The sequence below is a fragment of the Thermostichus sp. MS-CIW-34 genome (assembly GCF_054060435.1).
Genome location: NZ_JBSSDE010000004.1, coordinates 57,672 through 114,539, shown reverse-complemented (window position 1 = coordinate 114,539; position 56,868 = coordinate 57,672). Strand labels below are relative to the sequence as shown.

Genomic DNA, 56,868 nt, shown 5'->3' with positions numbered 1-56,868 from the left:
GGAGGTGATTTTCACTCTGTTGCAGGCGATTGGCCTGGTGGTGTTGGTGCTGTTTATCTTTTTGCAGGATTGGCGCATCACCCTCATTCCCACCATCACCATCCCGGTAGCGCTGCTGGGGACCTTCGCCTTTGTGCGCCTGTTTGGCTTTTCCATCAACACTTTGACTCTGTTCGGCCTCACCCTGGCCACTGGCTTGGTGGTGGACGACACCATTGTGGTGGTGGAGAATATCTCCCGCTACATCCGCGACCGCGGCATGCGGCCTCTGCAGGGGGCCTCGGCGGGGATGAATGAGGTGTTGGGGGCGGTGATCGCCACGACGCTGGTGCTGCTGGGACTATTTGTGCCTGTTGCTTTCTTTCCTGGCACCAGCGGTCGCATCTACCAGCAGTTTGCCGTCACCATTGCCGTGTCGGTTTCGCTGTCCACGTTTAATGCCATTACCTTGGCTCCGGCTTTGTCGGCGCTGCTAATTCGCCCCCGCTCAGAGCAGATGTTTTGGCTGCTGCGCTGGTTTGACCGCGCCGTGGAAGGGATCCGAGCGGCCTACTGCCGCCTGCTGGAGCTGGTGGTGAAGCTGCGGCTGTTGGTGGTGACGGGGTTTATTGCCTGTTTGGGCCTCACCTACTGGCTGTTCCAAATTGTGCCGACGGGGTTTGTGCCGGATGAGGATCAGGGCTTTTTCATCACCATTGTCCAGGGGCCGCCGGGGGTTTCCCTCAACTATACCGACAGGGTGATCCGGCAGGCCGCCGCTATTTTGGAGGGGATCCCTGAGATCGAAAATCGGGTGATCGTGGGGGGGTTCAGCTTTACCGGGCCCTCGCCGGGGAATGGGCTGATCTTTGCCACCCTCAAGCCCTGGGAAGAGCGGCGGCAACCGGAGCAATCGGCGCAAGCGATTGTCAACCGGCTATTTGGGCCTTTTTTGGGCGGGATCAGCCGCGCATTGGTGATCCCGATCCTGCCGCCGGCCATTCCCAATTTGGGGGTTGCGGGCGGGTTTACTTTCCAGCTTCAGGATCGGGGGGTGAACGATTTCAACCTCTTGGAGCAGACGGCCAACACCCTGTTTTTTGTGGGCAACTCGCCGCCCCCGCCGGGCCAACCCCCCTTGGGCTTGCGGATTAACCCGCCCACCTTCAACGCCAATTCGCCGCAGCTAGAAGTACAGGTGGATCGGGAAATGGCCCAGTTGTTGGGGATCCCTCTGTTGGATGTCTTCGGCACGCTGCAGACGCTGCTGGGGGGCACCTACGTCAATGATTTCGACCTGTTCAACCGCAACTACCGGGTCTATGTGCAGGCGGATCAAGCATTCCGAGGTAACCCGGAAAGCATCGGCCAGTTCTACGTGCGGGGTGGGCAGGGGCAGCTCTTGCCGTTGAGCACCCTGGTTCAGGTGGAGGAGACCACCAGCCCGGCCATCATCAACCACTTCAACCTCTTCCGCTCGGTGGAAATTCAGGGCAGCGCCCTGCCGGGCTTTAGCTCAGGGCAAGCGATTCGGGCTATGGAAACTCTAGCCGCCCAGTTGTTGCCGCAGGGGTTTGGCTTCGAGTGGTCGGGCCTGTCGCTGGAAGAAATCGAGTCGGGAGGACAGGCGCCGCTGATCTTTGCTTTGGGCTCGGTGTTCGTCTTCCTGGTGCTGGCGGCGCAATTTGAGAGCTATGTGGATCCCTTGATCATTTTGTTGGCGGTGCCGCTGGCGGTTCTTGGGGCTCTTTTGGCGCAACTGCTGCGGGGCTTGACCAACGACGTCTTCTGCCAAGTCGGGTTGGTGATGTTGATCGGGCTGGCCAGCAAAAACTCCATCTTGATTGTGGAGTTTGCCAACCAGTTGGTTGCCCAAGGGATCCCACTGGTTAAGGCTGCAGTGCAGGCGGCAGAGACCCGCTTCCGCGCGATTCTCATGACGGCCTTGAGCACCATACTTGGCATTTTCCCGCTGGCAGTGGCCACGGGCGCAGGGGCAGCCAGCCGTCAGTCGCTGGGCACGGCGGTGATCGGCGGCATGTTCGTCTCGACAATGCTCAGTTTGCTGGTGGTGCCGGTGCTCTATGTCGTGATCAAGGGGATCCAGGTGCGAATTTTGGGGGGATCCCCTTCACCTGTGGATCTGGCGCATTTGCCGCCGCCGGAGGATCCCAAGGATCTGCTGCCTGGTGGCGACAGCGTTGGGTAGCAAGAGGGATCTGCTTGCTTCTTCTCTTCTGGCGGAAAAGCGAGTGGGGGAAGGGGGCACCTTTCATCCACCGCAGGCCCTGTCCTCGAGCAGTTCGGACTCGGCTTCGCTGGGCATTTTTTCCCAGAACTGAGCCAGGTGTTGCAGGCCCACAAAGCCCAACTGCCAGAGGATCAAGGCTAGAGGGCCGTGCTGCTGCCGTTGGATCTTCAGGGCCAGAGCCAGTTGTTTGGGCTTGAGGAGCTGTTGCTGCTCAGCAAACTGGCAGAACTGTCGATCCCATTGGCTGAGGGCCTGTAAATCCGGCAGGGTCGGTTCCATAGGTTTGGCCGGGCAGGAAAGGATTGAATGTCGAGGATCGGGATCCTCGTACTGATTCTGGAGATCCTGCGGATCCCTTGCAACAGGTTTCTTCCAGGGTATGTGACCACCCAGGCCCTCCCAAGGCCGGTTAGGGCAGAGAGGACTGAGCTTTATCGCAAAGCTGGCTTATAGATCCTGGCAGGACGGTCTATCCCCAGGGGTCGTCGTCGAAGGGACTATCTGACCAATAGCCACTCTGCTGGGGTGGAGGGGGCTGTTGGGGGAGAGGAGGCGTGTAGGCAGGGGGTGGCGTTGGGATGGGGGTGGGTTTTTCCAGATCCTCAAGTCGAGGCAGGTCGGCGGGCTTGGGCTCGACACCAAGGCTTCTCAGCTTGGCTTGCGTTTCTTGCACTTGCGCATTGAGCTCTTCCAGGTAGGCGCGGTAGTGGTTGGCAGCTTCCAGGTACTGCTTGGCTTTCTTTTCGTTTTCCTGGACGACCGCCTCCAGTTCTTTGGTGCGAACGGTGTAATCGGCCTCTTGATTGGTGAGGTTTTCGATGGCTTGGTTGAGTACAGCCCGCCGTCGCTCCAGTTGGGCTACAATTTCCGACAACTGTCGTTCTCGCTCGCTAAGGCTGCGTTCCCGGTTTTGAGTTTGTTCCAGTTGAAAGCTGGCCTGGCTGAGCTGCTCTCGCAAATACATCACCTGGGGCTCCGTCTCGTTGCGTTCCTGTTGCAACTCAAAGACCCGCGCTTCCAAGTGATCTTTTTCCTGCTGCAACACTTCCCGCTCGTTCAAAAGACGGGTGTAGAGCTGGTTGAGAAAGTCCACCTCCATCACCACTTGGCTAAGCTGAGTGGCGTATTCCCCAACCAAAGCCAACTCCCGAGCGAGGTTTTGGGTTTCACTGGTGGCTTGATCGGTGAAAAACTGGGGAAGTTGGGTGGTTTCTCTGAGGCGTTGGGTAAATTGCTTGAAGCGGAAAGAAAAGTTGCTCGCCATTGCCGGTGCGGTAGCCTCGAAGATCAGGGGAATGCCGATGGTTGGATTTCACAGGGCTTGGATTGCTTCCAATCTACTTGGATTGCTTCCAATCTAACATTGAGCTACAGCTTTTGCGGAAGCTTGCCTTAGGTGGGATCGGGGGGAGTTTCAGGGGCCGGCATGGCAACTTCCCCAGAGGGATCCCGCTTCTCGGATTCCGGCTGGGGGTTTTCTGCCGCTCTGTTTTTAACCTTGTCTTTTTGGTCTTTCGAGGTGCCTTCTGAATCCTGGCTGGAGATGCGGCGCAACAGCCGTTGCAGGAGTGGGCTGCGGCGATCGCCGAGGACGGAGAAGCGGCTTTCGATCTCTTCGACGGGGACGGGATCCATTTGAGCCAGCTCCGGCTCGCTGAGGAGGAGTACCCGTATCGTTGCAATGGGGATCTGCAAGAATAGGTTGGATCCCCAAAACCCGAAGGCGGCTATGGCCAGGCCGGCCAGGCGGGTGCCGTTGCCAGGGGTGAGCGGGGCAAAGAGGGGGGCAAAGTCGTAGAGGCGCTCACCGACTTCCAGCATCAGGATTGCCGCCAACAGCGTCAAAATCTTATGTTCGGGGCTGAGGAAGGCGGCCAAGATGCGGCGCTGCTCGAGGGTGAGTTCTTCCGGGGGGACAGAGGCCACCCACAGGCTGAAGATATCCAATGGCTTGCGCCACTGCAGGGCAAAGACCGGCCCAATGCCCACCACGGCCACCCAAGCCTGCTCCGCCCCCACCGGCAGGAGGGGATCCCCTGTGGCCAGCCCGATCAGGGTCAGCCCCACCCACAAGGGGAAGAGGAGGATGCCGGCGGCATGGATCCAGAGGAAAGGTTCCTGCCAATGGCTGCGCATGGGGAGATGCCAAAAGGGACAGGGGAGAGCAGGGCTAGGGGCGGGATTTGTCCACCACTTCCAATTCTGTGAGGCGGAAGGTGACCAATTTATCCCAGTTGCCGCCTTCAAAGAGGACAGCGGCATGGTTGTCGGTAACCCGCTGTACCTGGCCCTCAAAGCAGTAGTAGGTGTCGTTGGGGTTGATGACCCGCACGGCAACGCCGGGGTAGATCGGGGGAAGGGCTTCGAGGAGAGTTGGGGTTGGAGTCGTGTTCACGTTTCAGCTATCCTCTTTTTTGCAGAAGCTCTGCCTTACTATTATGGGGGAAAGCCCCTCTCTTGCCGAGTCTCCCCCTCGTTGAGCTTCTTCCCACAGCGGTTCGCCGAGGGTTGGGCAATGGCTGAGGTGTGGCTGCCAGCCCGCTAACGGGAAAGGAGCCTGTACTGCAACTTCGACGGTCAACCCAGCTCCCCCTCAAGGCCCCAGACCATGGCTACCGGCGCACAGTCTTCCCCCTCCCAAATCTGGCATGTGTTGGTGATCGATGATGAACAAGGACGGCGGGCTGTGGCCCTCAGTGCTGCCACCTATTCCATCGGCAGGGATCCCAGCAATGCGATTGTCATCGATTCGGCGGCGGTTTCCCGGCAACACGCGCTGCTGCTGCGGCTACCCCAAAAAGATGGCCAGTATACCTACCGGCTGCTGGACGGCAATATCGAGGGCAAGCGCAGCACCAACGGCGTCTCGGTGAATGGGCAGAGATGTTTGAGCTGGGATCTCAAGGATGGGGATCAGATCCTGTTGGGGAATCAGGTGCGGATGCAGTACTGCATTCGCCAGTTGTCAGACGAAGATTTTCAGCGGTATCTCCAGTCTGTAAGCTTTCGCAGCGTGAAGGCGGAGGTGGTGGATCGGCGCTCCACAACCATGCAGCGGTTTGATCCGCCCTCGATGCAGGCAATTTTGCCCCAAGAGGAGACGACGGAGAGAATTGACGTGAAGCCTCAACGCCGCAATCCGCTGCGGCTGCTGTTGCAGACGCTCTGGGGGCGTTTGAGGGGGAAGCTGAGATAACTTAACCCTCGGGGATGCCCACCCGTTCTGAGTCTGGGAGCGATGACGCGGTCTCGTCGGCGCCGCCTTTGCGCTCTTGCTCTGACGCTTCTGCCTGCAAGTCCAGGAGGGAGGGGGAGTTGGCTTCCCCAATCAACACTCCCCGCAGCCAGAGGGGAGCGACAAAGGTGGTGGCAATCACCATGACGATAATGCTGACATCGAGGGCATCGGAGAGAACCCCACTGGCGGCCCCCACACCGGCAAACACCAGGCCCACCTCACCCCGGGGAATCATGCCCACTCCGATGGCGTAGCGGTTGATGCCCGGCTTGCCAAAGGCCCCCAAGCCCGCTGCCAGCTTGCCCACAATGGCAACTCCGATCAAGAAGACGGCAATGATCAGCCCCTCTCGGTTGACGGGGAGGGTGGGGTTGAGTACGGCAAGGTTGGTTTTGGCCCCAACGCAGACGAAGAAGATGGGCACCAGTAGGTCGGAAATGGGCTTGATCTGTTCTTCCAGCTCTTGCCGTTTCTCGGTTTCGGCCAAGATTAAGCCAGCGGCAAAGGCGCCCAAAATCGCTTCTAGATGAATGATTTGCCCCACATAAGCCAGCAGAAAGGCCAGCACAAGGGCGGGCAGAAGGGGGTTACCTCGGGTCTTCAGGCTGTTGAGAAGGGCCACAAAGTAGGGGCTGAGAAGGCGCCCCAAAACAATGGAGCCGACCAAGAAGACGATGGCACTGAGGATGATGATGCCGATATCGGAAAGGTTGACTTCTCCGTTTTTGGCCAAGCCCGCCACTACGGCCAAGATGATGATGCCCAACACGTCATCCAAGACGGCGGCGCCGATGATCACCTGTCCTTCTGGGGAGGTGAGTTTTTGCAGCTCGGCCAAGACGCGGGCGGTGATGCCGATGCTGGTTGCTGTGAGGGCAGCGCCGGCAAATATGGCGGGGATAACGGGCACATGAAACAGGTAGAGCAAGCCCAGGGTTCCGGCCAGGAAAGGCACAGCGACCCCGATGACGGCTACGGCTGCGGCTTGAGGGCCGACCCGCAACAGCTCGGCCAGATCCGACTCGAGGCCGATTTCAAACAAGAGGATGATCACCCCGATCTCGGAGAGGATGTCGATGATCTGGCTTTGGGAGGAGAACACCTGTACCAGGGATCCCTCGTCGAGTCCGGCAGTGGCTTGCAGAAATTGCATCAGTGCTGAGGATTGAGCCAAGGTGTGCAGCTCTTGGCCGGAAACTTGTCCTTCTGGGAAGACAAGCAACCCCAGAGCGGAGGCCCCTACCGCGACGCCCCCCAGCAATTCTCCCAGCACCGGCGGAAAGCCGAGGCGAACGGCGATTTCTCCGGCAATACGGCTGGCCAGATAGATGACCACCAGAGCCATCAGCACCGCCGCCAAGATCAGGGGTAAAAGATTGGCAGCCCCTTCCGGTTCAAGGGGGGCAGCGGCTTCAACAGCAAGCAACACTGAATCTAGGTTGTTCAACAGCAAGATCTCACCCTCAAATGATGAACAGCTTTTTGTCTCGGGCCGGCCCTGGTGGGAACGCTGCCGTTCCCATTCCTTTCGCCCTTCTGCTGGAAGACTGTTACAGAAGCTAACCTCCCTTGGGAACTGTTGGCAACGCCCAGATAGGCACTCTTATACTCCAGATAATTGGCACTTATCTGGACTATCATCTTCACAGCCGCTCCCCTGAGCAGGACGAAGCGTTTATTGCGCCCTCTCCTGGAAGACCCCTCGGAGCCGGCAATCCAGGACAAGCTGCTCCTTAGGAGGAAGCCTCGCCTTGGCCCGGTGCAGGATTGGATCCATCCAAATCGGACGATGGCCCAGACAGATCCAGAGGATTAAAGCGGTTCATGGCCGTCATCAGTCCCTCTTGCAAGCAGCACTCCACGGCCTCTACCGCCGTATTCAACACCCGCTCCAGCACCTCTTGTTCTGCAGGCGCAAATCCCCCCAACACATGCCCGACCACATCTTGGCTGCCCCTGGGTTTGCCCACCCCCAAACGCAGCCGTGGAAACGCCTCGCTCCCCAAGTGCTGAATGATGGACTTCATGCCGTTGTGCCCACCGGCAGAACCGGATCCCCGCAGGCGCAGACGACCCAGCGGCAAGTCCATGTCGTCGTACACCACCAGCACAGAGGCGAGATCTAACTTGTACCAATCCAGCACCGCCCGCACCGATTGGCCGGAACGGTTCATGTAGGTTTCCGGCTTGAGCAAGCGTCGCTTTCCTCCCAGGGCAAACCCTTCTCCGTAGCTGCCTTGGAACCGCTTCTCCAAAACCAACGGGATCCCCCAGCGCTGCGCCAGCCGATCCACCACCATAAAGCCGCAATTGTGGCGGGTATTGGCGTATTGAGGGCCGGGATTGCCCAAGCCCACAACAAGCTGCAGGGAAATCTCATCGGTTCCCTTGGGCTTGACCTGGGTCACAACGTTTCTCGCCTCCTCGAGCTAAAGTAAGGCATCGCTGCTTTGAGTGGTGTTGGCGTGTTTTTGGGCTGCTGGTCGCCCCGAAGGTGTCAGATACCCAGCCGGACTGAGTCGGGACAGCGGTGAGGATCCCTGGGGGCAAATGGCTCGCCGCCCATGACTCTGCCATTGTTTATTGTCAACGCTCATTGTGAACGCTTCTGACCAACCCTGCTATGAGCCTGCCCACCCCCTTCGGTCTTCACCCCAGCACAACCGAATTCGATGCCTCGGATGCCCTGCGCCTCAGCCAGCGTCTGATTCAGGTGGGGATCGCCCTCTCCTCAGAAACGGATCTGCAGCGGCTGCTGGAGTTGATTGTTGCTCAAGCCCGAGAACTGACCCACTGTGATGGGGCCAGCCTTTTTGTCCGAGAGGGGGAGGAACTGCGCTTTTTCGTGGTCAACCGCCATGAGGAGCTGCGGGATCTGCGCTTGCCCCTCAGCCCTTCCAGCATTGTGGGCTACGTGGTGCTCACCGGGGAGAGCCTGAATCTGCCAGATGTCTACCACCTGCCCGCCGACCGGCCCTATGCCTTTAACCCACAGGTGGATCGGCAGACCGGCTATCGCACCCGCTCCTTGCTCACTGTGCCCATGCGGGATCCCTCAGGAAAGATCCTCGGCGCCCTACAACTGTTGAACCGCCTAAAGCCGGATCACCCCACCCCCCTAGCTCCTGACCAGGTGGCTGAGTGGAGCCAACCTTTTTCTGAGCTGGAAGTTAGCGTGGCAGAAGCCTTGGCCTCCCAGGCGGCGGTTGCCTATCAAAACGTCCAATTGCGGGAAGAACTCAAATCTGCCCACTTCGAGACCATCTTCTGTCTGTCTCTGGCCGCAGAATACCGGGATCAAGATACCTCCTTTCACCTGAAGCGGATGAGCAACTACTCTCGCATCATCGCCAAGCACTTGGGCCTCTCCAGCCATGAGCAAGAGCTGATCTTCTACGCCAGTCCCATGCACGATGTGGGCAAAATCGGGATCCCCGATGCCATCTTGCAAAAGCCGGGGCGCCTGACCCCAGAAGAACGGCAGATCATGAACCGTCACCCTGAGATCGGCTACGAAATTCTCAGCAAGTCCGACTCCGAGCTGATGCAAAAGAGCGCCATCATCGCCCTTACCCACCACGAGAAGTTCGACGGCAGTGGGTATCCGCGCGGCCTCAAAGGAGAAGGGATCCCTCTAGAGGGACGGATTGTGGCCTTGGCCGATGTCTTCGACGCCTTGGCCAGCCGTCGCCCCTACAAAGAAGCCTGGGATCTGGAGGAGGTGTTTCAGTTTGTAGAAGACAACAGCGGCAGCCATTTCGACCCGCAAGTGGTGGCCGCCTTTAACCGAGGACGCAGCGAAATTCTGGAAATCTACCACCGCTATCAAGAAACCCGCTAAATCCAGCTCCAGATCAATCAGGGATCCAAGATACCAACCCAGAACATTCAGCTCCAAAGGGATCCGTCCCAGCAAACCGCAAAGAAGGGATCCCAGGCCATCCTTTCCGTACAATCCCGCAGAATCTTATGGGCAAAAGGTGGGATCCCAGGGCAAACTGAAGGTGGTCGATTTTCTGCAGGAATCACCCCATCAAAGGCCGATTTAGGGCCGAATTTTTGTGTTACTCTACACATTAGCATCCAACCCATCTGTACCCAACGTGTGCCGACGATCCCTGTGATGGCTACCCTGACAAATCCACCCACTCCTACCCTATCGATCAACACCAAGCTGCGTGACTTGGCCTTGGTGGAGTTTCAGGTGAGCGAGTCCACCCCTTGTGAGAACGTGGTGCGCCGCCTAGAAGATGACAGCAGCCTTTCAGGAGTCATCGTGCTGGACGAGCGGTCACAGGTGCGGGGAATGTTGACCCGCCGCGCCATTCTGGAGTGGATGCTCAGCAAGCCCTACGGCCTGGATGTGTTTTTGAAGCGGCCCATCAGCTCCATGGTAGAGTTCCATAGCCGGGATTTTCTCTTGCTCCCCGGCGACTGCGATGTCATCCAAGCAGCCGACCGAGCTTTCCAACGGCCCGAAGAGACCGTCTACGACCCAGTGGTGGTTCAACTGGGATCCCAGGACTACCGCCTTCTCGATGTGCCGGTGCTATTGGTGGCCCAGGCTCAGGTGCATCTGGCCACCCAGCGCAAGCTACAAGAGCAGCAGGAAGAGATGAAAAGGATCTTGGCAGAGCTGGAGCAGGAAAAAAACCGCAGCCTCCAGTATGCCCGGGATCTGGAGCGGCAAAAAGCCGAGATCCTCAACCAAAACCTGGCCTTAGATATGGAACGCCGGCGGGCCCAACAGCGCTCCGAGGAGTTGGCTCGCCTTAACGCCCGCATCATTGAAATCAGTTCTGTGCTCTCTGAGAGAGGCAAATCCACCTTTGCCGCTACCTTTGAAGGCGTGGAAGCCGTACGCGGCCTAGTTCAGGAAATTGCCGACAACAGCCAGGAGTTGTCGCGGGAGCTCAAGGAGATCAACACCATCGTGGATTTGATCGTAGAGGTGGCAGGATACATTCGCCTGCTCTCTTTCAATGCGGCTGTAGAGGCCAACCGCAGCGGTGGTGCCGGTGGCTTTGGAGCTATTGCCCAGGAGATCCGCAAATTGGCCGGGCGAACCACTGAGGCCAGCAACCGCATTCGCGGCCTAGCAGAGCGTATCCAGCGCCAGAGCCAATCCACACTGCAATCGGCCCAGAGCAGCGCTGAGGTGGTGCAATCCCTTTACCAGCAGGCCCAGTCGGCCCAGTTGGCCCTGGAAGAGCTGCAAACCCTGTTGGAACGAGCCCAGATCTAGCCGAACTTTTGAGATTCTTCTGGATCCTGAGAGCCTGAGGTTGCCATGGTGGCTAGGGGTCAACTTTCCCCTCTCGAATCTCATAAGTATAAAATTGCCCAGCCACGGCAAGGGTTTCAAAGTGGTAGGTGGGCAAGGAAATCCCCAGCGGGCCAAAGTTGAGCAACGACAAATCGGTGGTGTAGAGGCTGAAAAGGATAAAATTCTGCCGGCGGGTTTGGCGCATGAACAGAGCTTCTAGTTCGGGCTGGAGCTCTCGGACAAGGGCATGACATTCCTCAATCAAAGTGACCAAGAAAGACGGGATCTGAGCGCAGTATTCTCGCGTAGCGTAGGCGGCCAGTTGTTGCCCTGCATAGGTTCCGTACTCTTCTAAGGTGGGATTGGTGATGGCCAAAGCAGCCACTCCTCCCGCCAAAACCAGCCCGGAAAGCAAGGAAAAGACCTTCAGCATCGCAGCCTCCGAAACCGAATTCTTTATTCTGCTATAAGCTTGAGCCACCTCAACAGGGATCTTTCGGCAGAAGCCAAAGGACTCCGTCCTGCCTCTGGCGGGGTTGTTGCTATGGACAAGGGATCGCAATGCTGTTGCAATGGGAACGGCCAGGAACTGCCCCACAGAAGGGCTCCATCCCTTGATTGAGTTGCCGGCCCACAGGTTAGGATGGGATCCGACGCGCAAACAGCTTGCTGCTCTCTATGGAACTTGCCGATCTAAGACGCACCCTAGAATCGCTCACCTTGCGCCTGAGCAACGCTCAGGACTATCTTTGACCTGCCCCACTTGGAGCAACAGATTGCCATCCTAGAGCAAGAAGCCTCGCAGCCGCAGTTTTGGAATGATGTAGAGGCAGCCCGCCGCCACCTGCAAAAGCTCAACAGCCTCAAGGCCTCCTGGGATCAGGTGCACCGCTGGAAGGATCGCCTGGAAGATGCCGCCAGCGCCCTCGAGCTGCTCCAAGAAGAGCCCGATCCAGAACTCCTAGCCGAGACAGCAGGATCCCTGGCAGTGGTGGAGCGGGAGTTGGGCCAGTGGGAGCTGCAGCAACTGCTCTCCGGCCCCTACGACAAAAACGGTGCCATCCTCACCATCACCGCCGGCGCAGGGGGAACCGATGCCCAGGACTGGGCGGAAATGCTCCTGAAAATGTACACCCGCTGGGCCGAAAACCAGGGCTACAAGGTCAGCCTCTCGGAATACTCCGAAGGTGCTGAAGCCGGCATCAAGTCCGCCACCCTGCTGATCGAAGGCCCCTACGCCTATGGGTATCTTTCTGCCGAGAAGGGCAACCACCGCATGGAGCGCATCAGCCCCTTCAACGCCAACGGCAAACGGCAAACCAGCTTTGCTGGCGTAGAGGTGATGCCGATTCTGGAAGAGGAAAGCGAGTATGAGCTGAAGATGGAAGATCTGGAGTTCGAGACCTCCCGCTCAGGTGGGGCAGGTGGCCAAAACGTGAACAAAGTGGAAACAGCGGTGCGGGTGATCCACAAGCCCACCGGCATTGCCGTGCGCTGCACCGAGGAGCGCTCCCAACTGCAAAACAAAGAGCGGGCCATCCAGATCTTGAAGGCCAAGCTGATCGAGATGGAAGAAGAAAAACGCAGACAAAAGCTGGCCGAGATTCGCGGCGAGATGGTGACTCAGGGCTTTGGGGGGCGTATTCGCACCTACACCTTCGATCCCTACAAGCTGATCAAAGATCACCGCACCAACGCCGAAACCTACAATGTCGAGGCCTTTATGAACGGCGAGCCGGAGGAGCTGATGCATTTTATCCAGGCCTATCTGCGGCAGGAATACGCCAAACAACAGGCCGCCGCAGTCTAGGGCCGGCTGTAGCGCTCCCACACCGCCTGTATGAGGGCAGCCCGCTCCTGGGCTGAGAGCTGGGTCAAGGTCAGGGGATCCCCTTCCTGGAAAAACTCCCCTACCCCCCATCCCACGGCCCGGGGAGAGGCGGTTTTGGCTTGCAGGGATCCCGCCCAAGCCAACCCGTGCCAGGCGCCGATGGCAGTCTCCAGCGCCGAAGAAAAAACCAGATCCAGGCCGGGATGGCGGCTGAGATACTCTCGCAGCGCGATGCAGGAGCCCACCAAAGATGGCTTCACCACCAGGATCCCTTTCCATCCTGACCGATGGATCGCTTGCAACTGCTCCAGGCAGGCCACCGATTCATCCAAAGCAATGGGGGTCTGGTACTGGCGGCTGAGCTCCACCAGATGGGCGTGCTGATCCGGCGGCAGAGGCTGCTCCAAAAACTCAATCTTGACCGGCGAGGCCTGGTTGAGCCGATCACAAACCATCAGCCACCGGTGGGCCTCCGCAAGCCCTAGTCCCCCATTGGCATCCAAACGCAGATGGGATCCTGGTGGCAACCGCTCCAGCCATTGCTCCAGCTTCTCCAACTCCTGCTGCATGGGATCCCTCCCCACCTTGAGCTTGTACACCGACCGCGTGAGTGGGACGGAGTCCTTGTAGGAGTCCTTGTAAGATTCCGGCGGCAGGGTCTCCCCCAAAAGTTCACAGAAAGAGAGTAGAGAGAGATCCTTGTTCAACCAATCGGGATCCCGACAGGCCAGCCAAGCGCCTTCCAACCCAAACCGGCAGGCCGGCAGTGCTTCTGGGATCCCCAAAATATGCGCCTCCGACAAAAGAGGGGGCAACTGCCGACAAAACGCCAGAGCCTGCTCTAAGGTCTCGCTGCCAAACCAAGGGATGGGAGCAATTTCCCCATATCCCTGACAGCCTGTCTCCCGATCTGTAAGTCGGATCAGGATCCCTTCGCGCACGGACCACAGTCCGTGGTGGGTACGCAGGGGCCGCCGAAAGGGACGCCAGTAGGGGCAAAACGCAAAGGAAAACCGCTTTTCCAGCCGCCCAAGCGGCACGGATCCCTCTTTTTGGGTATCCCCTGCAGATGATCTGCTGTGCCTACCAGCCACAAAAAGCTCAAGCAAGATAAAGAAAGGAAAAACGCCAGTTTTCTCAGAGGGCTGCTATTCAGAAACGATCCCCATCGTTTTCTTGGACATCTCGAGATTGACCCACAATCGTGACCTCAATCCAGAGTTATGGTTACTTCAGGCCAGGGTGAGACACATGGGCTCCTAAAAAAGCTTTCCGGCACTGCGCATTCAACATTTTCAACATTTTTTATTTAGGTGTTTTATTGAGGTGTGGGCGCAATGTCCCCGTTTGAATCGAAATGGCCATGTTTGCCAGATCTTAGTTTTCCTCATGGTTTGCTCAGCTTAAAACACCAGCTCAACCTCTGCCAAGGCGGCTTCCGGCCCCACCAGAGCAATGGCCGGGGGGGTCAGGTAGGTTTTTGCGGCTTGATGGAGCTGCTCTGGGGTGAGTTGCCTGACCCTCTGCAAATACTGCCGGTCAAACTCCATGCCCAAGCCCAAAATCTCGTACCAGCCCGCCAGTTGAGCCACCTGGGCATTGGTTTGTTTGCTGAGGGCATACTGGCCCAGAAGTTTGCGCTGCGCCATTTCCACCTCTACCAGGTCGAGCGGATTGGCCTGCAGACGGTGGATTTCTGCTTGTAGGCGTTCCAGAGCCACCTGGGTGTTCTCTGCTGCAGTGCCCATGTAAACCCCAAAAGGGGCGGGATCCCGGCGGGTGGCAAAAAAAGCCGAGACCTCATAGGCCAGGCCACAGCGCTCCCGCAGTTCCACAAACAGACGGCTGGATAGACCGCTGCCCAAGTAGGTGGCCAACAGTTTCAGGGCCGGATAATCCGCAGAAGCAGCAGGGGATCCGCGAAACCCGATCAAGATCGTCGTCTGCTGAGTGGGCTGGGGCAACCTCAGCAGTTGGGGATCCCTCAGAGGGGGCAGGGGAACATCCCGATCCTCTGGAGAGGGGCCGGGAACAACCCAGTCCCCCAAAGCCGCTTCCACCTGGGCAGCCATTTGCTCCGGCGGCTCTGGGCCGATCACCACCATCACCATTCCATTTGGACGACAGTAGGCCGCGTGATAGGCCACCAAATCCTCGCGGGTCAGGGATCCCACCGTTTCCAGCCGTCCCAACCCCGGCAGAGCGTAGGGATGATCCCCATAGAGGGCTTGTTGCACCTGCTCGAAAGCCAAGCTGAAGGGCCGTTCCTGTTGGGCGCGGATGGCCTGCAGCATCAACGCCTGCTCTCGCGCCACCTCCTCTTCAGGAAAACTGGGATCCCGCAGCGTCTCCGCAAGCAAATCCAGCAACTCCGGGAAATCGGCAGCCACACAGCGCAGGCTCACCTCGAAATAGTCGGCAGAACTGTCCACCGATAGCGAGGCTCCCAGCGATTCCACCGCAGCAGCAATGGCCTGGGAGTTGCGCCGATGCGTGCCCTTGGTGAGGACAGCCGCCATCAAGTGGCTCACCCCCGCCTGTTGCGGCCGCTCTGCCCGGCTACCACCGCGGAAAAAACAGTGGGCAGCTAAGATCTCCACCGTTGGGTTCTGGCCCAGCAACAGCGTGATGCCATTGGCCAAAAGGACGCGCTGTAAACGGCCACGTTGGGTGGCAAGCAGAGCAGAGTTCATGCAGGCAAGGGATCCCGTCCAAAATCCGAAAGTCAAGAGTCCAGAGCGTCGAGGCAGCGCTCACCGACAGGCCAGTTGCAGCTCCGAGGCCATTGCTGGATCGAGGGCAGTCGGCTTGAGAACGGTGACCACATAGGCCTCCGGAGACAAGTACTGCTGGGCCAATTCCCGGATCTGAGCCGGGGTAAAAGATTGCAACAGCTCCAGGTACTCTTGAATGCGCTGCACCCCGCCCAGTGTCTCGTAGTAGCCATAGATGCCCGCCAATTGGCTGGGGGACTCGGCGGAGAACAGAAACTCATGGATGAGCATACGCCGGGTGCGATCCAACTCTGCTTGGCCGATGCCATCCTGCTGCAGCTTTTCGATCTCGTGCAGGATCGTCGCCTCCACCCGCGCCACATCCTTCGGCTCCAGCTGAGCGCCGATACAAAACAGTCCCCCCTCCTTCAACACCAGCGAAGAACAGCCAATGGCCCTCACCCAGCCCCGCTGTTCCCGCAGCAGATGCACCAGCCGCGAAGTACGGCCATCTCCCAGCAGAGAAGCCAACATCTCCAGGCCACAGGCTTGTTGCCAATCGTCAATGCCAACGGTAGGCCAGGCCAATTTCAGACGGGCTTGCTCCAAGCGGGCATGGTCGCTCTCCCGGCGCAGGATCCCTTGGGGACGAGGCTGGGGCGGGATGGGGGGGCTGGCCGGTGCTGGCCCAGCAGCAGAGCTGCCAAACTGCTCCTCCACCAAGGCCAACGCCCGCTCGGGATCGATGCCACCCGTCACCACCACCGTCATGGATTCAGGCCGATACCAAGCGCGGTGGTAAGCGCGCATCACCTCAGGGGTCAGTTGCATCAAGCTTTCCGGTGTGCCCAACACCGGTCGTCCATAGGGATGCTCCCCATAGGCGGTCTGCATCAAAAGCTGATAGGCCGTGTAATCAGGGTTGTCGGCGGCGCGGCGAATTTCCTCCAGAACCACCTGCCGCTCCCGCTCAAACTCTGGATCCGGGATCCCGGCCCGCAAAACCACCTCTGCCAAGTAGGGCAAGGTATCCGCTAGGTCAGCAGCAGCCACCGTAATGTAGTAATGGGTGTAGTCTTGGCCGGTGGCAGCATTGGTAACTCCGCCCCGTCCTTCCACGGCCCAATCCAGCTCACCAGGGGCCAGCCGCTCGCTGCCCTTAAACACCATGTGTTCCAAAAAATGGGATAGGCCCAGCCACTCCGGCGGCTCATGGCGTCCGCCTGTCCGTACCCAGACATCAACGGTTACAGAATCGGCAATGGGGATGGGATGAAGGATAACGCCTAACCCGTTGCTCAGTCGGTGGGTGTAGGCGGGCAAAAGACGAGGAGAGCGGTTCAAAATTCTTAACTGATGGAGAACAGTCTTAATTGTAGATGGAGAGGGTCTCCCGGAAATAGTATCTGAGACTACTTTTCTCGGCCTTCTCTCCCCACCTTGCAGATCCCAACCCCTTTTGTGGTAGAGGGAGAACCTAGGTACCTTGGGCTGCTCCCTGTCCAGACATCCCCCTAAGGCTCATTGCGCAGATCCGGGGATCCCTGCCAAGCCAGACTGGGGGATCCCTCTCCGGCCAGATTGTCCTCCACCTGAAATCCAGGGGGCCATTCTTCGCTATCGCGCACCCGCTGCACCACCTCTTGGGGCAGCACGACCCCCAACTGCCGGGCAGCCATGGCCACCACATCCCCCCGGTCGATCAAGCCGGCAATGGCACCAGTGGGCGTGAAAACCAAAATGCGGCGGGGTTCTGCCTGGCGCATCATCTGAATTACCTGGGGAATGGGGGTCTCTTCTCGTACCCCCTGCAGTTGCTCCATCGGCTTGAGAATAGCCTTGAGGGTGAGGCGATCCCACTGGCTGCGCTCGATGTCGTTGAGCAATTCTGGCCTGACCAGCCCACGGTAGCGGCCATCTTCCTCAGCAAAATAAACGTCCGCCGGTTGAGTTGGGGCTTCCGGCCTGAGAGAAGAAGGCACCAGATAGCGATCCACAAACTCCCGCAGGCTCATGTTCGCGTCCAAAACCCGAAACTGGCGGGTCATCACATCTGCAGCTTTCAGGCGGGCCAGCACCTGCTGCAGTTGCGCGTACTGGCTGTAGCGGCGGGCGGTGTTCAAAATAAACAGGCCGATCAACCCCACCCAGAGGCCGTTGAGGCTCCCCCAAAATACCACCAGCAGACCTAGCCCCACCAAACCCCAGCCCACCCCCTGGCCGGCTCGGGCCGCCCACAGCATACCCTTTTGCCGATCCCCTGTCCAACCCCAGATGGCCGCCTTGAGCATTTGCCCCCCATCCAGAGGCAGGCCCGGCAGCAGGTTAAACAGGGCAATCGTCAGGTTGATGGCAGCCAAGCTGGTGAGGGTTGAGGCCAGCATCGACTCCGGCACAGCCCAAGCCCGGGCCACGCTGAAGAAAACAAACAGACCCAAGCTGAGGAGAGGGCCTGCCACCGCCACGCAAAAAGCCCCAAGGGGGCGGGGAACTTCCCGCTCAATCGCCGCCATACCCCCAAAAATAAATAGGGTTATCGAGTTAACCCGTACCCCATAGGCGCGGGCCACCAAGCTGTGGGCCAACTCATGGGCCAGCAGAGAAAGAAACAACCCCATCGCCGTCAACACCCCGTAGGAGAGCACCAGCAGGAGGGCCGCCGGGAACCAGGTGTAGTCGATGAAAAAGGGGATCCCCCACAAGCTACCGATGCGCAGGCGACTGGTCATGACGATACAACTCCTTACACAGCTCTCACTGGGGAGAAGGCCCAGGAAGGTGCCGTTGAAGACGACAAGCAGCCCCTTAACTTGGGATCCCTCTCCTCCACTGTAGCCCTTCTGCCGGGCCTTCCGTTCCCTTGCGGCTCCCCCGGCAGACAGCGGGCCTGCCCTATCCCTAGAGGCTCTTAAAGATCTTCTCAGAGCACAACACTACCTACAACACCGGATCCCTGAAGATTGTGATAACGTGGTTGGGCATTGGGTTGGCGGGGTTGCCGACCGGCGCTCAAGAGTCGGAACTACCGAGCTTTGCAGAAGAGGTGTGGCTATGGTGTGGACTTCGTCCCGCTCAGGCGAACAGAGCAAAGAAGTACAGGGACTTGATCCCGCTGAAACGACGGGATCCCTGCCTCTGGGCGAGTTTCCGGCCACAGCCCCGGCGGCCAGCCCGGTGTTCTACCGCACCTACAGCCGTCGCCGCCCAGATGGCAGCCGCGAGACTTGGAGCGAGGTTTGCGATCGCACCTTGGCCGATATTGCCCGGTTGGGGCGCTTCACCCCTCAGGAGCGGCAGTTGGTAGAACGTCTGCAGCGGCAGTTGAAGGCGTTGATCTCCGGTCGAGCCTTGTGGGTGATGGGCACCGACTGGATCCAGAAGCCGGAAAACTTCTCCGGCGCCTACAACTGCACCAGTTTGGCGGTGGTGGACTGGCAGGCTTTTGGCCTGATGATGGATCTGGCCATGATGGGCTGCGGCACGGGAGCGGTGCTGGAACCCCAATTCATCAACCGCTTGCCTCCCATCCTCAACCGCCTTCAGGTTCACGTCAAGGGATCCATCGGCGCCACCCCTCCCGAAGAGCGGCAGGAACACACCCGCATCCACCGGCAGGGATCCCAGGTGCACATCCAGGTGGGAGACAGTCGCCGCGGCTGGGTGGAGTCCTACCAAGCGCTGCTGGAGCTGGCGTCGGATCCCAGCTTTGGGGGCCAGGTGGAAGTGACAGTGGACTTGAGCGATGTCCGCCCGGCTGGGGAGCGGCTGAAAGGGTTTGGGGGCGTAGCCAACCCCATTAAGCTGCCCGGCTTGTACGAGCGCTGTGCCGCCATCCTCAACAGGGCGGTAGGTCGGCAACTGAACTCGGTGGAGTGCTGTTTGCTCATCGACGAGGCGGCGGTGGTGGTGGTGGCGGGAAACATTCGTCGTAGCGCTGGCATTCGTCAGTTTGCTGCCGACGACCAGCTGGGATCCACCGCCAAAGACAACCTCTGGCAGCAGGACGAAAACGGCAACTGGAGAATTGATCCCGAGCGAGATGCCCTGCGCATGGCCAACCACACGCGGGTGTTTCACCGCAAGCCGACGCGGGAAGAATGTGTTGAGGCCGTGCGGAAGCAGTTTTACTCCGGTGAGGGCGCCATCCAGTGGGCCGGGGAAGCCGTAGCACGGGCCAACGCCGACCTGCTCAACACCCCAGAGCTCAAGCGGGAGTTCCTCGACGTCTATGCCTCGCAGGGGCCAGAGGGAGCCGGACGCTGGATAGAAGAGCGGCAGGCAGCTACCGACTCTCCGTTCCTCCAACCCCCGGCATGGCATAGGGTACAACGGTACGGGCTGAACCCCTGCGTTACGGCCGACACCTGGATCCATACCGGCGACGGCCCGCGCCAGGTGAAAGACCTTATCGGCAAGCAGCACAGCACCTATGTCAACGGCGAGCTATTCAGCACCACGCCAGCCGGGTTCTTCTACTCTGGCACCAAGCCCGTGCTCAAGCTGTTGACCGAGGAGGGGTTTTCTCTGCGGCTGACAGGCAACCATCGGGTTCTCAAGGTCATCGCCCAGACCCCAAAAGCACAGTACACCGAATGGGTGCCGGCAGAAGACCTGCGCCCGGGCGACCGCATCCTGCTGCACAACCATCGCCATCTAACCCCGTGGGATGGTGAGGGAACCTGGGAGGAAGGCTGGCTCCTGGGGAATTGGTTGGGCAACGGCAGCCTTGCGACGACCCAGTGGAACGACACAGCTGTATTGCGCCACTGGCAGGATACCCAAGACGAGATGAACCCATATGCGGTTCAGCGGTTGCAAACTGCGGTGGGGTGCGAACCTCGCCGGCCAGAGACCTGGTATCACCCTGAGCTGAAGTGTCGGGTTATCCATTCCACCGGCTTGGCAAGACTGGCGGCCAAGTTCGGCATAGCTCCAGGACAGAAAGAAATGACTGCGGCAGTCGAGGCCACCAGCTGCGATTTCCACCGCGGCTTCTTGTGCGGCCTGTTTGATGCCGATGGCAGCGTGCAGGGGCTTAGCGTGCGGCTCTCCCAAAGCAACCTGGACACCCTCAAAGCCGTGCAGCGCATGCTTGCCCGCCTGGGGATTGTCTCGGCCATCCGTCCCGCTGGATATCACCTGCTGCCCGCCAGCCAGCGCCAGCCAGCCGCGCAGCACGAGCTGGTTATCGCTCACGAGCTGGTTATCGCTCACGAGCTGGTTATCACTAAGGACAACCTGCACCAGTTTCAAGCAGTAGTGGGCTTCCGCGAACCCCGCAAAGCCCAGAAGCTAGGCGAACTGCTGGGCAGCTATCAGCCCCGGCTTAACCGAGAGCGGTTTGCCGTCACGGTTGCAGCGCTGGAGCCTGACGGGGTGGAACCGGTCTATGACTGCACCGTGCCCGGCCCCAGCTGCTTTGATGCAAACGGGCTAGTCGTCCACAACTGCGGCGAGATCATCGGATTCGACTTCCACTGCAATCTGGCCGAGATCCACCTCAACCGGCTGGATCCCCAGAACTGGCAGGAGCAGGAAGACGCCTTCACGGCGGGAGCCCTCACGGTGGCAGCTCTGCTCCACCACCACTTTGTGGAACCTCGCTTCCAGCGCTCGCGGGAATGGGATCCCATCGTCGGCGTCTCGTTCACAGGCCTGTTCGACTTTTGCGTCAAAGCCTTTGGGGTTGAATGGCTGCGCTGGTGGCAGGAAGGGAGACCCGATACCCCCATCGGGAAGGAATTCAAGCAGCAGGAGCGGGAATACCTCAGCCGCTGGAAGGAGATCGTCCACCGCGTGGTCTGGGACTACTGCGACCGCCACAGCCTGCGCCGCCCCAACCGCTGCACCACGGTTCAGCCCGCCGGCACCAAGTCGCTGCTCACCAACGCCTCTCCCGGCTGGCACCCGCCCAAAGCCCAACGCTACATCCGCCGCATCACCTTTGCCAAAAATGACCCGGTGGCGCTGGCCTGTCTGGACTATGGCTACTCGGTGGTACCTGCTCAGGCGGACAAAGATGAAAACGGGAACTTGCTCAACGACCCCTTTGATCCCCGCTGTACCGAATGGCTGGTGGAACTGCCTGTGGAAGTAGAATGGGCCAACCTGCCCGGTGCTGGCCAGATCGAGATCGAGCAATTCTCGGCCCTGGCCCAGTTTGACTTCTATATGCAGGTTCAGAAGTACTACACCACCCACAACACCTCCGCCACCATCGAGCTGCGGGAGGACGAGGTGGAAGCTCTGGGATCCCGTATCTACGAAGCCATCCGCGACGACGAGGGCTACATCAGCGCAGCGCTGCTGGCCCGCTTCGATGCCCCCTTCCCCCGCCTGCCTTTTGAGAAAATCGACAAGCCCACCTATGAGCGGCTGGTGGCCGAGGTCAAGCAGAGACGGCGGACAGATAACTTCTTCGCGGCCCTGGCCCGCTACGACCGCAACCTGACCCTGACAGCAGAGGGGCCGGCGGGGTGTGATGCTTTGGGGTGTCTGTTGCCAGATTCGGCGCCTCAGAGCTAGTTCCCCAAAAGGGTTCCCCCTGCTGCTGACCAACCCCATCGGATGCAAAGGCGCGACCGAGCTCCCTCCTGTGATACCTTTGTAGGGACTCCTCACAACCCCAGGGATCCCTTCTGCCCTTGGAATCGGCCCCATGCAAGACGAAAAAGACACGCTTTGCCAACAGCTTCTCACCCTGCAAAGCGAGGCCCTCGCCCAAGTGGAACAAGCTGCCGATCTGGATGCTTTGGAGCAGATCCGCATCGACTACCTGGGTAAGAAAGGCAAGCTCTCCAAAATCTTGGGGGGGATGGGGAAGCTGCCCCCAGAAGAACGGCCTGCCATTGGCGCTTTGGCCAACACCTTTAAAGAGGCCCTCCAATCCAGTCTGGAGCAGCGCAAACAGGCCCTTGGCGAAGCTCAACTGCTGGCCCGCCTAGAAGCAGAGCGCCTAGATGTCACCATGCCCGGGCCCCGTCGGCCTCTGGGGCGGATCCATCCGCTGCAGGCCACCATCGACCGCATGCTCGATATCTTTGTGGGAATGGGCTACACCGTGGTGCATGGGCCTGAGCTCGAGACGGAGTACTACAACTTCGAGGCCCTCAACACCCCTGCCGACCATCCGGCGCGGGATATGCAGGATACCCTCTACCTGGCCAATGGCTACCTGATGCGTACCCAAACCTCCTCGGTGCAGGTGCGCTACATGGAGCAACACCAGCCGCCGCTGCGCATTGTGCATGCCGGTCGGGTGATGCGCCGCGATACCGTGGATGCCACCCACTCCGCTGTGTTTCACCAGATGGAAATTTTGGCGGTGGGCGAGAACCTCACCTTTTCCGACCTGAAGGGCACCCTCAACACTTTCATCACCCGCCTATTGGGCAAGCGAGAAACCCGCTTTCGGCCCAGCTATTTTCCCTTTACCGAGCCTTCTGCTGAGATGGACGTGCGCTTTGGCTCGAAATGGCTGGAAATCTTCGGCTGCGGCATGGTGGATCCCAATGTATTTCAAGCGGTGGGCTACGACCCGGAGCGCTACACCGGATTTGCGGCAGGGATCGGCATTGAGCGGATGGCCATGCTCCTCCACGGCATTCAGGATATCCGCCTGTTTTATACCAGCGACCTGCGCTTTCTGTCTCAGTTTTAGGTGGCTATCTTATCTGAGGAACAAAACCCTCGTCCTGAGCCCTGCAAGACCTTCAGAAAACCCTCTTTCAGGAAAAGGTTTGCTTGTAGATCAACTGCAATTGTTCTAGCTCATCTTGGCGGGCAGCACGGCGCAGCAGGCGCATTTGCTCTTCGATGAGCTGGCGAGCCTCATTACGGCTAATCGGATCGAAGACCAACTCCTCCATGGCAGCAGGATCCCCGCTGTTATCCGGCGGCCTGAAGTAAACCCGAAAAAAGAGCCTTTGGGCGTAGAGAGTGGTGAAGAGAGCCTGATTTTCGTCGACCTGACACAGGCTGTAGAGCAGACCAAATGTGGGGTGATTCAGATACAACTCATTCATGCCCAATAGCGTATCACTCTTGGGGGAGAGGAGAGACTTTTCTTCCCGGTCGGTGCCAGAGAAAGTTCTGGAAATGATGTGGCTATGGCTCTTGAGACCAAGGGCTTAAATCACAAGTTCCGCCCAGCTCGATTTTGGCTGTTGCGACTGGATTCAACATTAGCAAACTAACAAGATTTTGGGTCAGGCTGTTACCGCCGCTGCTGTTCCCGCACCTTCCTCTTCGTGTCATTCAATTCGTTTTCCACCTCTAGCTGACGAAATTGCTCTTCCAATTCATCCCAAGCCTCGAAAGGTTTTCCCCAAGGGCTGAAATTCCGGTCCGGGTTGTCGATGCCTTTGGCTTGCGCGGCTCTTACCTCCTGAAGCTTAGCCTTCACTTCTTGGCGGCGCTGGCGAATTTGCGGCAGCAGCGCTTCCATTTGTTGGATTTTCTCCTTTTGGGCCTTCATTTGACTCCATAGCTGGCTGCCCCTCTCCAACAGCTCAGCTTCCCGGCGTCGCGCTCCTTCGGCCAGATCGGGACGATTGGCCCGCTGCGCCTTCTCAATGCGAAAGTGCCAGGTTTTAATCTCCTCGGCTAAGTTGAGAATGCTTTTTTGGAGAGCCTCCTCTTGGACGCGGCTTTCCTGCAACAGCTGCAGGGTATCCGATTCCTGCTGGCGCAACTGCTCATCGAGGGCTTGCAGCTCGATCTCGGGGTGGGCCCTGAGAAATTCCTCCAGGCGGGTTTCCAAAAATCGGATGATATCTTCGATCAGTTTCATGGACGGATCCTCTTCCCAAGCCCTCAGTTGCGTTTAGAGTAGCCTAAGCTGGGCCATCCTAGATAGGGTTATCCCATGCCCGTTTAAGACATTCCCTTTGACCTTCACCCAAAGGGAGAGGGAAGCTGGGGATCCATCCGGCACGCCAGTTCACCGCAACTGGGAACTCTCCTGAACCCAACTGCCCCCAGGCGGATCCCTCTCAATCCAGCAAACGGCCATCCCCAACCCGGATAATGCGCTGGGCGGCCTGGGCTACTTCAAGGTCATGGGTGACCACGACCAGGGTGATGCCCTGCCGGTGGAGCTCCGCAAAAAGGTTCAGCACTTCCTGGCCGGTATGGCTATCCAGAGCCCCAGTCGGCTCATCAGCCAGCAACAGTTGGGGTCGGTTGACAATGGCACGAGCAATCGCCACCCGCTGCTGCTGGCCGCCGGAGAGTTGGGCCGGACGCTGCTGCAGTTTGCTCCCCAAGCCGACTTGTTCTAGGGCTTGCTTGGCCCGCCGGCGTTGCTCCGGCTCCGGGATCCCGGCATAGGCCAAGGGCAGCATGACGTTCTCCAGCGCCGTCAAGACGGGCAGGAGATGGAACTGCTGGAAGACAAAGCCGATTTTTTGGTTGCGAATGTGGGCCAAATCGCGATCGGTCAGGGTGGAAACTTCCACCCCATCCAGCCAGTAGCGCCCTGAGCTGGGCCGATCCAAGCAGCCGATGAGGTTCATCAGGGTGGATTTGCCGGATCCAGAGGGCCCGATGATGGCGCAATACTCTCCCGGCTGGATCGCCAAGTCGATATCGTAGAGGGCCTGAAAACTGCCCTCCGGCAGTGGATAGACTTTGTTCACCCCAACCATCTGCACTACGGGCGGGCTGGCCGCAGCCAAGGCCTCGGCTGGGCGCTCCAGGGATCCGACCGGCCCACGGCGATGATTTGCCCAGGAATCTTGCTCAAGCATGGTTGGCACCGCGACTTGCCCCATTCTAGCCTTTGGGCTTCCCTGGCTTGACGGCTAACCGGAAGAGCGGATCTCCTGCGGCTGATGGTAGGGGCAGCTCCCCTGGGGATCCACCCTGAGGCGGTAGAGGGGAGAGCGTTCCTGATCGCAGCGAAAGGCTTGGGCTTGGGAAGTCAAGATCTGGCGGGCAAAGCGACAATTTTGGCACTTTTTGCCACCGTGATGACTGGATACAGAAGGCTGTTTTGGACGCGGCACGATCCCTGCTGGAGAAGGGGCAGCCTCTGCCGGGCGGATCAGCTCCCGTGGAGAAAGGCCGCGCAGCACCAGTTCGGATCCCTGCCAGCGGGCTTCCACCAGGCCGGTATCGGCCCAGGCCGGCCAACGGGGATCCTGGGTAATCTGGGGGGGCAGACGCACCTGTACCCCCGCCAAAGTCCGCGGCGACCCCTGCTCCTGCCAAACTTCTTCCACCTCCCCCTCATAGCGCAAAGGGGGATCCCTGATCTCGGCGGGGGAACCGGCCTTCAGCTCCGCGAGCCTAACTGGGGTTTGTAGGTGCCCATCGGGCAACTCCAGCCAATGCCCAGGCTGAGGGCAGTGGACATGGTAGCGATTGCACAGCTCCGGCAGATCCGCCAGATCCTGAGCCTGCTTGGGGTCGGCGTGAACCAAGACCAAATGCTGGGGGCGAAAGGTGTGGATGATCTGGGTGAGATGCCCGACATCGTTGTGGCTGTGCCAGGTTATCCATTCAACGGCAATGCGGGAGCGCAGCGGCGCCGGCCAACGCTCAAACGGGGTAGCCAGTTCCACCTCTGGCAGCCGCACCAGCAGACAGGAGCGCTGCGGTTGGGCCAACAACCTCGACCAAATTGGATCCCAAGCCTCAGGCCCGGCATCGGCGTCGCACAGCAGCAAGCCTTGGGGCAGAGGATCCGCTTCGGTAAGGGGCTGAACCCGCGGCTGCAGGCGGTCTTCCCAGAACAAGGGCTGGTAGGTGGCGAAATTGCGCACCGGCTCCGGCAGGTAGGTGAGCAAGCGCTCGTAGAGATTGCAGCCTGCCGCCAGCCCCGGCGCCACCCATATCTTGAGCTCTTGGGGGGCTTGGGTAAAGCGGTGGTGGGCTTTGAGGAGAAAGATCAGCTCCTGCCCCAACCCCAACACTGGCAGGGGAAACAGCACCGTTTGCCCCGCTTCCAAGGCGCTGAGCAACCGCTCCACCAGGCGATTTTCCAGGTGACGACGGGGTGGATGGCGGGTGGATCCCAGCGAAGCCTCGATGAGCAACACGTCCGGCTGCCAGTGGCGCAAAGCAATGAGATCCAAGCCGGGGGCAAAGCGAGTTGAGGCCAGGGAACAGTCGCCCGTGTACACGCAGGCTTGGGCCGGAGTGGTTTGGGTATTTTGCAGCAGGGTTGCCGCCGCTCCCGGCAGATGCCCAGCCGCAAAGAAAGTGAGCATCAGATGGGGCAAAATCTCTCGCGCCCGGCCCAAAGGCAGCGCCCGAAAGGGGGGAAAGCGAATGTCCCGGTCGTAGCCTGGCCAAACGCCACACTCCCACAGACCAGCGGCCAAATGAGCAGTCACCGGCGTGGCGTAGAGAGGTACCTGAGGGTAACGACGATGAAAAGCAGGTAGCCCTTGCACATGGTCAAAGTGAGCATGGCTGCAGATTACCGCATCCGGGATCCCTGGCAGAGCCTTAAAGAGGGCAGGAGCGGGCAACCCGCAATCGAGAAGCAAACGGTGGGATCCCATCTCCAGCCAATAGGCACAGCCCTGCTGCCAGGGATCCGTACCCAGGGGGAGCAGTCGAAGGGGGGGTCTCTCTGACTCCACAGGTGTGTCGTTCTGAACCTAGAAGACCGCGTTCAATCCTGCAAACAGGAGGGGCGACTTGGCCAGGGATCCCCCCTCTCCACCGGTACACCTCCCCGGAGAGTTGGAGACAACCTGTGCCGATCTACTTATCCTACACTTCTCACAGCATAGCGTTTGCCCACCATCTGCCGCGGCAGCCTGCCATTTCATCCATGCAGCAGCTGAATGGATGTGGGGATTTGGTTTTGCGATGAACTTGTCTTGGCTTGGCAGCCTATGGGTCGGCGCTCTCTTCTGTCGCCGCAGCGGCGCTGCTGCTGGGAAAAGCAAAGCCGGCAAAATCGTGATCGTCGGGGCGCACCGTCAGGATCATCAGGTTGTAGAAGGCCCAGACCAAGCCAAACAGCAGCTCAGGCCAAGAGGGATCCCAACTGCCGGCAAAACGCAGGGATCCCACCCCCATAGCCAGAAAAGTCAGCACAATAGCCAGAGCCTGAGGCCCCAAGGAGAGCTGGGAAGGCTGCTCGGGATAGGGGGGCACTCCCTGCAGACTTTGCACCAGCGCCTGGATGGACTGAAAAAACTGGCTGCCCGTCTGCCGTTCCGACTGCCAAGCTGCCCCCCACAGATGGGGGGGAAAGGCCAAGAGCCAACTGATGCGCCCCAGGAGAGCATAAGGCAAAAACCACGCGAAGAAGACCCGGTCAAAGGCCGGCACCGGCATCCACCCCGTGCAGAGAAAGACCATCGGCACCGCCAAGTAGACCAGCTCCGCCATCCCACCGGCAGCCCAGAGGGCCAGCCACAGGTATTGAAAGCGCTGCTGCTGTGTGGTCGGCTTGCCCCAGAAGGGATTTTCCCTCAAGGCCGAAAACAAAGCCAGCAAAGCAACGCGGCGGTTGCGCAAGGGCAACAAAACACCCGTAACCTGGGTTTGGCGAACCAATTGAGACTGCCAGCCGCGGCAGTGCATCTGACACCCCAACTGCACAGGGCGACGAATGTCAATCCGCGGGATCCCTTCCAAAGCCTTGCGCCGGATGAGACAGCCAGAACCCAACAGGGGTGCCGCCTGATACCCTTCGGATCCCACCGCCAAGAGCTGCTGCAGTGGGTGAACGGCTCTGGGCTGGCCTAGGGTGCGCAGCATTGCCTGCACAAAGCCAGTTCGGTTGACAATTGGAGCCCGCTCCGGCGAGTCGTAAAAGTGGGGCAAGGTCTGCCACAGGAAGTCCCGCTCGAGAAAATGGCCCGGCTGTACTAGGAGGAGATACTCCCCTTGGATATGAGGGGATCCCATCGCGTAAGCCAGGGGGTCGGCTGTGGGGCTAGGGCAGGCCCAGTATTCGCAGGGAATGGCCCGCGCCGCCTTGGCCATCTCCTCATCCTCTACCCGATCCACAATGTGGACAAACAACCGCTCCCAAGGGTAGTCGAGGTGCAGAGCCGAAAGCACTGTTTGCCGGGTTGCCTCTACGGAATCCCACTGGCGCATCACCAGCACATCCACTCGCGGTAACTGGAAAAACGACCGCCGCAGGACCTCTGGGGATGGGATCGTCTCTCTCGGCACTTGGGGATAGCGGCTGAGGGTAAAGCCCACCGCCGCCAGCCAAACATACAGCTCTGCCCCCCAAAACAAAAGGGATCCCAAATCCATCAACCCGGCTGTCAGTCGCCAGTAGAGGTACATCACCCCGGCAATGAGGTGAAGCAACCCTGCCCAGCGAAACAAATACACCCGCATCAGCTTTCTGCCTTCCACGCTTTTGCCATTTTCGCCCTTGAAGGGTCAGGGATCCCTAGCTCCTCTTCTCTTCCGGCTGGCCCCAATCCTCAAGAACGAAAAAAGTTCAGGAACCAGCAACAGCAAAACCCTGTCTGCTCTGGAGCAGACAGTTTTCAGCCCGGCAAGCAGCTTGGTCGACAGAAGCGAGAATCTTCTCTTGCGGAAGAAACTGATACATTTACGCTGAGCACTGCTGAACATCACTGTTCAACTATGCAGCGATAGCATTCTGTTTGTTTCCAAACAGAATGGCGGTATCCCGCAAAGCTTTGAGTAGAATACCCAAAGCGCAGTTTCCGTGTCGTCTTACTACCAATTTTCTGCTTTGCTTTGGCTACCATGTTGGCAGACTCGAAAGTAAACAGAAAGATCAACTGGTAGTAATCCGTACTGAACATATTATACATTATTTTCAGTATAGTTGAGCTTATTATTGACTAGAGTCATGCTCTCCCAGGCAGTTTCAAAGCTGGGCCTTTCCCTACTGGGCAGCCACCTCAGCTGGGTAGACACTCACCTTTTGCCGCCACTTGCCATAGCGCTCAAAAGTCACAATGCCGGTGACCACAGAATACAAGGTGTCGTCGCCGCCGATGCGCACGTTCACCCCTGGGTGAAACTTGGTGCCCCGCTGCCTGACCAGAATGTGGCCGGGATGCACCAGCTCGCCCCCATAGCGCTTCACCCCCAGCCGCTTGGCATTGGAATCTCGACCGTTGCGAGTGCTGCCCGTTCCCTTCTTATGAGCCATAACGCCTCCTATGCAACTGCGTGATCAACAGAAACGAGATAAAAAAATCGGGATTCAGGACACCTGAGTTCAGAGTTTATTCCTCATCCGCAGGGATCCCTGTCGCCGCTGCCGAAGGGGCTGCCTCTGGGTTAGACTCTGGAGCCGCTTCCGTACGGGATGGTGCCGTGGCTAGGGGCACCCCATTGAGTTCAATAGACTCGATCAGCAGACGGGTCAGCGGTTGCCGATGACCCCTCTTTTTGCGGGTCTTTTTCTTTGGCCTCATCTTGTAGACGATGATTTTATCGCCGCGCCGATGCTGTAAAACCCGTGCCCTGACGACCGCCTCCGAAACGTAGGGATGCCCCAACGTGATTTGTCCCTCGTGGTTGATCAACAGCACACGAGACAAATCGAAGGGGCTGTTCTCCTCCACTTCCGCCAGGCGATCGACCTCGTAAAAACGCCCCGGCTCCACCCAAAGCTGCTTACCGCCGGTTTCCACAATTGCGTAAGTCATCTTTCTCCCTGCCGTACAGGTGCCCTGCGGGGGTCTTGAAACCTGATCCGAGCATTGACAGCGATCTTAGATCGTAGCCGAAAAAGCCGCCGTCCGTCAGCTGGGTTTGGTCGAGGACTGGCTTGCAACAGTTCCGGTCGAGCAGTGGGACGGACTCCCCAAGCACCTCATGCTGTTGCCCCCCAGCCCCTTTCCCAGAGGAAGAGGGGAGTTGGGAAGCAGTTGGGAAGCAAATGTGCAGCATCTGAGGCGACCGCAGGCCAGAGGTTGCAGAGTCATTCTTTGCTATTCGGTCAGCTTCTCCCAAGCAGCCTGAAGGGCAGCCTGCATGCGCTGAGCGGCGCGGCTGAGGCGATGTTGCCAGGTTTCCCACTTGTGTTGCAGAAACTCTGCCGCCTCGTCCAGTAGGGAGAGATCGAACTTGCCCCCTTTGGCCAGCTCGTCCCGCACCTGCTTCACCTTAACGCGCACCACCTCCGGCGGATCCTGTGGGCCAACCAACGCCTTGAGGCGATCCCCCATGCGCTGGATAAGCTGTTTCACCTGCCGAGATTTTTCGCTCCAAAAGTTCTTCAAGCCTTCTGCTTCCGATTTCAGCCGTTGCGGAGCATCCTCCTTAACCACCACCGCGTCCACATCAATGGCTTCCACGTCCTCAGGCAGGAGAACGGCGCGCCCCCCCCAAGGCTCGGCAATGCTGCCACCCAGAATGTAGGCGGCAATCGCTCCAGTCTCCCAGTCAAAGAGAAAATCCTCAATCCAGCCGACCTCTCGATTCCCAATGCGCACTGTGCGACGGTAAAGAGAGCTGATGGGGGTTAGGGGGGTAGCAAAAACGGTAGAGTAGGTCAGCAGCGCGTCTGGCCCGATCAGAGAAATCTGCTCCAGAGGGGTGTATCCCTGCTGGCTGGTGAAGTAGCATACCCGCCCTGTTGGGTCAACCCAGACTTCTTCTACAGTGCCCAAGGCGGTAGCAGTGCTGCCATCGAGGGCCAGCAGGCCCACCACCTGGCTACGTCGGATGATCTGTTCCATAGGGTTCATCGAGTTATCTCCTTGATGGGTTAGCTGGGCAGCCTCAAAATCCGCGGTAGTGGCGCAGTTGCCCCCTGAGCCGGGCAATTTCCTGAGCCATGTCCAAGACCATCGCTGCCCCCGTCCAGTTAAGCCCCAAGTCTCGGTGTAGGCGGCTCATTTGCAACAACCGCCTGAGCTGTTGGGGGGTCAGGTAGCTGCTCTCGGCCTCCACTAAGCCTTGGGCCAGCAGCCATTCCAGCAGGTGGGGAGGGATCCCCAGCAGTTCCGTGGCCTGCTCGAAGGTATAGAGCCGTTCTTCTACCCGCACAATGGCCAAACTCATAGACTCACCTCCTGCAAGTGGGCGCGGGGATCCCAGCTACGGCTTTGCCGCAGCTTTTCGTAGAGATCCCGCTCGGTCTGGGAAAGGGATTTGGGCGCCACCACCTTCAGCCGCACCAGCAGGTCGCTCCGCTGGCCTTGGGGATCCCGCCAGCCTTGGCCCCGCAGCCGCAGGGTTTGGCCGCTGTCTACCCCGGCAGGGATCCTCAGTTGCACGCGACCCGTAGGGGTGGGAACTTCCGCCGTCCCTCCCAAAGCCGCCTCGTCAGGAGTAATGGGCAGCTCGCAGAGCAGGTTGTCTCCGTCAAAGCGGAAGAAGGGATGGGGGGGCAGCTCCAGGGTGAGGTAGAGATCCCCTCTTGGCCCGCCAAAGGGGCTGACCTGGCCTTTGCCCTTGACGCGGATGCGACTGCCCGGCTTAGCGCCGGGGGGAATGCGGATAGTTAGCGTTTCTCCATCTAGGTTCAGCCGTTTCTGGGTGCCGTGGAAAGCTTCTGCCCAGCTGAGACCCAGAGTGCCCTCCACATCCTGCCCCGGCAAATCCACCGAAACAAACGGCCCAAAGCCGCCGGCGAAGCCCTGGAACCCGCTGCGGCGGGATCCCATACGGCCCAGCAGCTCGTTGATAAACTCCTCGAAGCTGGCGTATTGGGCGAAGCCCTCCATGCCCGGCATTCCAGCCGCAGAACCAGTACCCACCCGCTGCCAGTACTGCCCAAACTGGTCGTAGCGCCGCCGCTTCTCTGGATCAGAGAGCACCTCGTAGGCTTCGTTGATCTCCTTAAAGCGTTCCTCTGCCGCCTTGTTGCCGGGGTTCACGTCGGGGTGATACTGGCGGGCCAGCTTGCGATAGACGCGCTTGATTTCCTCGGCAGAGGCATCTCTGCTGACGCCCAGGATCTTGTAATAATCCTTGAAGTCACTCGCAGCCATAGGCTCACCCCTGCAAGGTTAGGTTAGAGTTTTTCGGGCTATTCTCAGGATATAAGGTTGCAGCTAAAAAATTGGAGCAGACCCAGAACACGTACAGGCAGAGCGGCGAGATGGCGCTTTACTGTGCTCTCGCTACTTCGGAAACTTTTTGGGCTAGGGCTTGCGTTTGGAGAAGATCCCTTTCTCATCTCGTGTGAAAATTTGCTTGACCTTTTCCCAAGCTTTGAGGAGTGCATGGGTGGAGTTATTGCTCTCTTGTTTGGCTTGGTTGTAGGCTTCCACAAAGGTTTGCTGCGCTTCTTCCGAGAGGTCAGCGCGGATTTCCGGCGAGATGCTCTCTGGGGTTAAGTCTCCCTCTGGCTCACCGGGCAAGTTCAAGTCGGCAATGGAAACTTCCTCTCCGCCAGCACTCTGCAGCAGCCAGTAAATTTCGCCCGACTTCTCTTCCGGTACTTGCACCACCAACAAGAACTCGCCCGCCTGTACCCGGGTTTGGTAGATGGCGGCTTTCTCCTGCGGCATACCCAAGGCAATCAGGGCGGATCCCAGGCCCGCTCCCAGTGCTCCGTACAAAGCGCCGCCCGTTGCCCCCAACAAAGCGGCTCCCAGAGGCCCAGCGGCCACCACTGCCCCCAAAAAGGGAATGAACAGCACCCCCACGCCAGTGAGCAGCCCCAGCAGGGATCCGAACAGGGATCCATAGATGGCCCCATTGGTCAGACCGTCCAGAACCACCTCTTTGCGGGTGATAAACCCGGTAATTTTGGCTTCGGTTTGAAAGTTGCGGCCAATAATGGAGATGCAATCGTTGGGAATGCCACGGTTCAAAAGCCGCTGGATACACTCTTGCAGCTTGACCTCTTCTTTGAAAGCGGCGGAAACACACTTTTTGGGAGCTTGGGCAAAAGCGCTCATACGCAATCTCCTGCTGAGTTTTACAGTGCCAAGGCAGGTTTTTTAACCTTTTCCCTGCTACTACTCTCGTCTTACTACTCTCATCCATTGTCTCCCCTCATCAACAAAGGATCCAGTCGAAGAATCGCGAACCCCCTGGAGAAATCTCCGTACTGAGGATGCCAACTCTACCCTTACCCCCAGCCTCCTTCCAGAGAGAGGGGAGTTAGGACTTAACGCACGCTACTTGTTGTTGAACGACTGTGGTGTTTGGAAGAGCTACAGCGAGCGGATCCCGGCCATCAAGCCCTGGCAGACCCCCGTCAGGAAATCTGGATCTAGGGTTTCCAAGGTATCGCTCAGCTTGTGGTAGTGGGGGTTGCGCAAGAAGGCGGTGTCGGTAACCATAACGGCGGCGTAGCCCGCATCCCAAAAGGGGGAGTGGTCGCTCAGGCGAGTGGCAGGTAGGATCAAGCCTCGCTGCCCGGCCAGCAGCCAGCAACAAGGGATCCCCGCTTTCTGAAAATCATGCTGCAGCTTGAGCAGATCCCCCCAGGTGGGCCAGTTGCCAATAAGGCCAATGTAATCTCCCCGGTTGGGGTAAAGCTTCTCAAGGCCGGCGGGATAGTCCTGGGATCCGGGGGCGGGATCCCGGTAGCCCAGCATTTCCAAAGACAGCATCAGCCGTAGGGATTGCCTCTGACGTTGAAGAAACTGGGCGTAAGCCCCACTGCCCACCATCCCCCGCTCCTCCAGGTCAAAAGCCACCAGCCACAGGGGGGAAGGGGCAGGGTTGGCGGCAAAATGGCGGGCCAATTCCAGCAACACCGCTATGCCGCTGGCGTTGTCGTCTGCTCCAGGGGTTGCCGGGGCAGCGTCAAAGTGGGCTCCGATGAGGATGGGTTGGCGGCCAGAACGGGATCCCGGCAATTTCAAGATCCAGTTGCGGTGCAGGCGGCCACCGGCCTCAAAGGGGAAGGACTCCAGGGATCCCCAGCCAGAGAGCTGCTCTTGGATGTAGCGCTCCACCTGCTGATGGCCCAAGGGCGACCAGTCGGGATCCCGCGGCTGGGCCACCTGGCGCAGATGGGCCTCTAGGCGCTGCTGCAGGTCTTGGAGATCTGACGCCATCATGAGCTTCCCACTCCAGACCGGGCAACTTGAGCATGGATCTGTCGGGCCAACTCCAGGGTGAAGTAGCGGTGGGATCCCACCGTTCCCGCCAACACCCGAAACGGATCCTCAGGCTCCCCCAGGTGATCCAGCACCAGAGCCGCCCCGGAAAAATCCTGATCCCGGGTATAGTCGTTTACCGTCACCACAGTGGGAATACCGGCCTGCTGGGCCGAGCGCAGCCCATTCTCCGAGTCTTCAAAGGCCAGGCAGGCCTGGGGGGGCAGCCCCATCTGTTCCAGGGTGTAGAAGTAGATGTCGGGGGCGGGCTTTTTGGCGGGGACAATATCGCCGGCAGCGATCACTTCAAACCAGCTTAGGCTCTCCGGCAGTGTGTGCTCCAAAAGGGCTGTTACATTTTCCGGCGTGGTGGTGGTGGCAATGGCCAAGCGGATCCCAGCAGCTCTGGCCTCCTGCAGGAGGCGCTTCACCCCTGGGCGGAGTGGGATCCCCCCTTGGGCCAATAGGGCAGTGTAGTGGCGGGTTTTGGCCTGGTGCAGCCGGGCAATGAGGGCATTTAAATCTTCACCAGGGGGTAGCGGCGGCTGGCAGGTTGCAACGAAATGGCGAATGCGCTCTTTGCCCCCCGTAATGGCCAGGAGTTGGCCGTAGAGCTCCACCGACCAGTGCCAGTCCAGCCCTGCCTCGGCAAAGGCAGCGTTAAAGGCCACGCGATGACCATCCCGCTCCGTGTCCGCCAGCGTGCCGTCCACATCGAAGATCAAAGCTTGGAGTGTCATGTGTACCCCCACCCGCCTACAAGCGACTCTATGCTACTGCATGGCTTGGGTGCCCCTAGCCAGGTTTCTGGGAAGGCCAACAAGGTGAGAAAATGAGGCACTGGTTATCCAATCTCGCCATGAGCTTCGATTTTGACGTAATCATCATCGGTGCCGGCGTCGGCGGCCACGGCGCTGCTTTACATGCGGTCGAATCTGGCCTGAAGACCGCCATCGTTGAAGGTGCAGAAATGGGCGGCACCTGCATCAACCGCGGCTGCATCCCCTCCAAGGCTCTGCTGGCCGCCTCAGGACGCCTGCGGGAACTGCAACATAGCTCTGGGCTGGGCATCCAAGTGGGATCCCTTCAGGTGAACCGAGAGGCTATTGCCAATCATGCTGCCCAAGTGGTGGAGAAGATCCGCGCCGACATGACTCGCTCGCTGGAGAAGCTGGGGGTAACAATCCTGAGAGGGCGAGGCAAGTTGGTGGCACCCCAGCAGGTGGAAGTCCAGGAAGAGAAGGGATCCTATACCTACACGGCGCAGGATGTTATTCTTGCTACGGGCTCCCGCCCCTTTGTGCCCCCTGGCATCGAGGTGGATGGGCGGACGGTGTTTACCAGCGACGAGGCGGTGCGGCTGGAGTGGATCCCGGAGCGGCTGGCCATTATCGGCAGCGGCTACATCGGCCAGGAGTTTGCCGACATCTACACCGCCCTGGGATCCCAGGTCATCCTCATCGAAGCCCTGGAGACCCTGATGCCGGCCTTTGACCCCGATATTGCCCGCCTGGCCCAGCGGGTGCTGATTAAGCCCAGGCAAATCCAGACCTACGTGGGGATCACGGCCAAGCAGGTGATCCCTGGCCAGCCAGTAACGATTCACCTCTCCAACGGCGAGACGCTGCAGGTGGATGGCTGCTTGGTGGCTGCCGGTCGGATCCCGGTCTCAGAGGGGCTGGGCTTGGCCGAGCTGGGCATCGACACCGGCAAACGGGGGTTCATCCCCGTCGATAGCCGCATGGCCACCGATTTGCCTCACCTCTGGGCCATTGGGGATGTGACAGGCAAAATGATGTTGGCCCACGCAGCGGCAGCCCAGGGGAGAGTGGCCGTGGAAAACATCTGTGGCCGTACTGCCTACATGGACTACCTCAGCATCCCGGCAGCGGTGTTCACTCACCCGGAAATGGGTTTTGTAGGGCTGACCGAGCCTCAGGCCAAGGAAGAAGGCTACAGCGTAGGCACGGTGCGCACCTACTTTGGCGGCAACTCCAAGGCTATTGCTTCGGGAGAGACGGAGGGCATGGTCAAGCTGGTCTTCGACAAGAGTACCGGCCTATTGCTGGGATCCCATATCTTCGGGCCCCATGCGGCGGATTTGATTCACGAGGCAGCTCAGGCCATTGCTCGCCGGGCCACGGTGCGAGAACTGGCCGGCTTGGTGCACGTTCACCCCACCTTGGCAGAGACGCTGGAGGAAGCCTACAAGCGGGCAACTCACGCTCTGGCAGGGCCTTAGCCAACGGCTCGGCAGAGGGTCGCCTGCCTCACTCGGTTTTGTGAGGACTCCGTCCCGCCCGCTCTGCCTCCGGCGGGGTTTACAACCAGGCTGTGAAGGGCCAGGTTCTCAGACGGGCAACCCAGCAAGATCTCCCGGCTCAAAGCGTCAAGAAGACCTTAGGATGGGGGAGAACGCGTGGGAGGAAGTGCTTTTGGTGAGCGAAGCCGAGATTACCCGGGCGGTGCAGGCCCAGTACGAGACTTTCCCCTATCCTCCTATTCCTTACGACCGGCCCTTTGAGGGCTTCTCCAGTCTGGGCAGCTATACCTTGGCGCAGTACGCCCGCACCCGTAGGCTGCAAGAGCCCGCAGGAGCCAGGTTTTTGGTGGCCGGGTGTGGCACCGGCTGGGAGGTGCATGGCATTGCCGCCAGCAACCCCGGCTATGGGTCGGTGGTCGGGATCGACATCAGCCGCCCGGCCCTAGAGATTGCCCAAAAGCGAATTAAGCACCACGGCCTACGCAACTGCTCTGTGCAGTACGGGGATCTGCTGGATCCCTCTACTTGGCCCGAAGGCAGCTTCGACATGATCAGCTCCTACGGCGTGATTCACCACACTGCAGATCCGGTGAAGGCTTTGAGCAATCTGGCATCGCGGTTGGCTCCCGATGGGGTGATGGCGCTGATGCTCTACAACCGTTCCGGCCGTTGGCATCTGTACCGCATTCGGCGAGCCTTGGAGTTGTTGGGCATCACCCCACCTGCAACCCCAGAAAAGATCGAATTTGTGCGGCAACTGCTGAAGGGAGCCAGCCCCAATTCCCTTTTGGCCAAGCACGCCAAGGCTCACCAAGAATACTATGGACAAGATGAAAACATTGTCGATAATTTCTTCCATGCCAATGATATTCCTTTCGACATCGGCGAGATTCCCGACTTGCTTGCCCAAGCCGGGCTGGAGTTTATCGATGTAGCCCCCTACTTGGACTATTGGAACGCCAGGCCGTTGATTGCCGCCACCCACCCGGAGTTCCATCGCCGCTACGAGGCCCTTGCTCGCATCGACCAACTGCGGGTCATGGAGTATCTGGAGCCTCTGTATCACACGCAAAATCTCTTCTGGTGTTGCCATCAAGGGAAAAAGGTGGACCACTGGGATCCCTTTACAGTCGAATTTTTTAAGAGCTCCCGCTGGCAACTCAACCCCTTGTTCGTCCGCTATGGCAGCGTGCGCTACTGGGATCAAAAAATCCCCTTTTCAGATCTGTTGGGCAAGCTGGATCCGGCCCAGATCCTGACCCAGAAGATGGATATTTTCTGGCCTATCGCCCGCATCCCGGGCAAGATGATAGCCTCTACCCGCTACCAAGTGGTGGAGCTGCTGCTGCCCTTGGCCAATCAAGCCCGTTCTGGCGCTGAGATCCTGGCTGCCCATGAAGAGAGAGCCGACCACCTTCTCAACCTATTTCGACAGTGGGAAGCAGACCGGTTAGTCCTGCGGGTTGCCTAGCTTCTGGTTATTCCAAACAGTCCAAATCACCAGGGTCAAAGTCTGTTCCATGCTAAGGTTGTATCATGCATGACCGAGGACGGTGCTTCTCCCCAGGCATGTTTGCGCCGGCGGTGCGGAGCACCTCTACTGGGACATCTTCGCCACAGCTTTCCCTGTGAATAGAGCTGGCAGATCTGGATCCCGATCAACATCCCTGACAACCCCAACGCCAGAGCTGGTAGGAGGCAAGGATGGCTGACTACAATCGCGGCATTATGAAGTTCAAGGGGGCAGATAGCCCAATTGTCGTTTTGATCTCGGCAGGAATTGTGGCCGGTGTGGTTTCGGCCCTGATCTGGTGGGCTTTGCACTTTGCTTACGCAGCTTGAGTCTCAGCCTCTTCCAGAAGCTAAGGGCAGCTTTTCCTGCGCTGCAAGCCTCCCGGACAAGGTAGGGAATTGGGACGAGGCTTCTTTGCAACGCTTGCGGCAGTCTCTTCAGCGTTGGTACCGTGAACACGGGCGGGATCTGCCCTGGCGCCGCACCCGGGATCCCTACGCCATTTGGGTTTCGGAAGTGATGTTACAGCAAACCCAGGTGGCAACAGTTATCCCCTACTTTCAGCGCTGGATGCAAACCCTGCCCGGGATCCCAGCACTGGCGGCAGCCCCCCAGCAGCAGGTGCTGAAACTGTGGGAGGGCCTGGGCTACTATCGGCGGGCCCTGAACTTGCACAAAGCTGCCCAAATTTTGATGCGGGAGCGAAACGGTGAGTTCCCCAGGGATTTGGAGCAGGTGCTGGCTCTGCCGGGGATCGGGCGCACCACGGCTGGCGGCATTCTCAGCGCTGCCTTCGATCAGCCTTTGCCCATTTTGGATGGCAACGTTAAGCGGGTGTTGGCTCGCTTGGTGGCTTTGCAACAGCCTCCGGCCCAGTGTCTGCCCCTGTTGTGGCAGCTTTCCCAGCAATTGTTGGATCCTGTGCAGCCACGGGCTTTTAACCAAGCCCTGATGGATTTGGGAGCTACCGTCTGTCGTCCCAAAAAGCCTCACTGTGGCCGGTGCCCTTGGCAAGCGGATTGCAGCGCCTACAATCGAGGTCAACACCAACAATTGCCTATGTCTGCACCCCGTGCCTCTCGTCCTCATAAGCAAATCGCGGTTGCCATTGTTCTGCGGGGAAAAGAAATCCTTATCGATCGACGACTGGAAAGCTCAATGCTCAGTGGGCTGTGGGAGTTTCCCGGAGGGAAAATCGAGCCGGGAGAAACGGCTGCTGAGTGTGTAGTGCGGGAGGTGAAGGAAGAAATCGGCATCGACATCGAGGTGGTCGCACCGCTGGCCACCATCGAACATGCCTACACCCATTTCACCGTTACTCTTATTGCTTTTATCTGCCGCTACCTGGGCGGAGAAGCCCAAGCCCTGCAATGTAGCGAGGTGCGCTGGGTCAGCCCGGCGGAACTGTCGGAATTTCCCTTCCCGGGAGCCAATCAAAAGTTGTTTCCCCACTTGTATGCTTGGCTGGCAGAGCATGGCAACCCATGATGAACCCACCCAATCCGCCAAATGGCTTAGACCCTTCTGGAACGTTTGCCCCAAGACATTCGATAGGATAGTAGATGTCCTGCTGCCGTGAGCTACGGATATGCTTGTCACTCTGGAAAAAGCTGGGGAGATTCTGGCTAAGGGATCCCATACAGCCATCACAACCACAGATGGCAAGATCGCGCTGGTGCCCAAAGGAAAAGAAACCCTCAAACTGACGGCCAACGAAGCCATTAACCTAATGTTTTACGTCGTCCGCTCCGCTGAACCGGCAGAGACGGTGATGGCCCAACTGGAGGAGGCAGTTGCCAAAGCTCAAGCCCCCGATCCAGCCGAGGAACGGGCCAGAAAATATCGAGAACTTCGTGGCATCTAAACGGATGGGCACTCGTGCCGGTTGGATCCCTTCGCCAACTGGAGAGAGACTCCAAAACTTAAAAGCAGGAGGAGCTGAGGGCGACGAACTTTCCATCGGTGGTCCACCCCAGCAGCATGGGCTCTTGCGGTTGAATGGCCCGTCCGGTGAGAGCACAGCATTGGGCTTGGTGGGCCGTGGCCGGGAAGCTGGCCCGAATATCCTCAGGACTGAGGGCAGCAGCCCCTTGAGAGCATGCCTCTAACCCCCAAAACCCTGAACTTTGCTGAATTTACTGAGCTTTAGGCGGTTTGGCAAAAGTCATTGAGAGGGATATAGTAGACCAAGTTTCCCCCTGATCCTTGAGTCCACCGCAACGGTTGCCGGGAAGTGAAGGGGGAAAGCGCTCGGGGGGTATTCCTCAGGGCTTTGCGGGATACCGCCTTCCTGCTCAGAGATAGGCAGGATGCGATCGCTTCTTTCCTGAACCATGTTCAGGAGAGTTCAGCGTGAATGTATCAGTGACGCAGGACATAACTCCAAAGAATTTCCCGTATGAGGGCCTGGTAACCCTGATTTCCGGCCAACGCCTTCAGTCGCTGCTTCAGCTCACGTTCCAGCCGAATGCTGGTCACTTCCATCTGGGTCGTGGGAATGGGGGAATGGGCGCGAATGGGCATGCAGGGATCCTCCCTCGAAAAGCCTATACTACTCCTGTAGCATAGCTGGCTTACCGCCTGAGCGGGGATCCCGGCCTGGGTGAGATGGCTCAGGTCAAAATGGGCCTAAGCTGTGCAGTTCTGACCGCTAAGGCAACGTCAGTATCCTGATGGTATGGTTGAGTTGATCCCGTCCCGTCGCCGTGCCTTGGAGCATTTGCTGGCTCGTCTTGGATTCAGGGATCCGGCTTTGCTGGAACAACTGCGTTGGGATCTGCTGGATCAGGCTCTGATTCACCCTTCTCTGGATGGCCAGCGGAACAACGATCGGCTGGAGTTGTTGGGGGATTCTGTCCTGCGAATTTTGGTTACGGAATTCTTGTTTCAGTCCTATCCCCATCTGTCGGTGGGAGAGCTGACCGCGATTCGCTCCGACCTGACCAGCGATGCTTACCTGGCAGAACTGGCGGATCTGCACGGCTTGGATCGCTACCTGGAGGTGGGATCCAGCTCGCAAAACGACTTGGCCGGACGGGGTCGGCGGCTGGCGGATGCTTTCGAGGCTCTGCTTGGGGCTTTTTATCTCAGTTGGGGTATTTACACGCTGCCCAGGCTGCATCCCTGGCTGGATCCCTACTTACACCGACGAGTGGAGCAATGGTTCCAAGACCCCACTCGGCGCAACCCCAAAGCAGCCTTGCAAGAACTGACCCAACGCCTTTGGGGTAGCCTGCCCGAATACCGCCTGGTGGCCGCCCAGGAGCATCCCCCTCATTTCACCATGGAAGTTTGGGGGCAAGGGCGGTGCTGGGGCCGCGGTGAAGGTCGCTCGAAAAAGGCTGCGGAAATGGCCGCCGCTGCTCAAGCCTACGAACACTTGCAGTCGGAGAAGACATGAGAGGCAACCACCGCTACGAGTTGGCCAGTTGGTTGTTTTTGCTGGGGAGTGGCCTGTTTGCGGCGAGCGAGGTGATGACCTTGGGTAGCGACCCCCCTCCGTGGGATCCCGCAGCTCCAACCCTTCTCAATCTAAAGGTTGTCCAAACCCTGCTGGGAATAGGAGCCAGTCTCCTGTTCGTCGTAGGCAGTGCTCTGTTTATCCTCGATGCCCGTCACCGCTGAGATGCGCCCCTTATCCAGCAACCACAATAGCCCTTCTCCGAGAGCAACAGAGGCGAATAGATGAGAAGCTTGCTAATAGGGACTTCTTCCGGCTACGGGATCCGCAGGCGAGAGACTTTCTTTCTGTGGCAACCCTTCCGGCTCGTTTGACGAGTCATTCGGACGAGAGGAAAAAGATGGCTCTGGGCTGCTCGCGTCGGCAGGATCCATCCCCGGCAAAGCCAAAGAACCAGCAGCCTCGGTGGCCCGAGCATACAGCCTGGCTCGAACCTCTGCCTCCTGCTTGGGCTTCAGATAGAGGTTCTCCAGCAGCACCGCCATACCCGCCACCCACGGGGGGGCGATCACCGCCCCAACAATACCCAACAACTGGGTGCCCCCCAGCACCGCCAGCAACTGATACAAGGGCTTCACCCGCACCGAGGATCCCACCAACAGAGGATCCAACACATAGGTTTCCAGGTTTTGAACGGCAACGTATAGGATCAGCACCCACAAAAAAGTCCAGCCCCCCTGAACGATTGCCACCACCAAGGCGGGCAGGGATCCCAGTACTGGCCCAATGAAGGGGATAAGGTTGGTAAACCCAGCGATCACCCCCAGCGCCAGAGCGAACTCCGACAGGCCGAGAAAGCGAAGCGAGACGGTGATCATCACACCCAAAATGGCAGAGACCAGCACCCGCCCCTGAATGTAGCCCCCCATGCGCTGGGCCATCGGGTGTACCTGCTGAGCCAGCCGCTCATTCCAGGGATAAGGAAACAACTCCACCAAGCCCCGCACCAAGTCAGAGCCGCTCACCAGCATGTAGCCGGAAATGAAGAGGGTCAGCACCGTGGTTAGCAGACCACCCAGCAAACCGCGGGTGAAGTCGAAAGACTGCACCAGCACCCGTTGTCCCGAGCGAACTGCCCAGCTCATCAACGACTGAGGATCGAGCAACTGGTTTAAGTAGTCCAGCGCCGCCGGATCCACCCCCGCCAGATCGGCAATCCAGGTGTCCACCAGCAGTTGTAGTCGCTCCAGATAGAAGGGCAACCTCGCTAGCAACCGCTGGGTCTGAGTCGCCACCGTTGGGCCAATGAGCAGAGCCAAGCCGGCAATCCCGGCAATTAAGCTCAAATACACCAGCACAACCCCCAGCCAGCGGGGGATGCGTAGTCGCTCGGCCAGATCCACCAGGGGAGCCAGCGCCGCCGCCACCACCACCGCGATCATCACGGTCAGCACCAAGCTGCGCAGTTGCCACAGCAGCAACAACAGCATCCCTGTGGCCACCACCAGGGCTACGGAGGATACGGAGATGGTCAATTGTCTTCGGCTCATCATCTGGCTGGGTTCTCTTCAGGGGGCTAGGTAACAGACGGTTCTACCATCCTGGCTTGCCCTAGCTGGACTTGCCAAACGCTCTTGGGCAAAGACCCTAGACCCAGAACTTCCCTGCCCAGTCGGCCAGACCAAAGATCCGCAGCAAAAACCCAGCCAGAATTGCAGCTACCGCAACAGTTCCATCCGTACCGCTTCTGCATATTCCAGCAGCTCCGGGGATCCCGTGCCGGAAGCCCGCCACAACATCAAAGCGCTACCCAAATCGGAAGCGGCACCAGCCCTATCCTCTCCCTGGTAAGCGCGCGCCATACCCCGGTAGTAGTACACATCACCTTGGTAAGGCTGCAACTCAAGAGCTCGGCTGAAATCCTGAACGGCCAAATTGAAGTCGCAGATGCTGGCCCACATCAGGCCGCGATGGACATAGGCCTCGAAAAGATCGGCAGCACTTTGATTTTGCTTGGCCAGCTCAATCGCCAGATGCGACACATCAAACGCCGATTCCAGATGGCCTTGTTCGGCCCAGATGCGAGAGCGGATCAAGTGCAGTTGCGGGTTGTGATAGGCAATCCGATCCAGAGGAGACAAGGTTGCCAGAGCCTGCTCAGGTTCTTGCAAACGCTCGTGTTGGATTTTGGCCTTGAGCAAATAGGCTTCAGCCAGATAGGGATCCAAAGCAATGGCAATATCCAGATCCCGCAGAGCAGAGCGCATCAAGCGAGCAATGGCAGAAGCATGCTCCGGCTGCGGTAAAGCAACAGGATCTTCTTGAGACTCCCGCCAGAAGTATTGCGCCCGTTGCAGATAAAGCTGCGCATTTCCCGGCTCCTGTTGGATGGACTGGGTTAGCCGCGCCAGCTCATTGGGAAGATCCGCCGGAGCAGAGGATTGAGAGAGAGTGGGATCCTGACGCCGAGGCCGTGCCGGCACGGCAAGGCTTGGGTTGGAACGGCCAACAACCCCGGCGGGCTGGGGATCTGCCTGTTGCGCAAGCCATTGATAGACCTGCTGCTGGTGAGCGAGAGAGCGCTGCTCAAGCTGCTGTACCCGTTCTTGCAGCTGAGCTTGCCGCATGAGCCAAGATCCAGAACCTGCTTCATCTTCAAACAAGGCCTGGGATGAGGGCAGGGAGTGCTCCCAAGCTTGCAGAGAAACCTCAGTGGCCGCACTCCGCCCTTTCCGAGACGAGGCCAACCAGCCACATTCGCCGATCAAAAACGGCAAGGACAGCAAACCCAACAAAGCCGAGCCGGAGAACAGAAGACTGGGCCTAAGCATGGATCCCACCCCTTGAAATAGCTTAGAAGTAAAGAGTTGCCTCTAAACTAGTTCGCCGCAGCCGCAGTGTCCAGAGTTTCGGCGATGCTTGCCCTGAGCCAAAACTCAGAAACTCTCCCCTAGGGGATTCTGCCACCCGCCAGATCCACCAACTCCACGCGGCGATTCTTCGCCCGGCCTTCCTCAGTGGTGTTGCTGGCCACAGGAGCAGAGAACCCCACACCAACCGGATAGAGTCGACGTTGCTCGATACCCAGCTGAACCAACCGGTTGACAACCGCCTCGGCCCGGCGCCGCGAGAGACCTAGGTTGTAGTCGAAGCTACCGGTTGCATCGGTATGACCGACCACGAGGATGCTGAGGTCGGTGCGCTCGCGCATCAGCTTGGCGATCTCGGCAAGGGTGGGCTCGGCAGCCGCTTCGATTTGATCCGAGTCATAGGCAAAGAGAATGCCGTAGACCCTTACCTTGCTTGATGAAGACCGACAGCATCCCGACGATCCGAACAAGGGCAAGGAAGAAAGCTAATCCCTCTGCGGATAGGGCTTTGTGGGCAGGTTGACACGGGAAGCCCCTCGGATCCAGGGAAAGGGGAAGTATCGCAATGACCTCTGGGCCAGGGGGGATCCCTTCAGCGCCGTCGTCTGGAGCAGCGACGCAGTAACCAACTGGCGGCGGCCCGGTCGCCTTCATCCCACGCCAACCGCTCCACGGCCACCATCACCATCGAGGTGATTACAGCTTCACTTAAATGGCGAGAACGCAAGTGCTGCACGGCTGAAGTGGCGGCCTCTAGGTCGCGTCTGCGGATGGCGCGGAGCAGCTCATCAGACATAGACCAAGTCAACGAGCCTCACTTCCTTTCTGCCCCCTTTCTACCCCAAGAGCCAAAAATTTCCCTTTTCCTTCACCTGCTTGTCAGATAATGCAAAAGTTCGTCTTACTCTCACGAAATATCTCACAAAATGTCTTAGGAATTGTTATACTTTTTGCCCCTGAGCCGACCAGGCATGTTAGGCAGCAGGAAGAGCCACAGGAGAGCACGGGATCCCTTTGATAAGCCGCTCCATTTCTGCTTGTAAATCTTGGGTGAGGGCTTGTACGGCTTGTCGGCGGTTGGCCTGGTAGGCGGGCCAGCGTTCGGAAACCGAGAGGGGATCCCCAATGCTGAAACGCGCCAGGCGGGGGCCCAAGCGGGGGGGAGCAGTTCCGACGGGATTTTCTCCTTTGATCCAAGCCAGCAGACTCCAGAGGCGCAGGGCGGTTTCCGCCAACTCGTCTAGACTTAGACTGGGCTGCTCGGGCATGGGGCGCACCGCAAACACCATCAAGGTTTCCGCCAAGCGCATGTGCCAGAGGTGAAAACTGGCCTCAGCAGCCACTCGATTGGCCAGCCCCCTTTCCAAAGCCGAGAGAGCAGCAATATCGGCAATATCTTCGCGGTAGATCCAGGCCCAGCCCGCCTGTTCGATGCGGTGCCGCCGCTCGATGAAGTCTCCTTGAGGCTCTAGGCCGAAATGTTGCTCGGCCACCCGCAGGGCCAGATCTGACAAGCTTTGAAGACGCGCCAACAGATCCCCCTCTTTAACTTGGGCTCTATCTGCAGCAGGAAGGGCAGGGGCATAAAAGCGCTCATAGAAGGTCTGCACGACTTGCAGCAGGTGTTCTCCCAAGCGAAGGATACGGGCCAGCAAAAAGGCCTGACTGGCATGGGTTGAGCGCGGGGGTGGCAGCTTGCAATCGGCCTCCATGCGGCTGAGCAATCTATTCAGAGCGGCACTGGGATCCCGCAGGTAGGAATAGCGAAGGCCTACCGGCAAGATCAGCACCTGCTCTGGCCGTCCCGCCTTGTGCAGATCCTCCACCGCCCAAAAGCTCATCTGGGCTACCCCCGGCTCCAACGGGTTGAGAAGACTGCTCATACCGTTGATCGTTCCTTCTGGAGCTACCGCCAGCGGATATCGGCCCGATACAAACTGCTCACGAGAACTTTTTAGCCCTGCCCGATCCAGACGGCCTCGCAAAATCGGGATCCCGCCCAAGCGCGGCAAGCCCCAACGGGCAACGGATCCCAGCCACAGAGGTAGGCCGCGGTCGTAGACAAACAAAACGTGGGGCCGGCCCCGAAAGCGGATCCCCTGGCGTTGGGCCACCTGCGGCAGGAGATGGGCGAACAAGTACATCAAGCAGGGGGGATCATCGAGGGTCGGGTGTCGAAACGCCACCAACAGGCGAATCTTGCCCGCCTCAAACTGCTGATAAAGCTGAGCCAAACGCTCTCCCCCCTCTACTTCAACGCGAGGGATCCCTTTGGTCCATCGCAACCAAAAGGGCAAGCCTGCTTGAGCAAAACGAACGACCCAAGGCGTCAATCGCGGTGGCAAAAACTTGAGGGGTGGCTGAACCTTCTGTTGCATAGGGATCCTTATCTAGGGTCAGCAAGATCGGTGAACCTAGGCTTTGGATCCCATCTTAAAGAGGGCAAAGCGGGAAGAAAGCTGCGCAGTGACAGTTCGTCAACTGGATCCCTTCTCCTCACTCCCGGCCCGGCAGCGGCTCAAGCCCCAGCAGTTTTTTTCCGGCGACCGCGAGTCGCTTTGGGGGAAGCTTCTTTACTTGGGGTTGACTCCTCCACCACCTGGCCGTTTAGCACTTGCTTGAGGTGAATGTGCTTGTAACCTAGCTGAATCTCGAACTCATCCCCGGGTTTGAGATTCATTTTTTCGGTGTAGGCCGACCCAATGATCAACTGCCCATTTTTGTGAACGCTGACCCGAAAGGTTGGTTCACGACCGCGCTTGTCTCGGCTGGAACTTGGGCTGAGACTCAGACCTTTTGCCGCCAGCACCGCGTCATAGAACTCATTCAAGTTGACGCGAGGCTTGTTGGTCTTGGTCATGGTTACATAGCCACATCGCTTTGCCGTTTCTCGGCGTGGAAGATGCCCCAACGCTTCGACCTTCTGGAGCAGAGCCTTCCCGGTTAAAGGTTGTGGTGGTATATCTGACATTTTTTAATGTCCTACATCCTTCTCTTAAGATCATACCCTTGTGATGTACTCCTGCAACCGAAAGTCTGAGACTTTTTTGAAGACAGGTTTTTCTCTTGTTCCTTGAGCCAGCAGCTCCGAAGGAAAAACCTCGTCTCCCTCAAGAGGTGTTCCTGCCCTTGCCAAAAGGTGATGGGGGCAAAAAGAACTCAAGCCCTGAAGAGTGCTGGGGCTTTTGTGGATGGAGCTGACAAAAGATCGCCTTGGGGGTAGTACCGCGGTGTAGATCCGACTCACCGCTTTCTACAGCCTCATCCCCACTCGTCGGCTGCCCCAAACTCTGATCACAGCCAGAAAACAGGCTCGACTTTCCAAAAAACCGCCGCTGAGATGGTGATTGCCTTGCGCAAATCGGTCGAAAAGACAGCCAGAGCGGTGTGAAGCTGGATGCCATCAGACCTAGGCCAGCAGGCATTTTTATCTCTTGGCAGAGGCCGGCTACATCTGAGTAGTGGCTGAGGGATCCCCTCTTCGGCACTTCTTCAGATGGGAGCGCAGTGAGCGCGAGTTGCCCAAAGCAAGTTATTCATTCAGGATCCACTCGATTGGCTGCCGCTGAGACAACGATGAGTGGCAAGCTCACCAGCAAACAAAAGCCCCATTGCTCCCAAGACAGGGGTGCTGTGTCGAAGATAATGTTGAACAGGCTCCACTGGCTGAAGAGGATCTGCAGCAGGATGGCCGCCCCAATGCCGATGGCAATGGCTGCTGTATCCATGAGGCGCTCATGGCGCTCCAATTGGCTGGCACGTCCACGGCCCAACAGGGTAGGAATGGCCTGGCTGAGGCTGAGCAAGTAGAAGATGCGCCCGATCACCAACGCTTGGATGGCCATGGTGCGGGCCAGGTTAAGGTTGCCGGTGGTTTGTTCAATGTATTCAAAAACCCCGAAGATCAAGATCCAGTTGAACACGGACACCAGCAGGATGCGCTGCAGCAGCCTAGGAGAGAGCAAGTTGGCCTCCGGATCCCGCGGTGGGCGAGTCATCTCTCGGCCTGTGCTCGGCTCAAAGGCAAGAGGCACCGTCATGGTGATGGAGTTGATCATGTTTAGCCACAGCACTTGAATGGCCAGAATGGGGAGCTCGCGGTTGAGCAGCACGCTGAGGAGAATCGTCATCGATTCCCCCCCGTTCACCGGCAGGATGAAGGCAATGGCTTTGAGCAGGTTGTTGTAAACCGTGCGCCCCTCCTCAACGGCTGCCTCAATGGAGGCGAAGTTGTCATCGGTCAGGATCATGTCGGCAGCAGCTTTGGCCACTTCGGTGCCGCCTCGCCCCATGGCAATCCCCACATCTGCTTGCTTCAAGGCCGGAGCGTCGTTCACCCCATCGCCGGTCATGGCCACGATCTGCCCCCGCGCTTGCAGAGCTTCCACCAGGCGCAGCTTTTGCTCTGGCACCACCCGTGCGAAGACGGATCCCCGATTGGCAGCTTCCACAAATTCCTCCGGGCTGAGCTGCTCCAGATCTCGACCGCTGTAGGCTTGCACAGGTTTTCCACCCCCCAGGCCCATCTGCTCGGCAATGGCTTGAGCCGTGAGCACGTGGTCGCCGGTGATCATCTTCACCTGGATCCCAGCCGTTTGACAGGAACGCACGGCGGCAATGGCCTCCGGCCGCGGCGGGTCAATCATTCCCTGCAAACCGAGGAAGATTAAACCCTCCTGCAGATCTGGGTGATCCACCCGAGTTTGGCTGCTGGGGACGGTTTTTTGGGCAAAGGCCAGAACTCGCAGCCCTTGTCGTGCCAACGCCTCCACCTGCTGGCGAATCCGCTCCTCTTCCAGAGGCTGGATCTCCCCCTGGGATCCCATCTGGCTATGGCAGCGGGACAAGAGAGCCTCTACGGATCCCTTGACATAGATGCAGTGCTCTTCTGGCCCCAGGCAGTGCAAGGTGGCCATGTACTGAAACTCGGATTCAAAGGGGATGCTGTCCAGGCGAGGGCGGCGGCGCTGCAGATCTTCTCGATCCAAGCCCCCTTTCTGAGCCGCCACAAGCAGAGCCGCCTCGGTCGGATCCCCTACAACTTCCCACTGGCCCTTGTCCTTGGGTTGGAGGCGGGTGTCGTTGCAGAGGCAGCCAGCTACGAGGCAAGCCTCAAGAGCAGGCAATTGATGGATTTCGATGGGGGAATCAGCCGCCTGGAACAGGATCTGGCCCTGGGGGCTGTAGCCGCTGCCGGTAACCCGGTAGAGCTGGGATCCGGCGTAGATGGCCTGCACCGTCATCTGGTTTTCCGTGAGGGTGCCGGTTTTGTCAGAGCAAATTACCGTAGCGCTGCCCAGGGTCTCCACCGCCGGCAGCTTGCGGATAATGGCGTGGCGTTTTGCCATGCGGGAAACCCCAATCGCCAAGGTTACAGTGACTACCGTCGGCAAGCCTTCGGGGATAGCACTCACCGCCAGCGCCACTGCCGCCTCAAAGACAGTCGCTGCCGCTTGGCCCTGCACCAGCCCCACCAGAAAAGTAAGCGCAGCCAAGGTGAGGATAATTTTCAGCAAAGTCAGGCTGAACGCCTCAAACTTACGTGTCAGGGGAGTTTGCAGGGATCCCCCTTCCTCGATCAGCTTGGAGATGCGGCCTGTTTGGGTCTGGTTACCGATGGCCACCACCACCCCTGCTCCTTGGCCGAAGGTAACAAAGCTGCCGGCATAGGCCATGTTCTGGCGGTCGGCTAGGGGTGTGTCTTCCGCCAGGGATCCCAGCCGTTTTTCCACCGGCACCGACTCTCCGGTCAGGGCCGATTCATCCGCCTGCAAGTTGCGCACGCTCAGCAAGCGCAGGTCGGCGGGCACCTTATCTCCCGAACTCAGCAGCACCACATCCCCCGGCACCAGCTCCCGCGAGGGCACCCGCAGTTTTTGCCCATCCCGGATGACCGTGACCTCCGTCACCACCGACTGGGCCAGGGCGGCGATCGCTTCCTCCGCTTTGGACTCTTGGATGTAGCCGATGAGAGCGTTGATTACCACCACCGCCCAGATCACGATGGCATTGCGCCAGGATCCCAAAAACGCCTTGACCGCCCCGGCAACCATCAAGATGTAGAGCAAGGATTGGTTGAACTGCTGCAGAAACTTCACCCAGGCCGGGGTAGCCGCCTTGGCCTTTAGCTCGTTGGGGCCATATTGCTTCTGCCGCTGGATCACCTCAGCTTGAGACAGACCCCGTTCCAGAAGCGCCGCCAGAAGCAGATCCACTGCAACGATTTGGCGGGCAACTTCCTCTTCGGGCAGGGCGTGCCAGGGAGCTGCCGGCAATGAGTCAGGGGAGACGGATTTTGCCATCGCAGGTCTCTAGTTGAATCGCAACAGAACTTGAAAGCCAGCCGTGAATTCAACGGCAAATCCCTCGTACAGTCCACAGCCTAGCCGACGCCGCCTACCCCCCAAAAGTGCCGCTGTTCCCCCCAGCGTCAACAAAGCCTAGTACCCAGGAATGCTGGGGAAGGGAAACCACCTGTCCAGTTGTTCTGTCGGGGGTCGTAGACCTAGACAAGTGGCGTGGGGTAGGAATACCCAACCGCGAGGTAAAGACTCCATCCCGCTGACGCCAAGGGAAGCCCGCGCTCTGTCCGTAGGACGAGCGCCGGGAGGATGTCACGAATGCTAGGGTCTGTAACAGAGGGGAGCTTGCTCAAGATCGACAGGGATCCTTGGCCAGCCGAGCCAGAGCCTCCAAATCAGCACCCACCACGCGGTTGAGAATCCATTCGGGATGTTGCTGGGCACCCATGCGTCGATAGAACTCTATCGCCGGCTGATTCCAATCCAAAACCATCCACTCCAGCCGCCCATATCCTTTGGCCACCGCCTCCTGAGCCACCCGCGCCAAGAGCGCTTTGCCAATGCCTCTGCCGCGAAACTCCGGCAACACGAACAGATCCTCAAGGTAAATCCCTGGTCGGGTCAGGAACGTGGAAAAATTGCGGAAGTAGAGGGCAAATCCCACCGCTTGCCCCTCCACTTCTGCCAACAACGCCGAGGCCAAAGCCTCTGGGCCAAACAAATAGTGGCGCAACAGATCAGCGGATCCCGTTACCAGGTGGCTCAGCTTCTCGTACTCGGCCAAGGCGCAGATGAGGTCAAACAAAACGGGCACATCTAAGGCGGTGGCAGGACGGATTTCCATACTTTTGCCTGGCTTCACAACCAATTCCTTGAATTTCCTGAGATACCGGCACGAGAACAGACCACAGTTTATTCTTGTTGTGGACAGAACGCCCAGGCAGCATCTTTTGGACGCGCAGCGTGGTGGGGGCAGCGGCAGGGGCCCAGAGGACTCACCGCACAAGGCAGGTAGGGTGACCGAGAAAAGTAACGGCAGAAGGGATCCCAGGCCGAGTCAGAAAAGAGAGTTGGCATGGCCCGGCGCTCGTCCCCGATTGAGAGGCGGCGGGATCCCCTCTTTTCCAGCAGAGGGATCAACTGAGCCCAGAACGTTAGCCCCAACCACAAGCCAACTCCCACTCAGCGCTTGCACAATTGCCCTCCCCCGTCGGCCAACAGCGTTGTCTTCCAACCAGAATCAGCCTCGGCCAGCCTGCTTGCCCAGGACTAGCGTGGCAGCCCGTTTTGGAGCTGTCCTTCCCTGCCGGCAAGAACCCGAGAAAAACCGATTAGAGTGAAATATGGACTGACCCGCTGAGCCTTCCGATTCCATGACCACCTCCACCCTTGATGCTGCTGCCATCCTTGAAGCGTTGCGCCCTGTTCAAGATCCGGAGCTGCGCCGCAGCCTGGTGGAACTGAACATGATCCGGGATATTCGCGTCGAGCCTGGGCGAGTGGCCTTTACCCTGGTGCTGACCACGCCGGCCTGCCCTTTGCGAGAATTCATTGTCGAGGAGTGCAAAGCTGCCATCCGCCAGCTGGCCCCCATCGAAGCCATTGATGTTACGGTAACGGCAGAAACCCCCCGTTCCCCTTCCCTGCCGAATCGCCAGTCCATCCCCGGTGTGCGCAACATCATCGCCATTTCCAGCGGCAAGGGGGGAGTGGGCAAAACTTCGGTGTCGGTAAATGTGGCCGTGGCGCTGGCCCAAAGTGGAGCGCGGGTGGGGCTGCTGGATGCCGATATTTACGGTCCCAATGTGCCGCTGATGCTGGGCCTGCAGGATCGGTCTCTGGTTGTGCAAAAACGGGAGGACGGCGGCGAGGATATCTTCCCCCTGGAAAATTACGGCGTCAAGATGGTGTCGATGGGCCTCTTGGTGGGACGGGATCAGCCGGTGATCTGGCGGGGGCCGATGTTGAACGGGGTGATCCGGCAATTCCTCTATCAGGTGCAGTGGGGAGAGTTGGACTACTTGGTTGTGGATATGCCCCCCGGCACCGGCGATGCTCAGTTGACCCTAGTGCAGGCAGTGCCGCTGGCAGGAGCTGTGATCGTCACCACGCCCCAATCGGTGGCCCTGCTGGACAGCCGCAAGGGCTTGAACATGTTTCGGCAGTTGGGGGTGCCCATCCTGGGTATTGTGGAAAACATGAGCTACTTCATCCCGCCCGACCTGCCGGATCGCCAGTACGATATTTTCGGCTCGGAAGGGGGAGAGACCACGGCCCGCGAGCTTGGTGTCCCGCTGCTGGGGCGGATCCCGTTGGAGATTGCCCTGCGCCAAGGGGGAGATATGGGTACGCCTATTGTCATCGGCCAACCTGAGTCGGCTTCAGCCCGGGCCTTGAAGCAGATTGCCAAAACCTTGGCAGGCCGCGTTTCCATGTTGGCTTTGGGGGCAGGCTAGAAGCGCTCTGCTTCCACCAACGAGACCCCGAAGCTGCGTCCCCCCACCACAATCCCCTCTTGGGCCTTGCCGCGCACGGTTACAGTGCTGTTCATGGCCGGTAGCCCCTTGTCGGTGATGACCCAGAGGGAGCCGCTGTTGTCTTGGAGCTCATACACACCCTGGCCGAACACTCCTATCTGGTTGACCACGCGACCGCGGACATACACATCGGTGTAGCGGGAGGGATTTTGCTCTACGGTGGCGATGGGAGTTGTGCCGATGCCCAGACGCGCCAGTGGCCCACACCCGGCTAGGGCCAGGCTCAAACACAGCAAGAACACCAGGGATCCCTTGGGGAAAGGTAGGCCGAGTCGCTGTTTCATGGGTTGCTTCCATTACGAGCACCTGCTCCCAAGATAGCAAGCCGGCAGGGAAATCCACGGCCAAGTCAGAACTTCTCGCCAATGCCGAAGTGCAGTTGGCCTTGGCCGGCTCCGCCTTGCCCAACCGCGTAGTCGATGCGCAACGGCCCCAAGGGAGATTGGATGCGAATGCCGACCCCCAGCCCCAAACCACTGCCCGGCTTGTTGCGCACCGCTGCGGGATTGCCGGCCACGGCAGCTCCACTGCCCAGATCAGTGCCGTAGTCGGCGAAAACCACGGCTCCCACCGGGTCAAAAAGGGGGAAACGCAACTCGGCGGTTGCCGTAGCAAAGCTGCGACCGGAACCGATACCCCCCTCAAAAAAGCCCCGCACCGAGCTGCCCCCACCGATGGGGAAAGCATCGTAGGGAGCCAAGTCGCCGATGGTCGTGCCTGCTCGCACATCAAAGGCCAATACCTGCGGTCGCTCGCTGCGGGTTTCAAACAGGTTGACGGGAATGAACTGGCTGTAGCCGGCCTCGAGGCGGTTGGCATTCAAGCCATTTTGAAACAGACGTACCGACTGTTCTGTGGAGATGCGAAAGACCGAGCCCTGGCTGGGGCTGTTGGGGTTGTCGCGGGCGTCGTTGACAAGGCCGAGGCGCAGGGTGGTGTAGCTGTCTTGGCCGCTCTCGCTGAAGGTAATCGGGTTGCCCAGCACATCGAAGCGCTGCTGCTCCCCGTTGCTGTTGCGAGCTTCTACAAATTGGATGCGGGTGCCCAAGCTAGCCCGCCAATTGCCCCCAATCGGGCGAGAGAAAGTCACCCCGCCACCAAGACGGTTGATGCGCACGGGATCCCCATTGGGCAGGGTGAATCCCTCATTGAAGACAAAGCTAGAACTTTGCTGGTTGGAGATGTTGACGTTGTAGGAGGTGGGAATGTCCAGCGTGGCAATCCGCGGGTCGGTGAAGTTTAAGTCGAAGAGGGTTTCGTTGGTGCCCACCTGCACGTTGAAGCTGGCACTCTGGTTGTTGCCGCCCAAGTTTTGTTCGGAGACGTTGAGGCCGGCGAAGACCCCTGTGGCGGAGCTAACGCCGATGGTGCCGCCCAAGGTACCGGTGCGACGTTCTTCCACGTTCACCACCACCACCACCTTGTCGGGATCCTGGCCGGGGTTGAGCCCCACATTCACATCTTGAAACAGGTTGAGATTAAAAACCGCCTGCAGGTCTTCCTGGATTTGGTTGCGGTTAAACACATCCCCCGGCTTGGACTTCAACTCGCGGGTGATGATGAAGTCACGGGTTTTGGTGTTGCCCTGAACGCGAATATCCTCGATCACCCCCTCGGCAATTTCCAGGACGATGGTGCCATCTTCGGAGGAGCGCACATCCGTAACCTTGGCCAGCACGTAACCCTTATCGGCGTACCACTGCTCGATCTCGGCCACAGCCAGTTGCAGCTCGCCGAAGCTGAGCACCCGCCCTTCCTGGTCGGCAAAGGCGGCCCGCAGCACTTCCGGATCCAGAACTTTCGCCCCTTCCGTGCGCACGGCTTTCAGGATTGGGTTGGGCTTGACCTCAAAGGTGACCCGCACCCCCAAAGGCGTATCGGAAGGCACTGCCCGCACATCGGCAAACAATCCGGTGGCAAACACGGCATTGATGTCTTCCCGCAACTGGGATCGGGTGGAAACCTCGCCGGCGCGGGTGCGGATGACGCTGTAAACCCGGTTGATCAGCTCCGGATCTTCAGTGCCCTCAACCACTACCTCCGCTACCAACACTTCTGGCTCGCCGGCAGTGGGGGGTGGGGTGGGGGAGGGCTGGGCGGGGGTGTCGCCACCGGTGCGCAGGTCGAGGGTGCCGGGCTGAGGAACCGATTGCGCCCAAGCCGGGGATCCCATCAGCAGAGCGCTACGGGACGCTTCAGCAAACGCAAAAGCGGTGCAGAGCACCATCCCGCGGGTGAGAGCTGAAGCCAGCCAAGGGCGAAGTTGCCTGGAACGATTCATGGGGATCCCTCGCACACCAAAAAGCAAGATTGCACAGCCGGGCCAAGCTTGCGTTAAAACCCTCTGCCGCCCAGCAGCGGACAATTGCCCTGGATTATATCAATCCCCATCCACCCAGATCCGAGCGTGGCCGCGAACCGGATTGCGGACTTGGGCAGTCTGGAGTGCAAAAAGCAGCCTCCCCCGCTCAAGGCAGGCGCAGGGATCCCCTACAGCGCTGGCCGCAAGACCTCGGCTCGACTTCCTCGGCAGCTAGGTTGACTTGGGAGTTGAGGATGACGACGGTGATGGGAGCAGGAGTGGGAGGCAAAGAGCGGCTGCTCCTCCAGCCCCAACTGTCGGCGTACTGTTGTGGGGGAACGTTGGGCAGGATCAGGACGGTGTTTTGCAGGACGTTGCTTTGCAGGGTGGTGGCGTTGCCGTTCAGGATCGCCATCTGCTGGGTGTGGGAAGTCTGAGCCAGGACGGCTGGAGCAAACCCGAAGCCGAGCAGAGCTGCCACTCCGGGGAGGAGGAGTTGGGTGGACAACATCGAGGATTCTCCACAAGACGCCAGGATGCCGACACTTTAGCCTGCTTTGCCCTCCGCTGAGTTGCCGCAAAAAAGCAAAAAAAGCTACGTGATGGGGAGGGATCCCTGCTGGGGACGTACAGCCGCGCGGCCCAGGCCCACAAAAAAGCCTGCAGAGGGTACTCTGTGCAGGCCCGTCTTGCTCGTCTGGATTGTCTTGATGGAGCTCAGAAGGAGAAACCGGCCCCCGCTCAGGAGCCGCAGGGGAAAATCAGCTCTCCGGCTCAAACACCTTCAGATCCACCACCTTCCCCCCTTGGAAAGTCCAGTGGGCAAAGGTGCCGGCCACCTCCCCATTCTCATCGAAGTTGATGGATCCAGAGGCGCCGGTGTAGAAGATGTCTTCCCCTTTGCCGATCAGCTCCACCGCCTTGGCCCACTCTCCGGGCAGGATCTCGGTGCCGGGGGGATTGGCCACTTCCCGCAAAGCATCCCGAACAGCAGTGCCATCGGTGCTGCCGGCTTTCTGAATGGCCAGAGCCAGGACAAAAGCGGCATCGTAGGCGGTGTCAATGTAGGGGGTGGGGGGCAGCTCCCCGTAGGCGGCTTTGTAGGCTTCGGCAAAGATTTGGTAAGCCTTGCTATCGGTGAGGGCCTGGGGCGAAACGCCGATGGATCCCTCTAGCTTTTCGGCTCCCACCTGGGCTGCCACATCGGGAGAGCGCATGCCATCGGTGAAGACAAAGCGGTCAAACAGCCCCTCTTCCAAAGCTTGCCGCAAAATGACCACACCGTTTTCGGGGTAGCCAATCAGCACCAACGCCTGGGGATCCCCTTCCTTCAGTTGGGTCAGCTCACTGCGATAGGAAGCCTTGCCGGGCTCGTAGGGAACCGACTTGGTGATGGTGCCGCCCCGCTTTTCAAAAGCAGTCTTAAAG

Annotated in this window: 53 protein-coding genes (2 of these 53 running past the window's edge); 15 read left to right on the top strand and 38 right to left on the bottom strand. The window is 59.1% G+C overall.

Annotated features, from left to right (window positions below; translation table 11 throughout):
- Positions 1-2,188, top strand: the 3' portion of a protein-coding gene (locus ACVWYY_RS02625) for an efflux RND transporter permease subunit (protein ID WP_457402346.1). 1,022 nt of this gene lie to the left of the window's left edge; the window shows 2,188 of its 3,210 coding nt (coding positions 1,023-3,210); the start codon falls outside the window, past its left edge; the stop codon is at positions 2,186-2,188.
- 63 nt (positions 2,189-2,251) lie between these two features.
- Here the strand turns inward: ACVWYY_RS02625 and ACVWYY_RS02620 are convergent, their stop codons facing one another.
- The 4 genes from ACVWYY_RS02620 to ACVWYY_RS02605 all read right to left on the bottom strand — a co-directional run bounded on the left by ACVWYY_RS02620 (position 2,252) and on the right by ACVWYY_RS02605 (position 4,625).
- Positions 2,252-2,509 carry a DUF2949 domain-containing protein gene (locus tag ACVWYY_RS02620; RefSeq protein ID WP_011432361.1) on the bottom strand — a complete coding sequence of 86 codons (258 nt, stop codon included), beginning with the start codon at positions 2,507-2,509 and terminating at the stop codon, positions 2,252-2,254.
- A 190-nt stretch (positions 2,510-2,699) separates the two neighbouring features.
- Positions 2,700-3,494: a hypothetical protein gene (locus ACVWYY_RS02615; protein WP_457402349.1), complete on the bottom strand. Its 795-nt coding sequence runs from the start codon at positions 3,492-3,494 to the stop codon at positions 2,700-2,702.
- Positions 3,495-3,622: 128 nt separating this feature from the next.
- Positions 3,623-4,366, bottom strand: a complete 744-nt coding sequence (locus ACVWYY_RS02610) for a low-complexity tail membrane protein (RefSeq protein ID WP_457402350.1) — start codon at positions 4,364-4,366, stop codon at positions 3,623-3,625.
- 34 nt (positions 4,367-4,400) lie between these two features.
- Positions 4,401-4,625, bottom strand: coding sequence for an NAD(P)H dehydrogenase subunit NdhS (locus ACVWYY_RS02605; RefSeq protein WP_011432364.1), 225 nt, complete (start codon positions 4,623-4,625; stop codon positions 4,401-4,403).
- A gap of 213 nt (positions 4,626-4,838) precedes the next feature.
- Here ACVWYY_RS02605 and ACVWYY_RS02600 point away from each other — a divergent pair, with 213 nt between their 5' ends.
- Positions 4,839-5,426, top strand: coding sequence for an FHA domain-containing protein (locus ACVWYY_RS02600; RefSeq protein WP_414350303.1), 588 nt, complete (start codon positions 4,839-4,841; stop codon positions 5,424-5,426).
- Between the two features lies 1 nt (position 5,427).
- Here ACVWYY_RS02600 and ACVWYY_RS02595 read toward each other — a convergent pair whose 3' ends face one another.
- Positions 5,428-6,897, bottom strand: a complete 1,470-nt coding sequence (locus ACVWYY_RS02595) for a cation:proton antiporter (RefSeq protein WP_457402353.1) — start codon at positions 6,895-6,897, stop codon at positions 5,428-5,430.
- 304 nt (positions 6,898-7,201) lie between these two features.
- Entirely contained in the window at positions 7,202-7,876 is a 675-nt protein-coding gene (gene pth / locus ACVWYY_RS02590; protein ID WP_457402355.1) for an aminoacyl-tRNA hydrolase, read from the bottom strand.
- Positions 7,877-8,091: 215 nt separating this feature from the next.
- Here pth and ACVWYY_RS02585 point away from each other — a divergent pair, with 215 nt between their 5' ends.
- A complete protein-coding gene (locus tag ACVWYY_RS02585) occupies positions 8,092-9,309 on the top strand; it encodes an HD domain-containing phosphohydrolase (protein WP_457402357.1) in 1,218 nt (405 codons plus the stop codon).
- Positions 9,310-9,573: 264 nt separating this feature from the next.
- Complete coding sequence (locus ACVWYY_RS02580) at positions 9,574-10,713, top strand: methyl-accepting chemotaxis protein (RefSeq protein WP_457439506.1); 1,140 nt, start codon at positions 9,574-9,576, stop codon at positions 10,711-10,713.
- A 52-nt stretch (positions 10,714-10,765) separates the two neighbouring features.
- On the opposite strand, the gene ACVWYY_RS02575 is transcribed toward ACVWYY_RS02580, so the two are convergent.
- On the bottom strand, positions 10,766-11,167 hold the full coding sequence (locus tag ACVWYY_RS02575; protein ID WP_457402361.1) for a DUF4359 domain-containing protein: 402 nt from the start codon (positions 11,165-11,167) through the stop codon (positions 10,766-10,768).
- A gap of 245 nt (positions 11,168-11,412) precedes the next feature.
- Between ACVWYY_RS02575 and prfB the strand changes: the two genes are divergently transcribed.
- Positions 11,413-12,544 (top strand): peptide chain release factor 2 gene (prfB, locus tag ACVWYY_RS02570; protein ID WP_414344353.1). Its coding sequence is split into 2 segments (ribosomal slippage): positions 11,413-11,484 and positions 11,486-12,544, totalling 1,131 coding nucleotides; the frame shifts between segments, so codons are not numbered across the junction.
- On the opposite strand, the gene ACVWYY_RS02565 is transcribed toward prfB, so the two are convergent.
- From ACVWYY_RS02565 to ACVWYY_RS02550, 4 genes are all read right to left on the bottom strand, one after another.
- Positions 12,541-13,605 (bottom strand): o-succinylbenzoate synthase, encoded by a 1,065-nt coding sequence (locus ACVWYY_RS02565; RefSeq protein ID WP_457439504.1) that lies wholly within the window; start codon positions 13,603-13,605, stop codon positions 12,541-12,543. The two genes, prfB and ACVWYY_RS02565, sit on opposite strands and share 4 nt — an antisense overlap.
- A 363-nt stretch (positions 13,606-13,968) precedes the next feature.
- A complete protein-coding gene (locus ACVWYY_RS02560) occupies positions 13,969-15,258 on the bottom strand; it encodes a M16 family metallopeptidase (protein ID WP_457402365.1) in 1,290 nt (429 codons plus the stop codon).
- A gap of 60 nt (positions 15,259-15,318) precedes the next feature.
- The gene (locus ACVWYY_RS02555) at positions 15,319-16,623 is read right to left on the bottom strand and encodes a M16 family metallopeptidase (RefSeq protein ID WP_457402366.1); all 1,305 of its coding nucleotides are present in this window, start codon (positions 16,621-16,623) and stop codon (positions 15,319-15,321) included.
- A gap of 170 nt (positions 16,624-16,793) precedes the next feature.
- Positions 16,794-18,008: a site-2 protease family protein gene (locus ACVWYY_RS02550; protein WP_457384075.1), complete on the bottom strand. Its 1,215-nt coding sequence runs from the start codon at positions 18,006-18,008 to the stop codon at positions 16,794-16,796.
- Positions 18,009-18,330: 322 nt separating this feature from the next.
- On the opposite strand from ACVWYY_RS02550, the gene nrdJ reads away from it, so the two are divergent.
- Positions 18,331-21,804, top strand: a complete 3,474-nt coding sequence (nrdJ, locus tag ACVWYY_RS02545) for a ribonucleoside-triphosphate reductase, adenosylcobalamin-dependent (RefSeq protein ID WP_457439502.1) — start codon at positions 18,331-18,333, stop codon at positions 21,802-21,804.
- Positions 21,805-21,937: 133 nt separating this feature from the next.
- Complete coding sequence (pheS, locus tag ACVWYY_RS02540) at positions 21,938-22,939, top strand: phenylalanine--tRNA ligase subunit alpha (RefSeq protein WP_457402369.1); 1,002 nt, start codon at positions 21,938-21,940, stop codon at positions 22,937-22,939.
- Between the two features lie 67 nt (positions 22,940-23,006).
- Here the strand turns inward: pheS and ACVWYY_RS02535 are convergent, their stop codons facing one another.
- The 13 genes from ACVWYY_RS02535 to ACVWYY_RS02475 form a co-directional block, all read right to left on the bottom strand.
- On the bottom strand, positions 23,007-23,303 hold the full coding sequence (locus ACVWYY_RS02535) for a PipX family protein (RefSeq protein ID WP_011432377.1): 297 nt from the start codon (positions 23,301-23,303) through the stop codon (positions 23,007-23,009).
- Between the two features lie 191 nt (positions 23,304-23,494).
- Positions 23,495-24,070 (bottom strand): TIGR04376 family protein, encoded by a 576-nt coding sequence (locus ACVWYY_RS02530; RefSeq protein ID WP_457402371.1) that lies wholly within the window; start codon positions 24,068-24,070, stop codon positions 23,495-23,497.
- A 202-nt stretch (positions 24,071-24,272) separates the two neighbouring features.
- Positions 24,273-25,028: an ABC transporter ATP-binding protein gene (locus ACVWYY_RS02525; RefSeq protein ID WP_457402373.1), complete on the bottom strand. Its 756-nt coding sequence runs from the start codon at positions 25,026-25,028 to the stop codon at positions 24,273-24,275.
- Positions 25,029-25,082: 54 nt separating this feature from the next.
- Positions 25,083-26,870: an MBL fold metallo-hydrolase gene (locus tag ACVWYY_RS02520; protein WP_414399914.1), complete on the bottom strand. Its 1,788-nt coding sequence runs from the start codon at positions 26,868-26,870 to the stop codon at positions 25,083-25,085.
- 256 nt (positions 26,871-27,126) lie between these two features.
- Positions 27,127-28,617 (bottom strand): cellulose synthase, encoded by a 1,491-nt coding sequence (locus ACVWYY_RS02515; RefSeq protein ID WP_457402374.1) that lies wholly within the window; start codon positions 28,615-28,617, stop codon positions 27,127-27,129.
- A 505-nt stretch (positions 28,618-29,122) separates the two neighbouring features.
- Complete coding sequence (gene rpmA / locus ACVWYY_RS02510; RefSeq protein WP_011432382.1) at positions 29,123-29,392, bottom strand: 50S ribosomal protein L27; 270 nt, start codon at positions 29,390-29,392, stop codon at positions 29,123-29,125.
- A 76-nt stretch (positions 29,393-29,468) separates the two neighbouring features.
- Positions 29,469-29,894: a 50S ribosomal protein L21 gene (rplU, locus tag ACVWYY_RS02505; protein WP_011432383.1), complete on the bottom strand. Its 426-nt coding sequence runs from the start codon at positions 29,892-29,894 to the stop codon at positions 29,469-29,471.
- Between the two features lie 285 nt (positions 29,895-30,179).
- On the bottom strand, positions 30,180-30,929 hold the full coding sequence (locus ACVWYY_RS02500; RefSeq protein ID WP_457402464.1) for a PRC-barrel domain-containing protein: 750 nt from the start codon (positions 30,927-30,929) through the stop codon (positions 30,180-30,182).
- A gap of 43 nt (positions 30,930-30,972) precedes the next feature.
- A complete protein-coding gene (locus tag ACVWYY_RS02495) occupies positions 30,973-31,254 on the bottom strand; it encodes a chaperone modulator CbpM (RefSeq protein WP_011432385.1) in 282 nt (93 codons plus the stop codon).
- Positions 31,251-32,186 carry a DnaJ C-terminal domain-containing protein gene (locus ACVWYY_RS02490; RefSeq protein ID WP_011432386.1) on the bottom strand — a complete coding sequence of 312 codons (936 nt, stop codon included), beginning with the start codon at positions 32,184-32,186 and terminating at the stop codon, positions 31,251-31,253. Before ACVWYY_RS02490 ends, ACVWYY_RS02495 begins: the two co-directional genes overlap by 4 nt.
- A gap of 153 nt (positions 32,187-32,339) precedes the next feature.
- Positions 32,340-33,101, bottom strand: a complete 762-nt coding sequence (locus ACVWYY_RS02485) for a ChaB family protein (protein WP_457402377.1) — start codon at positions 33,099-33,101, stop codon at positions 32,340-32,342.
- A gap of 258 nt (positions 33,102-33,359) precedes the next feature.
- Positions 33,360-34,214 (bottom strand): M28 family peptidase, encoded by an 855-nt coding sequence (locus ACVWYY_RS02480; RefSeq protein WP_457402379.1) that lies wholly within the window; start codon positions 34,212-34,214, stop codon positions 33,360-33,362.
- A complete protein-coding gene (locus ACVWYY_RS02475) occupies positions 34,211-34,993 on the bottom strand; it encodes an HAD family hydrolase (protein WP_414399981.1) in 783 nt (260 codons plus the stop codon). The genes ACVWYY_RS02480 and ACVWYY_RS02475 overlap by 4 nt, the downstream gene beginning before the upstream one ends.
- A gap of 119 nt (positions 34,994-35,112) precedes the next feature.
- On the opposite strand from ACVWYY_RS02475, the gene lpdA reads away from it, so the two are divergent.
- From lpdA to ACVWYY_RS02450, 5 genes are all read left to right on the top strand, one after another.
- Positions 35,113-36,495, top strand: a complete 1,383-nt coding sequence (gene lpdA / locus ACVWYY_RS02470; RefSeq protein ID WP_457402466.1) for a dihydrolipoyl dehydrogenase — start codon at positions 35,113-35,115, stop codon at positions 36,493-36,495.
- Between the two features lie 163 nt (positions 36,496-36,658).
- Positions 36,659-37,987, top strand: a complete 1,329-nt coding sequence (locus tag ACVWYY_RS02465; RefSeq protein WP_457402381.1) for a class I SAM-dependent methyltransferase — start codon at positions 36,659-36,661, stop codon at positions 37,985-37,987.
- 233 nt (positions 37,988-38,220) lie between these two features.
- Positions 38,221-38,358 (top strand): hypothetical protein, encoded by a 138-nt coding sequence (locus ACVWYY_RS02460; RefSeq protein WP_011432392.1) that lies wholly within the window; start codon positions 38,221-38,223, stop codon positions 38,356-38,358.
- An 85-nt stretch (positions 38,359-38,443) separates the two neighbouring features.
- Positions 38,444-39,517: an A/G-specific adenine glycosylase gene (gene mutY / locus ACVWYY_RS02455; RefSeq protein ID WP_414407956.1), complete on the top strand. Its 1,074-nt coding sequence runs from the start codon at positions 38,444-38,446 to the stop codon at positions 39,515-39,517.
- A gap of 100 nt (positions 39,518-39,617) precedes the next feature.
- A complete protein-coding gene (locus ACVWYY_RS02450; RefSeq protein ID WP_011432394.1) occupies positions 39,618-39,893 on the top strand; it encodes a hypothetical protein in 276 nt (91 codons plus the stop codon).
- A gap of 497 nt (positions 39,894-40,390) precedes the next feature.
- Here the strand turns inward: ACVWYY_RS02450 and ACVWYY_RS02445 are convergent, their stop codons facing one another.
- On the bottom strand, positions 40,391-40,552 hold the full coding sequence (locus ACVWYY_RS02445) for a hypothetical protein (protein WP_457384166.1): 162 nt from the start codon (positions 40,550-40,552) through the stop codon (positions 40,391-40,393).
- A 154-nt stretch (positions 40,553-40,706) separates the two neighbouring features.
- On the opposite strand from ACVWYY_RS02445, the gene rnc reads away from it, so the two are divergent.
- Entirely contained in the window at positions 40,707-41,429 is a 723-nt protein-coding gene (gene rnc, locus ACVWYY_RS02440; RefSeq protein ID WP_099813433.1) for a ribonuclease III, read from the top strand.
- On the top strand, positions 41,426-41,653 hold the full coding sequence (locus tag ACVWYY_RS02435; RefSeq protein ID WP_099816162.1) for a hypothetical protein: 228 nt from the start codon (positions 41,426-41,428) through the stop codon (positions 41,651-41,653). Before rnc ends, ACVWYY_RS02435 begins: the two co-directional genes overlap by 4 nt.
- 72 nt (positions 41,654-41,725) lie before the next feature.
- Here ACVWYY_RS02435 and ACVWYY_RS02430 read toward each other — a convergent pair whose 3' ends face one another.
- The 9 genes from ACVWYY_RS02430 to ACVWYY_RS02390 form a co-directional block, all read right to left on the bottom strand.
- Positions 41,726-42,979, bottom strand: coding sequence for an AI-2E family transporter (locus ACVWYY_RS02430; protein WP_457439510.1), 1,254 nt, complete (start codon positions 42,977-42,979; stop codon positions 41,726-41,728).
- Between the two features lie 168 nt (positions 42,980-43,147).
- Complete coding sequence (locus ACVWYY_RS02425) at positions 43,148-44,260, bottom strand: hypothetical protein (RefSeq protein ID WP_457439499.1); 1,113 nt, start codon at positions 44,258-44,260, stop codon at positions 43,148-43,150.
- A 119-nt stretch (positions 44,261-44,379) separates the two neighbouring features.
- The gene (locus ACVWYY_RS02420) at positions 44,380-44,769 is read right to left on the bottom strand and encodes an OmpA family protein (protein ID WP_457439497.1); all 390 of its coding nucleotides are present in this window, start codon (positions 44,767-44,769) and stop codon (positions 44,380-44,382) included.
- A 122-nt stretch (positions 44,770-44,891) separates the two neighbouring features.
- On the bottom strand, positions 44,892-45,095 hold the full coding sequence (locus ACVWYY_RS02415) for a hypothetical protein (protein WP_041436260.1): 204 nt from the start codon (positions 45,093-45,095) through the stop codon (positions 44,892-44,894).
- A 178-nt stretch (positions 45,096-45,273) separates the two neighbouring features.
- Positions 45,274-46,677 carry a 1-acyl-sn-glycerol-3-phosphate acyltransferase gene (locus ACVWYY_RS02410; protein WP_457439495.1) on the bottom strand — a complete coding sequence of 468 codons (1,404 nt, stop codon included), beginning with the start codon at positions 46,675-46,677 and terminating at the stop codon, positions 45,274-45,276.
- Between the two features lie 140 nt (positions 46,678-46,817).
- Positions 46,818-47,270, bottom strand: a complete 453-nt coding sequence (locus ACVWYY_RS02405) for an AbrB family transcriptional regulator (protein WP_011432404.1) — start codon at positions 47,268-47,270, stop codon at positions 46,818-46,820.
- 565 nt (positions 47,271-47,835) lie between these two features.
- Positions 47,836-50,601, bottom strand: coding sequence for a cation-transporting P-type ATPase (locus ACVWYY_RS02400; protein WP_457402391.1), 2,766 nt, complete (start codon positions 50,599-50,601; stop codon positions 47,836-47,838).
- A gap of 349 nt (positions 50,602-50,950) precedes the next feature.
- Complete coding sequence (locus ACVWYY_RS02395) at positions 50,951-51,445, bottom strand: GNAT family N-acetyltransferase (protein ID WP_041436262.1); 495 nt, start codon at positions 51,443-51,445, stop codon at positions 50,951-50,953.
- Between the two features lie 68 nt (positions 51,446-51,513).
- Positions 51,514-51,678, bottom strand: coding sequence for a DUF6464 family protein (locus ACVWYY_RS02390; protein ID WP_238376969.1), 165 nt, complete (start codon positions 51,676-51,678; stop codon positions 51,514-51,516).
- 296 nt (positions 51,679-51,974) lie between these two features.
- Here ACVWYY_RS02390 and ACVWYY_RS02385 point away from each other — a divergent pair, with 296 nt between their 5' ends.
- On the top strand, positions 51,975-53,057 hold the full coding sequence (locus ACVWYY_RS02385) for an Mrp/NBP35 family ATP-binding protein (protein ID WP_414399491.1): 1,083 nt from the start codon (positions 51,975-51,977) through the stop codon (positions 53,055-53,057).
- On the opposite strand, the gene ACVWYY_RS02380 is transcribed toward ACVWYY_RS02385, so the two are convergent.
- The 4 genes from ACVWYY_RS02380 to ACVWYY_RS02365 form a co-directional block, all read right to left on the bottom strand.
- The gene (locus ACVWYY_RS02380) at positions 53,054-53,422 is read right to left on the bottom strand and encodes a hypothetical protein (RefSeq protein WP_414373839.1); all 369 of its coding nucleotides are present in this window, start codon (positions 53,420-53,422) and stop codon (positions 53,054-53,056) included. The genes ACVWYY_RS02385 and ACVWYY_RS02380 overlap by 4 nt on opposite strands.
- A 65-nt stretch (positions 53,423-53,487) precedes the next feature.
- Entirely contained in the window at positions 53,488-55,419 is a 1,932-nt protein-coding gene (locus ACVWYY_RS02375; protein ID WP_457402396.1) for a BamA/TamA family outer membrane protein, read from the bottom strand.
- 187 nt (positions 55,420-55,606) lie between these two features.
- Positions 55,607-55,951, bottom strand: coding sequence for a hypothetical protein (locus ACVWYY_RS02370; RefSeq protein ID WP_011432412.1), 345 nt, complete (start codon positions 55,949-55,951; stop codon positions 55,607-55,609).
- A 250-nt stretch (positions 55,952-56,201) separates the two neighbouring features.
- Positions 56,202-56,868, bottom strand: partial view of an ABC transporter substrate-binding protein gene (locus ACVWYY_RS02365; RefSeq protein WP_011432413.1) — the 3' portion only. The gene runs 587 nt beyond the window's last position; only the last 667 of its 1,254 coding nucleotides appear in the window; the start codon falls outside the window, past its right edge; it ends in the stop codon at positions 56,202-56,204.

Excerpts from the sequence above, each read along its gene's own strand:
- ACVWYY_RS02620 (WP_011432361.1), bottom strand. The coding sequence starts at position 2,509 with ATGGAACCGACCCTGCCGGATTTACAGGCCCTCAGCCAATGGGATCGA.
- ACVWYY_RS02615 (WP_457402349.1), bottom strand. The coding sequence starts at position 3,494 with ATGGCGAGCAACTTTTCTTTCCGCTTCAAGCAATTTACCCAACGCCTC.
- ACVWYY_RS02610 (WP_457402350.1), bottom strand. The coding sequence starts at position 4,366 with ATGCGCAGCCATTGGCAGGAACCTTTCCTCTGGATCCATGCCGCCGGC.
- ACVWYY_RS02600 (WP_414350303.1), top strand. The coding sequence starts at position 4,839 with ATGGCTACCGGCGCACAGTCTTCCCCCTCCCAAATCTGGCATGTGTTG.
- ACVWYY_RS02585 (WP_457402357.1), top strand. The coding sequence starts at position 8,092 with ATGAGCCTGCCCACCCCCTTCGGTCTTCACCCCAGCACAACCGAATTC.
- ACVWYY_RS02575 (WP_457402361.1), bottom strand. The coding sequence starts at position 11,167 with ATGCTGAAGGTCTTTTCCTTGCTTTCCGGGCTGGTTTTGGCGGGAGGA.
- ACVWYY_RS02560 (WP_457402365.1), bottom strand. The coding sequence starts at position 15,258 with ATGAACTCTGCTCTGCTTGCCACCCAACGTGGCCGTTTACAGCGCGTC.
- ACVWYY_RS02550 (WP_457384075.1), bottom strand. The coding sequence starts at position 18,008 with ATGACCAGTCGCCTGCGCATCGGTAGCTTGTGGGGGATCCCCTTTTTC.
- nrdJ (WP_457439502.1), top strand. The coding sequence starts at position 18,331 with ATGGTGTGGACTTCGTCCCGCTCAGGCGAACAGAGCAAAGAAGTACAG.
- pheS (WP_457402369.1), top strand. The coding sequence starts at position 21,938 with ATGCAAGACGAAAAAGACACGCTTTGCCAACAGCTTCTCACCCTGCAA.
- ACVWYY_RS02535 (WP_011432377.1), bottom strand. The coding sequence starts at position 23,303 with ATGAATGAGTTGTATCTGAATCACCCCACATTTGGTCTGCTCTACAGC.
- ACVWYY_RS02530 (WP_457402371.1), bottom strand. The coding sequence starts at position 24,070 with ATGAAACTGATCGAAGATATCATCCGATTTTTGGAAACCCGCCTGGAG.
- ACVWYY_RS02525 (WP_457402373.1), bottom strand. The coding sequence starts at position 25,028 with ATGCTTGAGCAAGATTCCTGGGCAAATCATCGCCGTGGGCCGGTCGGA.
- rpmA (WP_011432382.1), bottom strand. The coding sequence starts at position 29,392 with ATGGCTCATAAGAAGGGAACGGGCAGCACTCGCAACGGTCGAGATTCC.
- rplU (WP_011432383.1), bottom strand. The coding sequence starts at position 29,894 with ATGACTTACGCAATTGTGGAAACCGGCGGTAAGCAGCTTTGGGTGGAG.
- ACVWYY_RS02500 (WP_457402464.1), bottom strand. The coding sequence starts at position 30,929 with ATGGAACAGATCATCCGACGTAGCCAGGTGGTGGGCCTGCTGGCCCTC.
- ACVWYY_RS02495 (WP_011432385.1), bottom strand. The coding sequence starts at position 31,254 with ATGAGTTTGGCCATTGTGCGGGTAGAAGAACGGCTCTATACCTTCGAG.
- ACVWYY_RS02490 (WP_011432386.1), bottom strand. The coding sequence starts at position 32,186 with ATGGCTGCGAGTGACTTCAAGGATTATTACAAGATCCTGGGCGTCAGC.
- ACVWYY_RS02485 (WP_457402377.1), bottom strand. The coding sequence starts at position 33,101 with ATGAGCGCTTTTGCCCAAGCTCCCAAAAAGTGTGTTTCCGCCGCTTTC.
- ACVWYY_RS02480 (WP_457402379.1), bottom strand. The coding sequence starts at position 34,214 with ATGATGGCGTCAGATCTCCAAGACCTGCAGCAGCGCCTAGAGGCCCAT.
- ACVWYY_RS02475 (WP_414399981.1), bottom strand. The coding sequence starts at position 34,993 with ATGACACTCCAAGCTTTGATCTTCGATGTGGACGGCACGCTGGCGGAC.
- lpdA (WP_457402466.1), top strand. The coding sequence starts at position 35,113 with ATGAGCTTCGATTTTGACGTAATCATCATCGGTGCCGGCGTCGGCGGC.
- ACVWYY_RS02465 (WP_457402381.1), top strand. The coding sequence starts at position 36,659 with ATGGGGGAGAACGCGTGGGAGGAAGTGCTTTTGGTGAGCGAAGCCGAG.
- ACVWYY_RS02460 (WP_011432392.1), top strand. The coding sequence starts at position 38,221 with ATGGCTGACTACAATCGCGGCATTATGAAGTTCAAGGGGGCAGATAGC.
- ACVWYY_RS02450 (WP_011432394.1), top strand. The coding sequence starts at position 39,618 with ATGCTTGTCACTCTGGAAAAAGCTGGGGAGATTCTGGCTAAGGGATCC.
- ACVWYY_RS02445 (WP_457384166.1), bottom strand. The coding sequence starts at position 40,552 with ATGCCCATTCGCGCCCATTCCCCCATTCCCACGACCCAGATGGAAGTG.
- rnc (WP_099813433.1), top strand. The coding sequence starts at position 40,707 with ATGGTTGAGTTGATCCCGTCCCGTCGCCGTGCCTTGGAGCATTTGCTG.
- ACVWYY_RS02435 (WP_099816162.1), top strand. The coding sequence starts at position 41,426 with ATGAGAGGCAACCACCGCTACGAGTTGGCCAGTTGGTTGTTTTTGCTG.
- ACVWYY_RS02430 (WP_457439510.1), bottom strand. The coding sequence starts at position 42,979 with ATGAGCCGAAGACAATTGACCATCTCCGTATCCTCCGTAGCCCTGGTG.
- ACVWYY_RS02425 (WP_457439499.1), bottom strand. The coding sequence starts at position 44,260 with ATGCTTAGGCCCAGTCTTCTGTTCTCCGGCTCGGCTTTGTTGGGTTTG.
- ACVWYY_RS02415 (WP_041436260.1), bottom strand. The coding sequence starts at position 45,095 with ATGTCTGATGAGCTGCTCCGCGCCATCCGCAGACGCGACCTAGAGGCC.
- ACVWYY_RS02410 (WP_457439495.1), bottom strand. The coding sequence starts at position 46,677 with ATGCAACAGAAGGTTCAGCCACCCCTCAAGTTTTTGCCACCGCGATTG.
- ACVWYY_RS02405 (WP_011432404.1), bottom strand. The coding sequence starts at position 47,270 with ATGTCAGATATACCACCACAACCTTTAACCGGGAAGGCTCTGCTCCAG.
- ACVWYY_RS02400 (WP_457402391.1), bottom strand. The coding sequence starts at position 50,601 with ATGGCAAAATCCGTCTCCCCTGACTCATTGCCGGCAGCTCCCTGGCAC.
- ACVWYY_RS02395 (WP_041436262.1), bottom strand. The coding sequence starts at position 51,445 with ATGGAAATCCGTCCTGCCACCGCCTTAGATGTGCCCGTTTTGTTTGAC.
- ACVWYY_RS02390 (WP_238376969.1), bottom strand. The coding sequence starts at position 51,678 with ATGCCAACTCTCTTTTCTGACTCGGCCTGGGATCCCTTCTGCCGTTAC.
- ACVWYY_RS02385 (WP_414399491.1), top strand. The coding sequence starts at position 51,975 with ATGACCACCTCCACCCTTGATGCTGCTGCCATCCTTGAAGCGTTGCGC.
- ACVWYY_RS02380 (WP_414373839.1), bottom strand. The coding sequence starts at position 53,422 with ATGAAACAGCGACTCGGCCTACCTTTCCCCAAGGGATCCCTGGTGTTC.
- ACVWYY_RS02375 (WP_457402396.1), bottom strand. The coding sequence starts at position 55,419 with ATGAATCGTTCCAGGCAACTTCGCCCTTGGCTGGCTTCAGCTCTCACC.
- ACVWYY_RS02370 (WP_011432412.1), bottom strand. The coding sequence starts at position 55,951 with ATGTTGTCCACCCAACTCCTCCTCCCCGGAGTGGCAGCTCTGCTCGGC.